At 71.9% G+C, this 57,064-nt stretch carries 49 protein-coding genes (2 of these 49 only partly in view); 25 read left to right on the forward strand and 24 right to left on the reverse strand.

Annotated features, from left to right (window positions below; genetic code table 11):
- The 3 genes from ACH0A8_RS08950 to ACH0A8_RS08960 form a co-directional block, all read right to left on the reverse strand.
- Positions 1-488: the 5' portion of a GNAT family N-acetyltransferase gene (locus ACH0A8_RS08950; protein WP_209685684.1), read on the reverse strand. 1,021 nt of this gene lie to the left of the window's left edge; 488 of the gene's 1,509 nt are visible here — the first part of the coding sequence; its start codon is at positions 486-488; its stop codon lies beyond the left edge, outside the window.
- An 85-nt stretch (positions 489-573) separates the two neighbouring features.
- Positions 574-1,431, reverse strand: coding sequence for a 3-hydroxyacyl-CoA dehydrogenase (locus ACH0A8_RS08955; protein WP_209685686.1), 858 nt, complete (start codon positions 1,429-1,431; stop codon positions 574-576).
- 63 nt (positions 1,432-1,494) lie between these two features.
- Positions 1,495-2,523 (reverse strand): LacI family DNA-binding transcriptional regulator, encoded by a 1,029-nt coding sequence (locus tag ACH0A8_RS08960; protein ID WP_066655683.1) that lies wholly within the window; start codon positions 2,521-2,523, stop codon positions 1,495-1,497.
- A gap of 188 nt (positions 2,524-2,711) precedes the next feature.
- Here ACH0A8_RS08960 and ACH0A8_RS08965 point away from each other — a divergent pair, with 188 nt between their 5' ends.
- The 4 genes from ACH0A8_RS08965 (at position 2,712) to ACH0A8_RS08980 (ending at position 7,963) form a co-directional block, all read left to right on the forward strand.
- Positions 2,712-3,647, forward strand: coding sequence for a carbohydrate ABC transporter permease (locus tag ACH0A8_RS08965; RefSeq protein WP_066655681.1), 936 nt, complete (start codon positions 2,712-2,714; stop codon positions 3,645-3,647).
- Entirely contained in the window at positions 3,644-4,627 is a 984-nt protein-coding gene (locus tag ACH0A8_RS08970) for a carbohydrate ABC transporter permease (protein WP_066655680.1), read from the forward strand. Before ACH0A8_RS08965 ends, ACH0A8_RS08970 begins: the two co-directional genes overlap by 4 nt.
- A 102-nt stretch (positions 4,628-4,729) precedes the next feature.
- Positions 4,730-6,061, forward strand: a complete 1,332-nt coding sequence (locus tag ACH0A8_RS08975; RefSeq protein ID WP_251154530.1) for a sugar ABC transporter substrate-binding protein — start codon at positions 4,730-4,732, stop codon at positions 6,059-6,061.
- A gap of 75 nt (positions 6,062-6,136) precedes the next feature.
- Complete coding sequence (locus ACH0A8_RS08980) at positions 6,137-7,963, forward strand: glycoside hydrolase family 35 protein (protein ID WP_406907016.1); 1,827 nt, start codon at positions 6,137-6,139, stop codon at positions 7,961-7,963.
- A gap of 9 nt (positions 7,964-7,972) precedes the next feature.
- On the opposite strand, the gene ACH0A8_RS08985 is transcribed toward ACH0A8_RS08980, so the two are convergent.
- The gene (locus ACH0A8_RS08985) at positions 7,973-8,302 is read right to left on the reverse strand and encodes a biopolymer transporter Tol (RefSeq protein ID WP_406907017.1); all 330 of its coding nucleotides are present in this window, start codon (positions 8,300-8,302) and stop codon (positions 7,973-7,975) included.
- 45 nt (positions 8,303-8,347) lie between these two features.
- Between ACH0A8_RS08985 and ACH0A8_RS08990 the strand changes: the two genes are divergently transcribed.
- Complete coding sequence (locus ACH0A8_RS08990; protein ID WP_406907018.1) at positions 8,348-9,421, forward strand: spore photoproduct lyase family protein; 1,074 nt, start codon at positions 8,348-8,350, stop codon at positions 9,419-9,421.
- A 65-nt stretch (positions 9,422-9,486) separates the two neighbouring features.
- Here the strand turns inward: ACH0A8_RS08990 and ACH0A8_RS08995 are convergent, their stop codons facing one another.
- The 3 genes from ACH0A8_RS08995 to ACH0A8_RS09005 all read right to left on the reverse strand — a co-directional run bounded on the left by ACH0A8_RS08995 (position 9,487) and on the right by ACH0A8_RS09005 (position 11,322).
- Complete coding sequence (locus tag ACH0A8_RS08995; RefSeq protein WP_126891475.1) at positions 9,487-9,663, reverse strand: CsbD family protein; 177 nt, start codon at positions 9,661-9,663, stop codon at positions 9,487-9,489.
- Positions 9,664-9,793: 130 nt separating this feature from the next.
- Positions 9,794-10,888, reverse strand: a complete 1,095-nt coding sequence (locus ACH0A8_RS09000; protein WP_406907019.1) for an SDR family oxidoreductase — start codon at positions 10,886-10,888, stop codon at positions 9,794-9,796.
- Positions 10,889-10,923: 35 nt separating this feature from the next.
- The gene (locus tag ACH0A8_RS09005) at positions 10,924-11,322 is read right to left on the reverse strand and encodes a DUF3253 domain-containing protein (protein ID WP_066658549.1); all 399 of its coding nucleotides are present in this window, start codon (positions 11,320-11,322) and stop codon (positions 10,924-10,926) included.
- Positions 11,323-11,446: 124 nt separating this feature from the next.
- On the opposite strand from ACH0A8_RS09005, the gene ACH0A8_RS09010 reads away from it, so the two are divergent.
- Positions 11,447-12,727, forward strand: a complete 1,281-nt coding sequence (locus ACH0A8_RS09010) for an alpha-amylase family glycosyl hydrolase (protein ID WP_406907047.1) — start codon at positions 11,447-11,449, stop codon at positions 12,725-12,727.
- Between the two features lie 103 nt (positions 12,728-12,830).
- Here the strand turns inward: ACH0A8_RS09010 and mmsB are convergent, their stop codons facing one another.
- From mmsB to chvE, 3 genes are all read right to left on the reverse strand, one after another.
- A complete protein-coding gene (gene mmsB, locus ACH0A8_RS09015) occupies positions 12,831-14,012 on the reverse strand; it encodes a multiple monosaccharide ABC transporter permease (protein WP_066655663.1) in 1,182 nt (393 codons plus the stop codon).
- Positions 13,999-15,549 carry a multiple monosaccharide ABC transporter ATP-binding protein gene (gene mmsA / locus ACH0A8_RS09020; protein WP_066655660.1) on the reverse strand — a complete coding sequence of 517 codons (1,551 nt, stop codon included), beginning with the start codon at positions 15,547-15,549 and terminating at the stop codon, positions 13,999-14,001. Before mmsA ends, mmsB begins: the two co-directional genes overlap by 14 nt.
- A gap of 102 nt (positions 15,550-15,651) precedes the next feature.
- Positions 15,652-16,785: a multiple monosaccharide ABC transporter substrate-binding protein gene (gene chvE, locus ACH0A8_RS09025; RefSeq protein WP_066655659.1), complete on the reverse strand. Its 1,134-nt coding sequence runs from the start codon at positions 16,783-16,785 to the stop codon at positions 15,652-15,654.
- Between the two features lie 181 nt (positions 16,786-16,966).
- Here chvE and ACH0A8_RS09030 point away from each other — a divergent pair, with 181 nt between their 5' ends.
- On the forward strand, positions 16,967-18,016 hold the full coding sequence (locus tag ACH0A8_RS09030) for a substrate-binding domain-containing protein (RefSeq protein ID WP_066655657.1): 1,050 nt from the start codon (positions 16,967-16,969) through the stop codon (positions 18,014-18,016).
- A 117-nt stretch (positions 18,017-18,133) separates the two neighbouring features.
- On the opposite strand, the gene ACH0A8_RS09035 is transcribed toward ACH0A8_RS09030, so the two are convergent.
- Positions 18,134-20,203 carry a glycoside hydrolase family 127 protein gene (locus tag ACH0A8_RS09035; RefSeq protein WP_066655652.1) on the reverse strand — a complete coding sequence of 690 codons (2,070 nt, stop codon included), beginning with the start codon at positions 20,201-20,203 and terminating at the stop codon, positions 18,134-18,136.
- A gap of 150 nt (positions 20,204-20,353) precedes the next feature.
- On the opposite strand from ACH0A8_RS09035, the gene ACH0A8_RS09040 reads away from it, so the two are divergent.
- The 6 genes from ACH0A8_RS09040 (at position 20,354) to ACH0A8_RS09065 (ending at position 28,740) form a co-directional block, all read left to right on the forward strand.
- Positions 20,354-21,358 (forward strand): LacI family DNA-binding transcriptional regulator, encoded by a 1,005-nt coding sequence (locus ACH0A8_RS09040; protein ID WP_209685698.1) that lies wholly within the window; start codon positions 20,354-20,356, stop codon positions 21,356-21,358.
- Between the two features lie 563 nt (positions 21,359-21,921).
- Positions 21,922-23,718, forward strand: a complete 1,797-nt coding sequence (locus ACH0A8_RS09045) for an FGGY-family carbohydrate kinase (protein WP_406907020.1) — start codon at positions 21,922-21,924, stop codon at positions 23,716-23,718.
- Entirely contained in the window at positions 23,715-24,425 is a 711-nt protein-coding gene (locus ACH0A8_RS09050; protein ID WP_406907021.1) for an L-ribulose-5-phosphate 4-epimerase, read from the forward strand. The genes ACH0A8_RS09045 and ACH0A8_RS09050 overlap by 4 nt, the downstream gene beginning before the upstream one ends.
- Positions 24,422-25,948 (forward strand): L-arabinose isomerase, encoded by a 1,527-nt coding sequence (gene araA, locus ACH0A8_RS09055; RefSeq protein ID WP_406907022.1) that lies wholly within the window; start codon positions 24,422-24,424, stop codon positions 25,946-25,948. Before ACH0A8_RS09050 ends, araA begins: the two co-directional genes overlap by 4 nt.
- Positions 25,949-25,958: 10 nt before the next feature.
- Complete coding sequence (locus ACH0A8_RS09060) at positions 25,959-27,218, forward strand: D-arabinono-1,4-lactone oxidase (RefSeq protein ID WP_406907023.1); 1,260 nt, start codon at positions 25,959-25,961, stop codon at positions 27,216-27,218.
- A 586-nt stretch (positions 27,219-27,804) separates the two neighbouring features.
- Entirely contained in the window at positions 27,805-28,740 is a 936-nt protein-coding gene (locus tag ACH0A8_RS09065; protein ID WP_406907024.1) for a cation-transporting ATPase, read from the forward strand.
- A gap of 21 nt (positions 28,741-28,761) precedes the next feature.
- On the opposite strand, the gene ACH0A8_RS09070 is transcribed toward ACH0A8_RS09065, so the two are convergent.
- Complete coding sequence (locus ACH0A8_RS09070; protein WP_406907025.1) at positions 28,762-29,718, reverse strand: DUF5937 family protein; 957 nt, start codon at positions 29,716-29,718, stop codon at positions 28,762-28,764.
- Positions 29,719-29,774: 56 nt separating this feature from the next.
- Between ACH0A8_RS09070 and ACH0A8_RS09075 the strand changes: the two genes are divergently transcribed.
- From ACH0A8_RS09075 to ACH0A8_RS09095, 5 genes are all read left to right on the forward strand, one after another.
- Positions 29,775-31,055 (forward strand): MFS transporter, encoded by a 1,281-nt coding sequence (locus tag ACH0A8_RS09075; protein WP_406907026.1) that lies wholly within the window; start codon positions 29,775-29,777, stop codon positions 31,053-31,055.
- Positions 31,056-31,365: 310 nt separating this feature from the next.
- On the forward strand, positions 31,366-33,033 hold the full coding sequence (locus ACH0A8_RS09080; RefSeq protein ID WP_209685711.1) for an ABC transporter substrate-binding protein: 1,668 nt from the start codon (positions 31,366-31,368) through the stop codon (positions 33,031-33,033).
- The gene (locus ACH0A8_RS09085) at positions 33,030-34,694 is read left to right on the forward strand and encodes an ABC transporter ATP-binding protein (RefSeq protein ID WP_209685713.1); all 1,665 of its coding nucleotides are present in this window, start codon (positions 33,030-33,032) and stop codon (positions 34,692-34,694) included. Before ACH0A8_RS09080 ends, ACH0A8_RS09085 begins: the two co-directional genes overlap by 4 nt.
- The gene (locus ACH0A8_RS09090) at positions 34,691-35,629 is read left to right on the forward strand and encodes an ABC transporter permease (protein WP_209685715.1); all 939 of its coding nucleotides are present in this window, start codon (positions 34,691-34,693) and stop codon (positions 35,627-35,629) included. The genes ACH0A8_RS09085 and ACH0A8_RS09090 overlap by 4 nt, the downstream gene beginning before the upstream one ends.
- Positions 35,626-36,624, forward strand: coding sequence for an ABC transporter permease (locus ACH0A8_RS09095; RefSeq protein WP_066655611.1), 999 nt, complete (start codon positions 35,626-35,628; stop codon positions 36,622-36,624). Before ACH0A8_RS09090 ends, ACH0A8_RS09095 begins: the two co-directional genes overlap by 4 nt.
- A 184-nt stretch (positions 36,625-36,808) precedes the next feature.
- On the opposite strand, the gene ACH0A8_RS09100 is transcribed toward ACH0A8_RS09095, so the two are convergent.
- The 3 genes from ACH0A8_RS09100 to ACH0A8_RS09110 all read right to left on the reverse strand — a co-directional run bounded on the left by ACH0A8_RS09100 (position 36,809) and on the right by ACH0A8_RS09110 (position 41,823).
- On the reverse strand, positions 36,809-38,125 hold the full coding sequence (locus ACH0A8_RS09100) for a GNAT family N-acetyltransferase (RefSeq protein WP_066655609.1): 1,317 nt from the start codon (positions 38,123-38,125) through the stop codon (positions 36,809-36,811).
- Between the two features lie 195 nt (positions 38,126-38,320).
- Positions 38,321-39,826 carry a cryptochrome/photolyase family protein gene (locus ACH0A8_RS09105; RefSeq protein WP_406907027.1) on the reverse strand — a complete coding sequence of 502 codons (1,506 nt, stop codon included), beginning with the start codon at positions 39,824-39,826 and terminating at the stop codon, positions 38,321-38,323.
- A gap of 227 nt (positions 39,827-40,053) precedes the next feature.
- Positions 40,054-41,823 (reverse strand): hypothetical protein, encoded by a 1,770-nt coding sequence (locus ACH0A8_RS09110; RefSeq protein ID WP_406907028.1) that lies wholly within the window; start codon positions 41,821-41,823, stop codon positions 40,054-40,056.
- 191 nt (positions 41,824-42,014) lie between these two features.
- Between ACH0A8_RS09110 and ACH0A8_RS09115 the strand changes: the two genes are divergently transcribed.
- A complete protein-coding gene (locus tag ACH0A8_RS09115; RefSeq protein ID WP_406907029.1) occupies positions 42,015-42,899 on the forward strand; it encodes an aminoglycoside phosphotransferase family protein in 885 nt (294 codons plus the stop codon).
- Between the two features lie 12 nt (positions 42,900-42,911).
- Here ACH0A8_RS09115 and ACH0A8_RS09120 read toward each other — a convergent pair whose 3' ends face one another.
- Positions 42,912-43,466, reverse strand: coding sequence for a hypothetical protein (locus ACH0A8_RS09120; protein WP_311206044.1), 555 nt, complete (start codon positions 43,464-43,466; stop codon positions 42,912-42,914).
- Between the two features lie 68 nt (positions 43,467-43,534).
- Between ACH0A8_RS09120 and ACH0A8_RS09125 the strand changes: the two genes are divergently transcribed.
- Positions 43,535-44,275 carry a hypothetical protein gene (locus ACH0A8_RS09125; RefSeq protein ID WP_326495332.1) on the forward strand — a complete coding sequence of 247 codons (741 nt, stop codon included), beginning with the start codon at positions 43,535-43,537 and terminating at the stop codon, positions 44,273-44,275.
- A 65-nt stretch (positions 44,276-44,340) separates the two neighbouring features.
- Here the strand turns inward: ACH0A8_RS09125 and ACH0A8_RS09130 are convergent, their stop codons facing one another.
- Positions 44,341-45,204, reverse strand: a complete 864-nt coding sequence (locus ACH0A8_RS09130) for an NAD(P)H-binding protein (RefSeq protein WP_311206046.1) — start codon at positions 45,202-45,204, stop codon at positions 44,341-44,343.
- Positions 45,205-45,289: 85 nt separating this feature from the next.
- On the opposite strand from ACH0A8_RS09130, the gene ACH0A8_RS09135 reads away from it, so the two are divergent.
- Positions 45,290-46,048 (forward strand): TetR/AcrR family transcriptional regulator, encoded by a 759-nt coding sequence (locus tag ACH0A8_RS09135; RefSeq protein WP_406907030.1) that lies wholly within the window; start codon positions 45,290-45,292, stop codon positions 46,046-46,048.
- A 25-nt stretch (positions 46,049-46,073) separates the two neighbouring features.
- Here the strand turns inward: ACH0A8_RS09135 and ACH0A8_RS09140 are convergent, their stop codons facing one another.
- Entirely contained in the window at positions 46,074-46,616 is a 543-nt protein-coding gene (locus ACH0A8_RS09140) for a hypothetical protein (RefSeq protein WP_271826870.1), read from the reverse strand.
- Between the two features lie 99 nt (positions 46,617-46,715).
- Here ACH0A8_RS09140 and pnuC point away from each other — a divergent pair, with 99 nt between their 5' ends.
- Together pnuC and ACH0A8_RS09150 are read left to right on the forward strand one after the other, a co-directional pair.
- Positions 46,716-47,381: a nicotinamide riboside transporter PnuC gene (pnuC, locus tag ACH0A8_RS09145; RefSeq protein ID WP_406907031.1), complete on the forward strand. Its 666-nt coding sequence runs from the start codon at positions 46,716-46,718 to the stop codon at positions 47,379-47,381.
- Between the two features lie 74 nt (positions 47,382-47,455).
- Entirely contained in the window at positions 47,456-48,088 is a 633-nt protein-coding gene (locus tag ACH0A8_RS09150; protein WP_406907032.1) for a TetR/AcrR family transcriptional regulator, read from the forward strand.
- A gap of 80 nt (positions 48,089-48,168) precedes the next feature.
- Here the strand turns inward: ACH0A8_RS09150 and ACH0A8_RS09155 are convergent, their stop codons facing one another.
- From ACH0A8_RS09155 to ACH0A8_RS09180, 6 genes are all read right to left on the reverse strand, one after another.
- The gene (locus ACH0A8_RS09155; RefSeq protein WP_066655562.1) at positions 48,169-49,395 is read right to left on the reverse strand and encodes an ABC transporter permease; all 1,227 of its coding nucleotides are present in this window, start codon (positions 49,393-49,395) and stop codon (positions 48,169-48,171) included.
- Positions 49,392-50,360, reverse strand: a complete 969-nt coding sequence (locus ACH0A8_RS09160; protein WP_066655558.1) for an ABC transporter ATP-binding protein — start codon at positions 50,358-50,360, stop codon at positions 49,392-49,394. The genes ACH0A8_RS09155 and ACH0A8_RS09160 overlap by 4 nt, the downstream gene beginning before the upstream one ends.
- Positions 50,361-50,590: 230 nt before the next feature.
- Positions 50,591-52,252 carry a glycoside hydrolase family 13 protein gene (locus ACH0A8_RS09165; RefSeq protein ID WP_326495339.1) on the reverse strand — a complete coding sequence of 554 codons (1,662 nt, stop codon included), beginning with the start codon at positions 52,250-52,252 and terminating at the stop codon, positions 50,591-50,593.
- A gap of 86 nt (positions 52,253-52,338) precedes the next feature.
- Positions 52,339-53,244, reverse strand: coding sequence for a carbohydrate ABC transporter permease (locus ACH0A8_RS09170; protein ID WP_406907033.1), 906 nt, complete (start codon positions 53,242-53,244; stop codon positions 52,339-52,341).
- On the reverse strand, positions 53,244-54,194 hold the full coding sequence (locus ACH0A8_RS09175) for a carbohydrate ABC transporter permease (RefSeq protein ID WP_066655553.1): 951 nt from the start codon (positions 54,192-54,194) through the stop codon (positions 53,244-53,246). Before ACH0A8_RS09175 ends, ACH0A8_RS09170 begins: the two co-directional genes overlap by 1 nt.
- A 10-nt stretch (positions 54,195-54,204) precedes the next feature.
- A complete protein-coding gene (locus ACH0A8_RS09180; RefSeq protein WP_406907034.1) occupies positions 54,205-55,503 on the reverse strand; it encodes an ABC transporter substrate-binding protein in 1,299 nt (432 codons plus the stop codon).
- A 134-nt stretch (positions 55,504-55,637) separates the two neighbouring features.
- On the opposite strand from ACH0A8_RS09180, the gene ACH0A8_RS09185 reads away from it, so the two are divergent.
- Positions 55,638-56,837, forward strand: coding sequence for an ROK family protein (locus ACH0A8_RS09185; RefSeq protein ID WP_406907035.1), 1,200 nt, complete (start codon positions 55,638-55,640; stop codon positions 56,835-56,837).
- A 60-nt stretch (positions 56,838-56,897) separates the two neighbouring features.
- Positions 56,898-57,064: the 5' portion of a type II toxin-antitoxin system prevent-host-death family antitoxin gene (locus tag ACH0A8_RS09190; protein WP_066655545.1), read on the forward strand. The gene runs 97 nt beyond the window's last position; 167 of the gene's 264 nt are visible here — the first part of the coding sequence; its start codon is at positions 56,898-56,900; its stop codon lies beyond the right edge, outside the window.

The following is a 57,064-nucleotide window of genomic DNA, read 5'->3' on the forward strand; positions in this document are numbered from 1 at the left end:
GTGTGCCCGTCCGGGTCGACCACGCTGCGCTCGTACCGGCCGCCGGCGTGCTCGATGACCCGGCGGGACGCGGGGTTCGTCGCGTCGCACGTCAGCATGACCTCGGGCAGCCCGCGCTCGGCAGCCGCGCGGACGACCTCGGCGAGCGCCGCGGACGCCAGGCCCCGGCCCCGGGCGGAGGGCCGGACGCCGTACCCGACGTGCCCGCCGTACGAGCGGAGGAAGTCGTTGAGCTCGTGCCGCAGCGCGATGCTGCCGAGGTACTCGTCGCCCTCGACGATCCAGCGGTAGGTGCACGTCACGTGGTCGGGGCTGGCCGGGGTCGTCTCCTCGGCCAGGAGCTGGTCGACCCAGCGCTCGAAGCCCGCTCGGTCCTGCAGCGCCGCGGCGTCCCGGATCCCGGCGCCGTCCTGGTGGGCACCGTCCCACTCCTGCAGGGCGCGGCGGAAGGACGGGTAGTACTCGGGGGAGGGGGCGACGAGTTCCATCCCGAGATCCTAGGGGTGCTCACGTCCGGCGTGCGCAACGGCAGGCCTGCTCGCGTCAGGCCTGCTGGCGTCAGGCCTGCTCGCGTCAGCGGTAGCGGTAGAACCCCTCACCCGACTCGACGCCGTACTTGCCCTGGTCGAGGTACTCCGACTGCAGGTACGCCGCCCAGGCCTGCGCGCCGGGCTCGGGGGATGCGCTCGCGACCGCGTGCGCGGTGCGGAGCCCGATGACGTCGTACATGCGGAACGGCCCGACCGGGCTGCCGGTCCCGATCTGCCAGGTGGTGTCGATCGTGGCGGGGTCGGCCACCCCGCGGAGCACCAGGCCCGCGGCGGCGTCGAGGAGCGGCACGAGCAGGGAGTTGAGCACGTAGCCCGGCTGCTCCTTGTGCAGGCGGATCGGGACCATGCCGATCTCCTCGGCGAACGTCGCGACGCGCTCGAACACCTCGGGGTCGGTCTGCTCGGTCCCCATCACCTCGGCGGTGTTCTGCCGCCAGACGTGGTTGGCGAAGTGCAGCGCGAGGAAGCGGTCAGGGCGGCCGGTCGCGTCCGCGATCGCGCTCGGCAGCAGGGTCGACGAGTTCGTCGCGAAGACGGTCTCCGCCGGCGCCACCTCGGCGAGCCGGCCGTAGACCTCGCGCTTGGTCTCGAGTCGCTCGGGGACCGCCTCGACGACGAGCTCGGCCCCACCGACGGCCCGGGCGAGGTCGGTGTCGAAGGTGATCCGCGCGACGGCGGCGCCGGCGTCCGGTCGGGCGTCCTGCCCGACGTCGCCGAGGTACTGCTCGACGATGCCCGCGAGTCGCTCACGACCGGCGGCGACCGCGTCCTCGCTGATGTCGTACACGACGACGGGGATGCCGTGTCGGGCGGTCTGCAGGGCGATCTGGGTGCCGAGGACGCCGGCGCCGAGCACGGTGACGGAGCTGAAGGTGGTCATGGTGCCCAGTGTGCTCCCGACCCGTGGGAGTGCGCGGGCGAGCGCCTGACCCGACGCGGGCGCCTAGGCCCGCGGCGGCGGTGCCGTGCTCGCCCGTTCGACCAGGCGCACCGGCACGAGGTCGGTCGACGTGCGGACGGGGGTGCCCTCGATCTGCGCCAGCAGCGTCGCGACCGCCCGCCGCCCGACCTCGTCGAAGGACTGGTGCACGGTGGTCAACGGCGGCCAGAACGACTCCGACTCGGGGAAGTCGTCGAAGCCGACCACGCTGAGGCTCTCCGGCACCGATCGACCGGCCTCGTGCGCCGCCCGGAGGACCCCGAGCGCGGTCTGGTCGTTCACCGCGAAGACGGCGGTGATCTCGGGCCGCGCCGCGATCTCCTGCCCGGCGCGGTGCCCGTCGGCCGTCGACCACCCTGCGGGGAGGACCCGGGGGACCCTGCGGCCCGCGTGCTCGAGCGTCTCGCGCCACGCGACGAGGCGGCGTTCCGCGGAGTACGAGGCGGTGGGTCCGGCGACGTGCCAGACGGTCTCGTGCCCGAGGTCGAGCAGGTGCTGCGTGGCGAGCCGTGCGCCCTCGGCCTGGTCGATGTCGATGGAGGGCCGGTCGGTCGTGCCCGCGGAGTCGACGACCACGAGCGGGACACCGCTCGGCAGCACGACCTCGGCGGTGTCGATGATGTGCGACTCGATGACGATCACGACGCCGTCGACCGCCTGCTCGTGCAGCCGGGAGAGCGCGGTGCGGACGCCCTCGCCGGTACGCGACGCCATGGGCAGCAGGGTGATGGTGAAGTCCGCGGCGGCCGCAGCGGCCGAGATGGCCTCGAGCGTGCGCATGTTGCCGAACGACGCGAGCGTGAACATGATCACGCCGATGGTCCGGAAGCGCCCGGACCGCAGCGCACGAGCCGCACGGTTCGGCCGGTAGCCGAGGTCGTCCATGGCGCGCTGGACCCGGTCCCGGGTGTCCGGGCTGACGTTGTCGAAGCCACGGGCAACGCGCGACACGGTCTGCATCGAGACACCGGCGGCGTCGGCCACGGCGGCCAGCGACGGCGCACGGCGCGGTGCGGTCAGATCGGTCGACAACGCTGTTCCCTCCGTTCGACTTCCCCGAACGCTAGTGCATGTTGACGTTGCCATGCTACGGTGACGTCGTTCGATGTTGACGTCAACATCGACGTCCTCCGGATCCGCGCCAGCGCAGGCAGGGCACGACCCGTGGGCACCGTCGGGTGCCCGGTCCGGAACCCGAACGCAGCAGACAAGGGAGTCACATGAGCACGCTCGCAGCGCGCCCGGCCGAGGCGGCACCGCCGGCGCGGCCGACCGCTCGCCGCCCGAAGGTCCGGGGGCGGTACACCGGCTGGCTGTTCGTCGGCCCCTTCGTCGTCGTCCTCGTGGCGATGCTCATCGTGCCGATCGGCTACGCGCTCTGGCTCAGCCTGTTCCGCGACCAGCTCATCGGCGGCAACCAGTTCGTGTGGTTCGCCAACTACGTGCAGCTGTTCCAGGACGCCCAGTTCTGGGAGGGCCTCGGTCGCGTGGCACTCTTCCTGGTCGTGCAGGTCCCGATCATGCTCGGCCTCGCGCTCGTGGCGGCCCTCGCGCTCGACAGCGCACGGCTCTGGGGCACCGGGTTCTTCCGCATCGCCGTGTTCCTGCCGTACGCCGTGCCCGGCGTGGTCGCCGCCCTCATCTGGGGCTTCATCTACGGCAACCAGTTCGGTCTCACCGGCGCCGCGAACAGCGCGCTCGGCATCGACCTGCTCCAGCCGTTCAGCCCGACCTGGGTCCTCACGTCGATCGGCAACGTGGTCACGTGGGAGTTCCTCGGCTACAACATGCTGATCTTCTACGCCGCCCTGCGCGTCGTGCCCGGTGAGCTCTACGAGGCTGCCGAGCTCGACGGCGCCGGCCCGCTGCGCACCGTCTTCTCGATCAAGCTGCCCGCCCTGCGCGGCCCGATGGTCATCGCGACGATCTTCTCGATCATCGGCAGCTTCCAGCTCTTCAACGAGCCGAACCTGCTGAAGACGCTCGCGCCGAACGTCATCGGCAGCGCCTTCACCCCGAACATGTACGCCTACTCGCTGTCCTTCAGTGGCCAGCAGTTCAACTACTCCGCCACCGTCGCCATCGTCATGGGTGTCATCACCGCCGTGATCGCCTACGTCGTCCAGGTCCGCGGAACCCGCCAGGAGAACCGATGAGCACCCTGCAGCAGCCCGCCGCCGGCGCGACCAGCCCGGCCACGGTCACCGAGGCGACCACCACCCAGCGCGACCCGGGGGACCGGGCGACCCGCGCCTCCCGGTCGCGCCGCGCCGGCAAGCCGGTCGACGGACGCAAGGTGAAGCGCTCCGGTCTCCTGACCGCCGTGATGGTCGTCTTCGTCGTCTACTCGTTCGCACCGCTGTTCTACCTGCTGGTGAACAGCACCAAGACCCAGGCGTCCCTGCTGTCGACGTTCGGCCTGTGGTTCGGCGGCGACTTCAACCTCTGGCAGAACATCGTCGACACCCTGACCTACAACGACGGCATCTTCCTGCAGTGGCTCGGCAACACGCTGCTGTACGTGGTCGTCGGTGCCGGTGGCGCGACCCTGCTCGCCACGGTCGCCGGCTACGGCATGGCGAAGTTCCAGTTCCCCGGCCGTCGCGCGGTCTTCGCCGTCGTCCTCGGGGCGATCGCCGTCCCCGGCACCGCCCTCGCCGTCCCGACCTTCCTGCTCTTCTCGCAGTTCGGCCTGACGAACACCCCCTGGGCGATCATCCTGCCGTCGCTCATCAGCCCGTTCGGCATGTACCTCATCTGGACCTACGCGATCGACGCGATCCCGACCGAGCTCATCGAGGCCGCCCGCATGGACGGCGCCGGCGAGTTCCGGATCTTCTTCACCATCGCGCTGAAGCTCCTCACGCCCGGTGTCGTCACCGTCCTGCTCTTCGCGGTCGTCGCCACCTGGAACAACTACTTCCTGCCGCTCATCATGCTGAGCGACCCGAAGTGGTACCCGCTCACGGTCGGCCTCAACCAGTGGAACGCCCAGGCCACCGGCTCCGGCGCGCAGCCGATCTACAACCTCGTCGTCACCGGATCGCTCCTCACGATCATCCCGATCGTGGTCGCGTTCCTCTTCCTCCAGCGCTTCTGGCAGTCCGGCCTCGCGGCCGGTTCCGTCAAGGCCTGACCCTCCGGACGGGAGGCGCGCCGGCAGCCCGCCACGCGCCTCCCGACCGGGACACAGCAGCACCACCCCAGCCCCAGATCACGAAGAAGTGGAAGGCAACCCATGAACAAGCGTCTCCGGCGCGGGCTCAGCGCCCTCGCCATCGGCGTCACCGCCGCCATCGCGATGACCGCCTGCGCCTCCGGCAGCTCCGCCGGCGGCTCGGCGGACGACATCGACAAGGCCCTCAAGGACGGCGGCACGCTGACCTACTGGTCCTGGACCCCCTCGGCCAAGGACCAGGTCGCCGCGTTCGAGAAGCAGTACCCGAAGGTCAAGGTCAAGCTGGTCAACGCCGGCACCGGTGCCGACCAGTACACGAAGCTGCAGAACACGATCAAGGCCGGCTCGGGTGCTCCCGACGTCGCGCAGGTCGAGTACTACGCGCTGCCGCAGTTCGCCCTGTCCGACTCGCTCGTCGACCTGTCGTCGTACGGCTTCGGCGACCTCGAGAGCAAGTTCTCGAAGGGCACCTGGAGCAACGTCGCCATGGACGGCAAGGTCTACGGCCTGCCCCAGGACTCCGGCCCCATGGCGCTGTTCTACAACAAGAAGGTCTTCGACGAGTACGGCATCGAGGTGCCGAAGACGTGGGACGAGTACATCGCCGCGGGCAAGAAGCTGCACGAGGCGGACTCGTCGAAGTACATCGCGGCGGACTCCGGCGACGCCGGCTTCACCACGAGCATGATCGCCCAGGCCGGTGGCACCCCGTTCACGACCGACGGCGACAAGATCACCATCGACCTGCACGACGCCGGCACGCAGAAGTGGGCGAAGACCTGGGACCAGCTCGTCGAGCAGGGCCTGCTGTCGAAGACCACCGGCTGGACCGACGACTGGTACAAGCAGCTCGGCAACGGCCAGATCGCCACGATGGTCACCGGCGCCTGGATGCCCGGCAACCTGATGGCCAGCGTGCCGGACGCAAAGGGTGACTGGCGCGTCGCCCCGATGCCGACCTACGACGGCGGCCAGGCCCAGACCGCCAGCAACGGCGGCAGCTCGCAGGTCGTCATGAAGCAGTCGAAGAACCCGGCCCTCGCCGCCGGCTTCCTGAAGTGGCTGAACTCGTCGGAGGAGTCCACGAAGGTCTTCATGCAGTCCGGCGGCTTCCCGTCGACGACCGCTGACCTGAACTCGAGCTCGTTCCTGGACGAGAAGCCGGAGTACTTCGGTGGCCAGGAGATCAACAAGGTCCTCGTCGACGCCTCGAAGTCCTCGGCGAACGACTTCACCTACCTGCCGTACCAGGTCTACGCGAACAGCGTCTACGCCGACACCGTCGGGCAGTCCTACCAGAACGGCACCTCGCTCGAGGGCGGTCTGGAGGCCTGGCAGAAGGCACTCGTGAAGTACGGCAAGGACCAGGGCTTCACGGTCGAGAGCAAGTAACACCCGCGTTCCCCACACCCCGGGGCCGTGCGGACACCACGTCCGCACGGCCCCGTCGTACGAGAGAGACACACCATGCGCTTCGCCATCGGCGACTCCGACTTCCTGCTCGACGGCGAGCCGCACCGGGTCCTGTCCGGCGCGATCCACTACTTCCGCGTGCACCCGGACCTCTGGCAGGACCGGATCCGCAAGGCGAAGCTGATGGGCCTCAACACCATCGAGACCTACGTCGCCTGGAACGCCCACGCGCCGCGTCCCGGTGTGTTCGACCTGACCGGCGGCCTCGACCTGGGCCGGTTCCTCGACCTGGTCGCCGCCGAGGGCATGCACGCCATCGTCCGCCCCGGGCCCTACATCTGCGCCGAGTGGTCGAACGGCGGCCTGCCCTACTGGCTCTTCGCCGACGGCACCGTCGGCGTCCGCCGGAACGAGCCGGGCTTCCTCGCCGCCGTGCGGGAGTACCTCGAGCACCTCGCGCCGGTGCTCGTCCCGCGCCAGATCGACCAGGGCGGCCCGATCGTGCTCGTGCAGGTCGAGAACGAGTACGGCGCCTACGGCTCGGACGCGTCCTACCTGCGGGCGCTCGAGGAGATGCACCGGGCCATCGGTCTGACCGTCCCGTTCACGAGCGTCGACCAGCCGATGGACTCGATGCTCGAGGACGGCTCGCTGCCCTCGCTGCACAAGACCGGCTCCTTCGGGTCCCGCTCCACGGAGCGTCTCGCGCGCCTCCGCCAGGCGCAGCCGACCGGCCCGCTCATGTGCTCGGAGTTCTGGGACGGCTGGTTCGACAGCTGGGGCGAGCACCACCACACCACCCCGGCGTCCGCGTCGGCGTCGGACCTCGACGACCTGCTCGCCGCCGGCGGCTCCGTCAACATCTACATGTTCCACGGCGGCTCGAACTTCGGCTTCACCAACGGCGCGAACGACAAGGGCGTGTACCGGCCGATCGCGACGTCGTACGACTACGACGCTCCGCTCGACGAGGCCGGTCGCCCGACGGCGAAGTTCCACGCGTTCCGGTCCGTGATCGAGCGCTACGCGCCCGTCCCGCCGCTGCCCGAGTCGATGCGGGAGGGTGGGTCGGGCCGCCTTGAATCGTATGATCGTTCGAGCGGCCGGGAGGCGCGGGTCACCCCAGCCACGGACCTCGCGGTCCGCCTGGACCGCGTGGCGTCGCTCCGCTCACTGCTGCCCACGCTCGCCGACTGGTCGACGCACGACGAGCCGCCGACCTTCGACGCCCTCGGCGCCGCGAGCGGCTTCGTGCTGTACCGCACCGAGGTCGACCTGCCGGACGGCGGCGTCCTGACCGTCGGCACCGAGGTCCGCGACCGTGCGGTCGTCTCGGTGGACGGGGTCGTCGTCGGCGTCCTCGAGCGCGAGCACCACGACCGGGCGATCGCGCTCCCGCCGGTCACCGGCACGCTCGAGCTCCTCGTCGAGGACCAGGGGCGCGTCGACTACGGCCCCCGCATCGGCGAGCCGAAGGGCCTGATCGGCGGCGTGGCCGTCGACGGTGTGCCGCTCGCCCGGTGGTCGGCGTCACCGCTCGCGCTCGACCCGATCGCACCGGCGGCCGTCGACCAGCTCGCGGCGCTGGTACCCACCGACGGTGACGTGCTGGCCGGGCCCGTGCTCGCCGCCGGGTCGTTCGACCTGACGTCCACCGAGGACCGCTACCTGTCGCTCGACGGCTTCCGCAAGGGTGTCGCCTGGGTGAACGGGTTCTGCCTCGGGCGGTACTGGTCGCGCGGGCCGCAGCAGACGCTGGCCGTGCCGGGGCCGGTGCTCCGTGCCGGTCGGAACGAGGTCGTCGTGTTCGAGCTGCACGCCTCGGCGTCCCGCACGGTCTGCATGCTGCTCGAGCCCGACCTGGGGCACACCGAGGCGTAGCGGGCAGGGTCAGGCGTCGAGGGCGTCGAGGGCGTCGAGGGCGTCGAGGGCGCCGAGGTCGGCCAGGGCGCGCTCGGCGTCGGCGATCCGGTCGGCTTCGGGGCGGGTCCACCACTCGGGGCCGCGCTCGCCGAGCCCGTGCTTCGCCAGGCCGTTCCGGTGCCGGGCGGCGGCGAGGGCGTCCTCGTCGCCGGCGCGCTTCGCCTGCCGCACGGCGTTGCGCCCGCGGCCGAGGTGCGAGCGCAGTGCCGCGGCGACCTCCTCGGGCAACGCGGGGTCGGTGCGACGCCACCGGCGGCCGTCCACGACGAAGAAGTGGTCGTCGGGCTCGGCGGTCATGCTCCCGAGTCTGCACCGTCGGTGGTCGGCGGTAGACAGGTGTCGATGACGGAACCACGCGTGCGACCCATGCTCGACGTCAAGCGGATCTACGCCGAGGATGCTGCCCTCGAGCTCCCGCGCGGGCAGGAGGTCCTCGGGCGCTGGCCGGACGCCGAGATCGTGCCGGTCGCCTCGCACTGGAACATCCCCGAGGTCCACGGCGACGAGCGCAACGTGCAGCGCTGGGTCCGGATCAAGACCGAGGCGCTCGTGCTCGGCGTGAAGAAGTCGCTCGTCACCCGGCCGAACGGGCGCTCCGCCGACTTCATTGCCCCGTCGACGGCGAACGGGTGCGCGATGGCGTGCGCCTACTGCTACGTGCCGCGGCGCAAGGGGTACTCGAACCCGGTGACGGTGTTCGCGAACATCGAGCAGATCACGAAGCACGTGGCGCGCAACATCGCGAAGCAGGGGCCGAAGACCGAGCCGAACCAGTGCGACCCGGACGCGTGGGTCTACGACATCGGCGAGAACAGCGACTGCTCGGTCGACGCGCTGATCAGCGACAACGTGCGCGACCTCTGCGACCTCTTCCGGATGACGCCCACCGCGAAGGCGTCCTTCGCGACGAAGTACGTCAACCGCGAGCTGCTCGACTGGGACCCGATGGGCCGCACGCGCATCCGGTTCTCGCTCATGCCGCACGAGACCGCGAAGGTCACCGACATCCGCACGAGCCCGATCGCCGCGCGGATCGCCGCGGTCAACGACTTCGTGGACGCCGGGTACGAGGTGCACCTCAACTTCTCGCCCGTGATCCTGACGCCGACGTGGGAGTCGGACTGGGCCGAGCTGCTGCGCCAGGTCGACGACGTGCTGTCTCCCGCGGCCAAGGCGCAGCTCGCGGCCGAGGTGATCTTCCTGACGCACAACCAGCCCCTGCACGAGGTCAACCTCGGCTGGCACCCGAAGGCCGAGGACCTGCTCTGGCGTCCCGACCTGCAGGAGCAGAAGGTGTCGCAGAACGGTGCGGTCAACGTGCGCTACCGGTCGGGCATGAAGGGGCAGCTCGTCGAGCGGTTCCGTGAGCTGGTGGCGGAACACCTGCCGTCCTGCCGCATCCGGTACGCCTTCTAGGCACCTCGCCCCGGAACGACGAACGCCCGCACCGCTCGAGCGGTACGGGCGTCAGAGCGCGAGGCTCACTTGCCGTCGAACGCGTCCTTGGCCTTCTCCTTGTCGAGGCGACCCTCGCCCATGACCTGGTCCTTCTGGCCCTGGTGCGTGAGCTCGGCGTCGTCGGTCTTCTTGCCGACGGCCTCCTCGACCTTGCCGGCGACCTTCTGGGTGACGTCCTTGGCCTTGTCTCCGAGCGACATGGTGTCTTCCTTCCTCCGGGAACCGCCGAGGGCTCCCGGCGTCTGTGGAACCGAGACAACCAGGGCGTCGGCGCCGACTCGCGGCCCGGTCGGAGGTTCGTGTACCCCGACCGGGTCGGCCGGGGTACGCCTACGGGACGAGGCGCTCGGCGCGGTAGCGGTCGAACAGGTCGGTGAAGGCCCGCTCGGTCCGGCGGAAGGCGGTGAAGCCCGCCTCGCGGCTCTTGCCCATGTCGGTCACGACCTCCATCGCCCGGCCGAGGTCGGCGTCGGTGTGCCACCACGAGGCCAGCCGTGTGACGTCCGGCTCGGCCAGTCCGTACCGCTCGGCGATGCCGGCCCACGCGCCCTCGTGCGGAGCCATCTGTTCCTCGAGCGGCCGAGGACGGTCCTGGTAGCCGACGACCCGAGCCGGGTCGACGCCGAGGTGTGCGGCGAGACGCGGCCACATCCACCGCCACCGGAACACGTCACCGTTCACGACGTTGAACGGCTCGTCCGCACCCTCGGGGCTGGTGGCTGCCCAGACCATGTGCTCGGCGAGGATGCCGGCGTCGGTCATGTCGGTCAGCCCGTTCCACTGCGCCTCGCTGCCCGGGAACACGAAGTCCAGGCCGAGCTCCTTCGCGAGGGTGGCCTGCACGGCGATGGTCAGGCCCATGTTCATGGCGTTGCCGACGGCGTACCCGATGACGGTGTGCGAGCGGTGCACCGACCACGTGAACCCCTGGCGCTCGGCTGCGGCGAAGAGCTCGTCCTCCTGCGCGTAGTAGAAGTTCGGGGTGTCGAGCCGCGGCTCCTCCTCGTGGAAGGGCGTGTCCGGCATCTCGCCCGCCGCGTACGCCTCGAACGGGCCGAGGTAGTGCTTCAGCCCGGTCACCAGGGCGACGTGGGCGAGCGGCGCGTGGGACAGCGCGGCGAGCAGGTCGCGGACCATGCCGCCGTTCACGCGGATGTTCTCGGCCTCGGTGTCCTGGCGCTGCCACGCGGTGAAGAACACGTGCGTGGGCCGCTCGTCGGCGAGGGCCGCCGTCAGCGAGTCCGGGTCGCGGAGGTCGGCGGCGACGGTCCGGACACCGTCGCGCGCGAGCGGGCGGCGGGAGAGTGCGGTCACGTCCCACCCGAGACCGAGCAGGTGGTCGACGAGGGCGGAGCCGGTGATGCCGCTGGCACCCACGACGAGGGCTTCGGGGCGGGCGGGGGTCGGTTCTGTGGTGGTCGTCATCGTCGGGTGCAACGCGCGCCGACGACAGGTGTTCCCTACCGGGGGCGTCGGATCCGGATCGGACCCTTCGCCGTGGACGGGTCGACCACGCTGCCGTGCTGGGTGATCTCGACCTCACCCCGCGCGACCATGCGACGTGCTGCCCGTCGGGCGGGCTCCATCAGGGGGCGCCAGTCGTCGGGCTCGAGGGACCGCGCGACCTCGGACGGGCAGATGCTCGACGTCCGTGCGCGGGCGGCGAGCAGCTCGTCGATCCGCTGCTCCAGGGCACGGTCGGTGGCGTCGACGCCGTGCTTCCGGCACGCAGCCGAGCACCACTTCGCGTCGGGGGAGGCGGACGACGGCATCCGCCGACCGCACGACGCGCAGGTCCGTTCCGCGTGCGCCTCCTGCGATGCCGAGGCGTCCGCAGCGGTCCTGATCGCTCGTCCCATGCGCACCATCCTGGTCCTGCGGTCCGACACGACCCACAGCACAGGCTCGGCTGGCACGATCGGACCGGTGGAGCCCGAACCGAACGACCCCCGCCCGCACGGACCCGCCTGGGTCGAACACGAGATGTGGTGGCACGTCTACCCGCTCGGCGCGGTCGGCGCCGAGGTCCGTCCGACGACGCCCGTCGATGACCGTCCGGTCGAGCACCGGCTCCAGCGGCTCGTGCCCTGGCTCGACCACGTCGTCGCCCTCGGGCTGAACGGCCTGCTGCTCGGGCCGGTCTTCGCGAGCTCGACGCACGGGTACGACACCGTCGACCACTTCCGGGTCGACCCCCGACTCGGCGACGAGGCCGACCTCGTCGCGCTGGTCGGGGCCGCCCACGAGCGCGGTGTCCGGGTCGTGCTCGACGGCGTGTTCAACCACGTCGGGCGCGAGCACCCCGCCTTCCGTGCGCTCGAGGAACAGGGCCCGGACGCCCCGACCGCGGAGCTCTTCGCGGTCGAACGGTCCGGTTGGCAGGCAGGGGACCCCGTGCCGGTCCGCGACTTCGAGGGGCACGACATCCTCGTCGCGCTCGACCACGAGGGCCGCGCCGCCGAGGACCTGGTGGTCGAGGTGATGACCTACTGGCTCGCCCGCGGGGTCGACGGTTGGCGGCTCGACGCCGCGTACGCCGTGCCGCCGTCGTTCTGGGCACGGGTGCTGCCGCGGGTGCGCGAGCAGTACCCCGACGCCTGGTTCAGCGGCGAGGTCATCCACGGTGACGCAGCTGCGATCGTCGCGGCGTCGACGATGGACTCCACCACGCAGTACGAGCTGTGGCAGGCGGTCTGGCACGGGATCGCCGACCGGAACTGCTTCGAGCTGGCACACGCCGTGGAGCGGCACGATGCCCTGCTCGCGACGTTCGTCCCCACCACGTTCGTCGGCAACCACGACGTGACGCGGATCGCGAGCGCGGTGGGGGAGCGGTTCGCCGGGCACGCCGCCGCGGTGCTGTTCACCGTGGCCGGCACCCCCGTGGTCTACGCGGGGGACGAGTACGGCTGGACCGGGGTCAAGGAGGAACGCGAGGGTGGCGACGACGCCGTCCGTCCGGAGCTGCCCGCGACGCCGCCCGAGCCGGACGACCTGACCCACGCGCACGAGGCCCTCGTCGCCCTGCGTCGGCGGAACCCCTGGCTGCACCGGGCGCACACCGACGTCGTCCACCTGACCAACACGGCCGTGGTCCTGCGCACCGCGACGGCCGACGCCGCGGTGGTGACCGCCCTGAACCTGGCCGACGACCCGGTGGAGGTGCCCGCGGCCGACGCGACACGGGTCGAGGCGGGCGGGGGCGACCTGCGGGACGGCACCCTGCGCCTCCCGGCCGCCGCCTGGGCCGTCCTGACCGCCTGACGCTTCCGCGTACAGAACGAGACTCGGGCCGGCGGACGGTTCCGCGGTCCCACGACCACGGAACTGTCCGCCGACCCGAGCCTCGGCGAAGGGGGATCGACCGCTACTTGCGGGCGGACGCCGCCCGGCGCTTGTTGAACACGTCGAACGCGACGGCGGCGAGCAGCACCAGGCCCTTGATGAGGGACTGGAACTCGGTGCCGACACCGAGGATCGACATGCCGTTGTTCAGGATGCCGATGATGAGACCACCGACGATCGCACCCGGCACCGTGCCGATGCCGCCGGTGACGGCGGCGCCACCGATGAACACGGCCGCGATGGCGTCGAGCTCGAAGCCGTTGCCGGCACCCGGGGCGGCCAGGTTGAGCTGGCCCGTGAAGACCACGCCCGCCAGGGCCGCGATGACGCCCATGTTCACGAAGAGCAGGAACGTGACGCGCTTGGTCTTGACGCCGGACAGCTGCGCGGCGAGGGCGTTGCCACCGATCGCGTACACGTGGCGACCGAACACCGAGCTGCGCATGACGACCGAGTAGACGACCACGAGCAGACCGAGGACGACGAGCACGATCGGGGTGCCGTTGTAGCTGGCGAGGAGCAGCGCCACGTAGATCACGAGCGCGGCGCCGAAGGCCGTCTTCACGATGAACCAGGCGAACGGCTCGCTCTCGAGCTGGTACTTGCGACGCGTGATGCGGCCCCGGAAGGCCGAGATCACCATGACGGCGGCGGCCGCGATGCCGAGGATCATCGTGAGCGGCTCGTAGCCCGTGGTGCCGAACGACGGCAGGAAGCCGGAGCCGAGCGAGCGGAAGCCCTCCGGGAAGGGCGAGATCTGCTGGTTCTGCAGCACGATCTGGGTGGCGCCGCGGAACGCGAGCATGCCGGCGAGCGTCACGATGAACGCCGGGATGCCGAAGTACGCGATCCAGAAGCCCTGCCAGGCACCGACGAGGGCGCCGACGACCAGGCAGAGGAGCGCCGCGACCGGCCAGGGGAGGCCCCACTGGGTGATCATGACGCCCGCCATCGCACCGCTGAAGGCGACGACCGACCCGACGGACAGGTCGATGTGGCCGGCGATGATCACCATGACCATGCCGATCGCCAGGATCAGGATGTAGCTGTTCTGGACGATGATGTTCGAGACGTTGATCGGGGCCAGCGTGATGCCGTTCGTCGCCACCTGGAAGAAGATGACGATGACGATCAGCGCGATGAACAGGCCGATCTGTCGGAGCTGCCCGGTGAGGTAGCCGGCGGCGGACTTAAGCGCGTTCATTGACTGGGGTCTCCCGTTCCTGGGTCATGTACTGCATGAGGACCTCTGGCGTGGCCTCGGAGCGGGGCACGTCAGCGGTGATCGTGCCCTCGGAGAGTGTGTAGATGCGGTCGCAGATCCCGAGCAGCTCGGGCAGCTCGGACGAGATCACGATGACGCCCTTGCCCTGGTCGGCCAGGTCGTTGATGAGCGTGTAGATCTCGTACTTCGCGCCGACGTCGATGCCGCGGGTCGGTTCGTCGAGGATGAGCACGTCCGGGTCGGCGTACATCCACTTCGACAGGACGACCTTCTGCTGGTTGCCGCCGGAGAGCTTGCCCGTCACGGCGTCGACGTTCGGCGCCTTGATGTTCATGCTCTTCAGGAAGCCGCCAGCGACGGTGGTCTCCTTCGAGGCGTTCACGAAACCCCAGTCGGCGAGCTTGCCCAGTGCCGAGCCGGAGATGTTCCGCTTGATGTCGTCGATGAGGTTGAGGCCGTACCGCTTGCGGTCCTCGGTGGCGTAGGCGATGCCGTTGTCGATCGCCCGGGTCACCGTGTTCGTCTTGATCGGCACCCCGCGCTTGTAGACGGTGCCGGAGATGCCGGTGCCGTACGAGTGCCCGAAGACGCTCATCGCGAGCTCGGTGCGGCCGGCGCCCATGAGGCCGGCGATGCCGACGACCTCGCCCGCGCGGACGTTCAGGTTCACCTGGTGGATGATCTCGCGGGAGCCGTCGAGCGGGTGGTGGACGGTCCAGTCCTCGATGCGCAGGAGCTCCTCGCCGATCTTCGGCTCGCGCTCCGGGTAGCGGCTGGACAGGTCGCGACCGACCATGCCGCGGATGATCCGGTCCTCGGAGACGTCGTCGGCGTGCATGTCGAGCGTCTCGATGGTCTTGCCGTCGCGGATGATCGTGACCTTGTCCGCGATCGCCTTGATCTCGTTGAGCTTGTGGCTGATGATGATCGCCGTCATGCCCTCGGCCTGCAGCGAGCGGATGAGCTCGAGCAGGTGCTCCGAGTCGTCGTCGTTCAGCGCGGCGGTCGGCTCGTCGAGGATGAGGAGCCGGACCTCCTTCGAGAGCGCCTTCGCGATCTCGACGAGCTGCTGCTTGCCGACACCGATGTCCGTGACCTTGGTGACCGGGTTGTCCCTGAGCCCGACGCGCTTGAGCAGCGCCGCCGCCTCGAGGTTCGTCTGGTTCCAGTCGATGAGCCCGCCCTTGACGCGCTCGTTGCCGAGGAAGATGTTCTCGGCGATCGACAGGAACGGGCTGAGGGCGAGCTCCTGGTGGATGATCACCACGCCCGCCTTCTCGGAGCCGTTGATGTCACCGAACTGCACCGGCTTGCCGTCGAGCAGGATCTCGCCGTCGAAGGAGCCGTGCGGGTAGACGCCCGACAGCACCTTCATCAGGGTCGACTTGCCGGCGCCGTTCTCGCCGCAGATCGCGTGGACCTGACCGCGCTCGACCTCGATCGAGACGCCCTGGAGCGCCTTCACACCGGGGAAGGTCTTGGTGATGTCCCGCATCTCGAGGATGGTGTCCGCCATGTGGACCGCCTTTCCGTCGTCCGCGCCTGGGCGCGGGTGGAGACGGACTGGAGGCGCGGTGCGGGGGTGCACCGCGCCTCCAGTCCTGTGGATGGTTGCGTCCTACTTGAGGTCGGCTTCGGTGTAGTACCCGCTGTCGACGAGGACCTCCTTGTAGTTGGCCTTCGTCACCACCGTGGGCTGGAACAGGTAGGTCGGGACGACCTTGACCTTGTTGTCGTAGCTCTTGGTGTCGTTGACCTCGGGGGTCTTGCCGGAGAGCAGGTCCTCGGCCATCGTCACGGACTGCTTCGCGAGCTTGCGGGTGTCCTTGTAGATGGTGGAGTACTGCTGGCCCGCGATGATCGACTTGACCGAGGCGGCCTCGGCGTCCTGGCCGGTCACGATCGGCAGCGGACGGTCACCCGAGCCGTAGCCGGCGCCCTGGAGGGCCGAGATGATGCCGATCGACATGCCGTCGTAGGGCGAGAGCACGCCGTCGAGCTTCGTGCCGCCGGAGTACGTCGACGCGACGAGGTTCTGCATGCGGGCCTTGGCGGTCGCCGGGTCCCACTGCTGCGTGGCGGCCTGCGAGAGCTGGTCCTGGCCGGAGCCGATCTTCAGCGTGCCGTCCTCGAGGTACGGCTTGAGGGTGTCCATCGCGCCGTTGAAGAAGAACCCGGCGTTGTTGTCGTCGAGCGAGCCGGCGAAGACCTCGATGTTGAAGGGGCCCTTCTTGCCGGTCTTCTCGCCCTTGTCGTCCAGCACGCCGAGCCCCGTGAGGAGCGAGGTGGCCTGGTCGACGCCGACCTTGTAGTTGTCGAACGACACGTAGTAGTCGACGTTCTTGTTGCCGGTGAGCAGGCGGTCGTACGAGATGACCTTGATGCCGGCCTTGGCGGCGGCGTCGAGCTGGTCGGAGAGTGCACCACCGTCGATCGACGCGATGATCAGGACCTTCGCGCCCTTGGTGATCATGTTGCTGACCTGCTGGGCCTGCTGCTGGACCTTGTTGTCGCCGTACTCGAGGTCGACCTTGTAGCCGGCCTTCTCGAGGTCGCTCTTGACGGCGTTGCCGTCCTTGATCCACCGCTCGGAGACCTTGGTCGGCATCGCGACGCCGACGAGGGCGCCCTTGTTGCCGTCCGCGGTGTCGCCGCCGCCCTCGGTGGACGCACGGCCGCCGGCCGAGCATGCTGCCAGGGAGAACGCGATGCCGAGGGCCGCGACCCCCGCGATGATCCTGCGCTTCATCATCGAAGTACCTCTGTTCCTCTCGCGTCGTCCTCGACGCGCTCGGGTGCTGGGGCTGCTGTGCCCCGTGGGATGTGCTCGTGTGAGCGCTCACATACTGAGGGTTCCGTACCGGGGTGTCAACTCGTCGTGACCGTTCCGAGATGTTGTTGCGCCGAGCGGACCGGACGCTACGCTCGGCCACGTGACGACAACGACCGCGCTCGGGGGTCCCGGCGGCAGACGCCGGAAGGCCCCGACGATCTTCGACGTCGCCGAGCGCGCCGGGGTCTCCCACCAGACCGTCTCCCGCGTGATCAACGGCGATCCGACCGTCCGCGACGCCTACCGGTCGCAGGTCACCGACGCCGTCGCCGAGCTCGGCTACCGTCCGCGTGCCGCCGCCCGCGCCCTCGCCGGCGGACGCAGTCGCGCGCTCGGCATCATCACCGCGGGCGACGCGCTGTACGGACCGTCGAGCACCGCGGTCGGCTTCGAGCGTGCCGCGCGGTCGGCCGGGTACCACGTGCTGCTCTCGACGCTGCCGGACGACCCGCGCCCCGTGGACCTGTCCGGGGCGCTCACCACGCTGCTCGCGCAGGACGTCGCCGCGATCGTGCTGGTCGCCGCCGACAACCGCGTGCTCGACGCGCTCGCGTCGCTGACGATCCCGGTCACCGTGCCGGTCGTCGTCGCGAACGCCGTGCAGCGCGACGCCGTCCGGACCCCGGCGGCACGCAGTGTCGCCGCCGTCGCGATCGACCAGGCCGCGGGCACCACGCTCGTGATGGAGCACCTGTTCGCCCGAGGGCACCGCCGGGTCGTGCACATCGCCGGACCCGCGGTGTCCCAGGAGTCCGAGGTCCGCCGGGAGACCTACGGGCGGATCATGCGCGACGCCGGACTCGAACCGGTCGTGCTCGACGGCGACTGGACCCCGGCGAGCGGCTTCGCGGCGGCGCGGACGATCGACGTGCACGCGGTCGACGCGGTCTTCGCCGGGAACGACCAGATGGCGCTCGGGGTGCTGCACGCCTTCGCCGACGAGGGACTCCGCGTGCCGGACGACATCGCCGTGGTGGGGTTCGACGACATCCCCGAGGCCGCGCACTTCACCCCGCCGCTCACCACCGTGCGCCAGGACTTCATGGCGATGGGGCAGCGGGTGCTCGAGGCGGTCCGGGCCGTCGTCGAGGGGGAGCCCCTCGACGAGACGCTGCTGCTGCCCGAGCTCGTGGTGCGGCGCTCCGCCTGAGCGGCGGCGCCGGTCGTCCCGGTCGCACGACGTGCCGCCAGCGGTCGTCCCGGTCGGACGACGTGCCGTCCATCGCACGGACGGACGGCACGTCGTGCGACCTGGGCGGTGCCGCGCTCAGTGGGCGAGCGGCAGCCAGACGCGCATCGGTGCGGGGCCGCGGTTCGCCCAGGCGTAGTACGGCACGGCGGTCGCGGTGACGGCCTGGAGGCCGGTGGTCGCGTCGGCGGGACCGGCCGTGGTCGCGGAGCCGGCCGCGTCGGTGACGGGGGTCGCCCCGGCGGGACCGGCCGCGGTCGCGGAGCCGGCCGCTTCGGTCACGGGGGTGGCGTCGGCGGGGTGCGTCGCGCCTCCCGTCCGCTCCAGCCGTCGGTACGGCCACGCCGCCTGCTCGTGCCGCGCCGGAGCGTGCCCGGCGACGCGCAGCGTGACGACGCCGTCGAGCAGGTCGTCGCGGCGCTCCTCGGTTACCGGCGCGCTCGCGTCGACCGTCAGGTCGTCGACCGTGAAGCCCTGCTGGTCCGCCTGCTCGACGGCGTAGACGAGCGGCCCGCGCTCGATCGCCACCTGGCCCCGTGCCGCGTCGATGCGGGGATCCGCCACGTAGCGGTGCGGCGTCGTGTCGAAGGCGAGCTCGACGGTGTCACCGGCCGTCCACGCGCGCTCGACCACGTGCAGGGTGCCGGGCTCCGGGGTCGCGGTGCCGTCGGGGGTGGTCACGGTGGTGGTGTCCGACCACGCCGGGATGCGGAGTCCGAGCGCCAGGGGGCCGTCCTCGGTCACCGTGACGACCACGCGGCCGTCGTGCGGGTAGCCGGTCGCGACGCGGACGGGGCCGAGGTCGGCGTCCGCGTACTGGTGGACCTGCAGGCCGCCGTCGGTCGCCGTCGCCAGGTACCCGTCGAGGCTCGCGAACGTGCGCATGATGTTCGGCGGGCAGCAGGCGCAGTCGAACCAGCCGCGACGTCCGTGGGCGGGGGAGCGGTTCTCGTCCTGGTGCGCGCCGTCGCGGTGCTGCAGCGGGTTGACGTAGAAGTACTCGGTGCCGGCGAGGCTCACGCCGGGCAGGAACGCGTTGTAGAGCAGGCGCTCGATCGCATCGGCGTACACGGGCTTCCCCGTCGCGAGCAGCAGCCGCCACGCCCACTGGATGCCGCCGATGGCCGCGCACGTCTCGGCGTAGCCGCGGTCCGTCGGGAGCTCGTACGGGTCGCCGAACGCCTCCCAGTCCCAGCGGGCGCCGAGGCCGCCGGTGATGAACGCCTTCGTGGCCGTCATGTCCGCGAACTGGCGCTCGCTCGCCGTGAGGAGCTCGGTGTCGCCGGTCTCGATCGCGACGTCCACGGCACCGGCGGCCAGGTAGACGGCGCGGACGGCGTGGCCCTCGACGGTGGTGGCCTCGCGGACGGGGACCCGGTCGGAGAAGTACGTCGGCTCGCCGCCGGCGCGCTCGATGATGCCGCGCCCGCGGGCGTCGACGAACCAGTGCGCCAGGTCGAGGTAGGCGCGGGTGCCGGTCTCGCGGTACAGCTCGACGAGCCCCATCTCGACGACGGGGTGGCCGTCGACGTCCTGGGTGCGGTCGTCACCCGGGCCGAACGTCCGGACGAGGTGGTCGGCGTTCCGCACGGCCACCTCGAGCAGGCCGGTGTCACCCGTGGCGCGGTGCTGCGCGACCGCGGCCTGGTACAGGTGCCCGGCGCAGTACATCTCGTGGCTCCACTTCAGGTCGACGTACCGCTCGCCCCCGCCCCGGACCTGCTGCACCGAGTCGAGGTAGCCGTCCTCCGCCTGCGCCCTGGCGTAGAGCGCCGTCACCTCGCGCTGCAGCTCGAGCAGGTCGTCGGCCGGGGCCCGGCCGTACTCCCACGCAACGGCCTCGAGCCACTTCGTCACGTCGGAGTCCATGAAGATCGGCCCGACCGCCTCGCCCTGCTCGTCGCCCGCGGCGATGCGCAGGTTCCGGAAGTTCCCTGCGTCGCGGAGGCGCTCGTACCCGCTGCGGACGGCGTCGCGACCGTTGCGGTCCTGGCGCAGTGCCCAGAAGCCCCCGGTGATGCGCGCAGCGCCGGCGGGGAGCGGGCGGGACACCAGGTGTGCACCCGCGGTCGGGAGGACCGGGGTCGCGGTCCGCGCCCCGCGTCCCGTCGCGGGGGTGGCCGTCGGGGTTCCGGTCGTGGTGGTCATGGCGCCTCCTTGCGTCTGACTGGCGGCCGTCCGTGCGGAAAGCGCTTTCCGGGACGACCGTACGACAGGTGGTGCGGCAGCACAAGAGCGCAGTCGCCTAGGATCGGCGCGGGCTCGGTCGGCCGGGCCCCTGCCGGAAAGGACGTTGCCGTGGCCACGGACCGCAGAGCCCGACTCGCTCGCATCAGCGACGTCGCAGCGCTCGCCGGGGTGTCCATCGGGACGGCGTCGAAGGCGCTGAACGACACCGGGCAGCTGCGCGACGAGACCCGGGCGCGGGTCAAGGACGCGGCGGAGAAGCTCGGGTTCGTCGGCGACGCACGTGCCCGTGCGCTGTCCTCCGGTCGGACGTGGACGGTCGGCATGGTGACGACCGACTCGTTCGGACGGTTCACGATGCCGGTGCTGCTCGGGGCCGAGGACGCCCTCTCCGCCGGCGAGGTGATGGTCCTGGTCGCCGACACCCGCGACGACCACGTGCGCGAGGCCCACTACCTCCGGTCGCTCGTCGCCCGCGGCGTCGACGGCATCATCGTCACCGGCCGCTCCGCCGATGCCCGGCCGCCGATCGAGGTGCCGGTCCCGGTGCCCGTCGTCTACGCGCTGACCCCGTCCACCGACCCCGCGGACGTCTCGATCACACTCGACGACCCCGCCGGCGCTGCTGCTGCGGCGGCGCACCTCGTCGGACTCGGGCGGCATCGGGTCGCCGTCGTCACGGGCCCGCAGGACGCGCGGTCGGCGGTCGACCGGGCGCGCGGGGCTGCCCCGGTGCTCGGTGACCGGATGGTGGGCGCTCCGATGCACGGGGAGTGGTCCGAGCGCTGGGGGCGGCAGGCCGTCGACCTGCTCGACCGGGAGCCGTCCGCGGTGGACGCGGTGCTGTGCGGGAACGACCAGATCGCCCGTGGCGTGTGCGACCGACTGCGGGAGACCGGGCGGTCGGTGCCGGGGGACGTCGCCGTGACCGGGTACGACGACTGGGACGTGGTGGCGCTCGCGTCGCGGCCCCCGCTGACCACCGTCGACATGCGGCTCGACGAGCTCGGTCGCATCGCGGGCCGGGCGCTGCTCGAGCTCGTGGCCGGAGGGAGTCCGGTCTCGACGGCCGTCACCCCGTCGCTCGTCGTCCGCGAGAGCACCCTCGGCGCGTAGTCCTGCGGCCGGGCGCCGGGCGGTTGTTCCGCTGACCGGGTCGCGGATGGGGCAGGACCCGCCACGTGCGGTCGCCGAGCGGGCGAGATGTGGCGGAGAGGGGGGTCGAGGGTGACAGATCGGGCCCGCTCGGTGGGGCTTGGTGGGGCTCGGTACGGCTCGGCGGAGAGAGCAGCCCGGCTGCGCGAGCGGGCACGACCTGCCGCGGGGGTGCCGCCGAGCGGGTGGGATGTATCGGCGAGGGATGTCGAGCGTGACGGATCGGGCCCGCTCGATGGGGCTCGGTGGGGCTTGGTGGGGCTCGGTACGGCTCGGTGGACAGAGCAGCCCGGCTGCGCGAGCGGGCACGACCTGCCGCGGGCGTTCCGCCGAGTGGGTGCGATGTGTCGGCGCGGGATGCCGAGCGTGACGGATCGTGCCCGCTCGGCGGGGGGAGCAGCGGGGGGAGCGGGCGGGAGCCCGGCGCGCGCGAGCAGGGCGGCGCGCCGACGCGTTGCAGGCGTGAGCGCTCACGTGCCAGGATGTGAGCGCTCACGCAGGACGACGAGGTCTCGGGAGGACACATGAGCGACGACCGCCGGCAGCAGGTCGAGGACGGCCGCACGACACTCGGCATCGAGCTCGGCTCCACCCGGATCAAGGCCGTGCTCGTCGACGAGCAGCTCCGACCGATCGCGAGCGGCTCCCACGAGTGGGAGAACGAGTACGTCGACGGGCGGTGGACCTACCCGCTGGTCGCCGTCGAGACCGGTGTCCGCGCGGCCTACGCCGACCTGGTCGCCGACGTCGAGCGGCAGTTCGGCGTCCGCCCGACGGCCTTCCGCGCGGCGGGCGTCTCGGCGATGATGCACGGCTACCTGGCGTTCGACGAGGACGGCGACCTCCTCGTCCCGTTCCGCACCTGGCGCAACACCTCGACCGGCCCGGCCGCCGAGCAGCTGAGCGCCGCGCTCGACTTCAACGTCCCGCAGCGCTGGTCGGTCGCGCACCTGTACCAGGCCGTGCTCGACGACGAGTCGCACGTCGCCCAGCTGGCCGGCGTCACGACGCTCGCCGGGTACGTGCACCGCATGCTCACGGGCCGCGACGTCCTCGGCGTCGGCGACGCGAGCGGCATGTTCCCGATCGAGTCCGGCCCGGTCGAGAGCGCCCCGGGGGAGCCCGGTCGCCGCGACTACGACGCGTCGATGCTCGCCGCCACGCAGGACCTGCTCGGCGACCGCGTCCCGGACCTCCGCGCCCTGCTCCCCGAGGTGCTCGTCGCGGGTGAGGACGCGGGTGCGCTCACCCGCGAGGGAGCCACGTGGCTCGACCCCACCGGCACGCTGCAGCCCGGCGTCCCGTTCTGCCCGCCCGAGGGCGACGCCGGCACGGGCATGGTGGCCACGAACGCCGTCGCCCCGCGCACCGGCAACGTCAGCGTCGGCACGAGCATCTTCGCGATGGTCGTGCTCGAGCGGGCGCTCCGGACCCCGCACGAGGAGCTCGACGTCGTCACGACCCCGGCCGGTGACGCGGTCGCGATGGTGCACTGCAACAACGGTGCGAGCGAGATCGCCGCCTGGGCCCGTGTCTTCGGCCGGTTCGCCGAGGCCACGAGCGAACGGACCGGCAGCGCGTCGGTCCCCGTCGACGACGTCTACGCCACCCTGCTGGCCGAGGCCGCCGACGCGGACCCGGACGCCGGCGGGCTGCTCTCCTTCAACTACCTGGCCGGCGAGCCGGTCACGCACGTCGAGGACGGCCGACCCCTGCTGCTGCGCACCCCCGGTGCCCGCTTCACGCTCGGCAACCTCGTCCGCTCCGAGGTGCACGGTGCCTTCGCGACCCTCGCGATCGGCATGGACGTCCTGCACGGCGAGGAGGTCGCCGTCGACCGGATGACCGCGCACGGCGGCCTCTTCCGCACGCCGGGTGCCCCGCAGCGCCTGCTCGCCGCAGCGCTCCGCGTGCCGGTCGCCCTCGAGGAGACCGCGGGCGAGGGTGGCGCCTGGGGCATCGCGGTGCTCGCGGCGTACCTGGAGCACACCGACCGCCCGCTGGAGGACTTCCTCGCCGACACGGTGTTCCGCGGCGACGCGGTCCACGTCGCCGAGCCCGAGGACCGCGACGTCGCGGGCTTCCAGGACTACCTGGCCCGGTACCGCGCGGCCCTCCCCGTGCAGGACGTCGCCGCCGCCGCGACCCGCACCAGCGGGGCGAGCGACCAGGCCGGACCGACGGACCAGGCCGCACCGACGGACCAGGCCGCACCGACGGACCAGGCCGCACCGACGGGGCAGCCCGCACCGACCGACCAGGGCGAGCCGACCGACGTGGTCGAGGCGCGCCTCCAGACCGAGAAGGAGTCAGCCGCATGACCGGACCGATCACGGACGAGACGAGGGCGGCGGTCGCCGCGGCGCGGGAGCGCGTCGCGTCCCTGCACGGCGAGCTCGTCCGCTACGGCCTCGTCATCTGGACGGGCGGCAACGTCTCCGAGCGCGTGCCGGGCACCGACCTGTTCGTCATCAAGCCGAGCGGGGTCTCCAGCGACGACCTCACCCCGGAGAACCAGGTGGTCTGCACCCTCGACGGGCTGCCCGCCGAGGGGTGGGGCAACGCGCACGGCCCGTCGTCCGACACCGCCGCGCACGCCTTCGTCTACCGGAACATGCCCGAGGTGGGCGGCGTCGTGCACACCCACTCGACGTACGCCACGGCGTGGGCCGCCCGCGCCGAGGAGATCCCCTGCGTGATCACCGCGATGGCGGACGAGTTCGGCGGTCCGATCCCGGTCGGCCCGTTCGCGATCATCGGCGACGACTCCATCGGCCGCGGCATCGTCGACACCCTCGCCGGTCACCGGAGCCGCGCCGTGCTCATGCAGAACCACGGCGTCTTCACGATCGGCAAGGACGCGAAGGACGCCGTGAAGGCGGCGGTGATGTGCGAGGACGTCGCACGCACGGTGCACATCGCGAAGCAGGGCGGGGAGCTCGTGCCGATCGCCCCCGACGACATCGATCGACTCTTCGATCGCTACCAGAACGTCTACGGACAGAACCCCGAAGGAGCCATGCGATGACGCAGGTGAACCCCCAGGCCACCCTCGACAGCTACGAGGTCTGGTTCCTCACCGGGTCGCAGGGCCTGTACGGCGAGGAGACCCTGCGCCAGGTCGAGGAGCAGAGCAAGGCCGTGCACGCGGAGCTCGCGGGTGCACTGCCCGTGAAGCTCGTGTGGAAGCCGGTGCTCAAGGACGCCGACGGCATCCGTCGCGCGCTCATCGAGGCGAGCGCCGACGACAAGGTCATCGGTGTGACGACGTGGATGCACACGTTCAGCCCGGCCAAGATGTGGATCGGTGGCCTGCAGGCGCTCACGAAGCCGCTGCTGCACCTGCACACCCAGGCGAACGTCGCGCTGCCGTGGGGCGACATCGACTTCGACTTCATGAACCTCAACCAGGCCGCGCACGGCGACCGCGAGTTCGGCTACGCGCTGGCCCGCCTCGGCGTCCGGCACGCGACCGCCGTCGGGCACGTGTCCGACCCGCGCGTGGTCTCGCGGGTGGAGGACTGGACGCGCGCCGCGGCCGGTGCGGCGGCCGTCCGCGAGCTGAAGCTGACGCGCTTCGGCGACAACATGCGGTACGTCGCCGTCACCGAGGGCGACAAGACCGAGGCGGAGATCGAGCTCGGCGTGCAGGTGAACACCTGGGCCGTGAACGAGCTGGCCGCAGCGGTGGCCGAGGCCGAGGCGGACACGGCAGCGATCGACGAGCTCGTCGCCGTCTACGAGCGCGACTACGACGTCGACGCGTCGCTGCGGCGCGACGGCGGTGACCGTCACCAGGCGCTCCGCGACGGCGCCGCGATCGAGCTCGGCCTCCGTGCACTCCTGGAGCAGAACGGCTCCGCTGCGTTCACGACGAACTTCGAGGACCTCGGCACGCTCAAGCAACTGCCCGGCCTCGCGGTGCAGCGGCTCATGGCCGACGGCTACGGCTTCGGCGCCGAGGGCGACTGGAAGACCGCCGTCCTCGTCCGCGCGATGAACGTCGCCGGTGCGGGCCTGCCCGGCGGTGCCTCCCTCATGGAGGACTACACGTACGACCTCACCCCGGGTGCCGAGAAGATCCTCGGCGCGCACATGCTCGAGGTCTCGCCGACGCTCACCACCGCGACGCCGACGCTCGAGATCCACCCGCTCGGCATCGGCGGCAAGGACGACCCGGTGCGCCTGGTCTTCACCGCGGACGCGGGCGAAGCCGTCGTGGTCGCCCTGTCCGACACGCGCGACGGCTTCCGCCTCACCGCGAACGTCGTCGACGTCGTCCCGCCGACCGAGGCGCTGCCGAACCTGCCGGTCGGCCGTGCCGTCTGGGAGCCGCGTCCGTCGTTCCCGGTCGCCGCGGAGGCCTGGCTCACCGCCGGCGCCGCGCACCACACCGTCATGACGACGGCCGTCGGCCTGCAGGTCGTCGAGGACCTCGCGACCATGGTCGGCACCGAGTTCCTGGTCATCGACGAGCACACCACGGCTCGCGGGTTCCGCGACGAGCTCCGCCTGCAGCAGGCGTGGCACCGTCTCGACCGCGGGTTCTAGGACCGTGACCGTGGCCGCGACGACGCGCACCAACTGGGCGGGGAACGTCACCTACCGCGCCTCCGCGCTCGACCGCCCCACCTCGGTGGCGGCGGTCCAGCAGCTCGTCGCGGCCACGCCGCGCCTGACGGCGCTCGGCTCGACGCACTCGTTCAACGAGATCGCCGACACCGACGCCGTCCAGGTCACGCTCGCCGGCCTCCCGCCGGTGCTCGAGGTCGACGCCGACCGGCGCGTGGTGCGGGTCGCCGCCGGCATGACGCACGCACAGGTGGCGGCCGGCCTGGAGGCTCGTGGCTGGGCCCTCGCGAACCTCGCCTCCCTGCCGCACATCTCGGTCGCCGGCGCGGTCGCCACCGGCACGCACGGCTCCGGCGTCCGCAACCCGTCGCTCGCGCAGGCGGTGGTCGGGCTCGAGGTCGTCCGGGCCTCCGGCGACGTCGTCCGGGTCGACGCGTCGTCGCCGGACGGCGCCCTCGACAAGCACCGGGTGGCACTCGGTGCGCTCGGCGTCGTCACCGCGGTCGAGCTCGCGATCGAGCCGACGTTCCAGGTGGCCACGACCGTGCACCTCGACCTGCCGTGGGACGCCGTCCTCGAGCACTTCGACCGGGTGGTGTCGGACGCGTACTCGGTGTCCTTGTTCACCTCGTTCGACGACCGCGGTGCCCGACAGGTCTGGACGAAGCACCGCGTCGACGAACCTGCACCGTCGGTCGACCTCGTCGCGCTCGGTGCCCGTCGGGCGGGCGGGCCCGTGCACCCGGGGGAGAACGACGCCGCGAGCGTCACCGAGCAGGGCGGGGTCCCCGGGCCGTGGGCCGAGCGGCTGCCGCACTTCCGGTCGACCTTCGAGCCGTCCACCGGTGCCGAGATCCAGGCGGAGTACCTGGTCCCCGCAGAGCACGCCGTCGCCGCGCTCGATGCGCTGCGCCCGCTCGAGCCGCTCTTCGCGCCGCTGCTCATCGCGGCCGAGGTCCGGACGATCGCCGCCGACACGGCATGGCTGGCGCCCTCGTCGGGACGGCAGTCGGTCGGGCTGCACTTCACCTTCCGACGGGACGCCGAGGCCGTGGCTGCCGCGGTCGAGCGGATCGAGGAGGTCCTCGCGCCCTTCGATCCCCGCCCGCACTGGGGGAAGGTCTCCGCCGCGAGCGTCGAACGCCTGCGCGAGGCGTACCCGCGCCTCGACGACTTCGCGGCGCTCGCGCGGGACCTCGACCCGACCGGGCGGTTCCGCAACGCGTTCCTGGCGCGCCTGCTGTCCTGACGCGCCTGCCGTCCTGACGCGCCTGCGGTCCTGACCGACGGGGTGCCCCTCGCCGCTGGTGGCGGCGAGGGGCACCCGCATCCTCAGCCCTTGCGGAGCAGGTCGACCAGCAGTCTGGTGGTGTTCACGAGCAAGCTCGCGATCCCCAGCCAGAGCGCGTGACGCCTGTTCCGGCCGTCGTCGTCTCGCGACATCGAGGACCTCCTGGTGTCGTCGCCGGCGGACACGAAGAGCGTCGAGCCAGGGATGCGAAGCCGAGCGGGCTCGGCTACCATCGGTCCGAGCGCTGAGCTCGGGGATGGGTTTGCATCCCTGGCTTTCCACTCGGAAGGCGAACTGAGGCCCGGATCTGTTCCTGCAGATCCGGGCCTCGCACGTCCACCTGGCCGCGCTCCGGCGGGTGCACGGCCGAGGACACCCTCCCGAACCGTCCGGTGATGTACCACCGGATCGGAGTGGCTGTCGCTGTGTTCCGCAGTCGGACGTGCCGGCCGCTCCGTCGCTCCCAGCGCTCTCGGACCTGATCGGCGGGTGGCGCACTGCTCGGTTGCTGAGTGCTCTCATGTGTGATCACAAAGGTTGGGGCATGGCGAACCTCAACCGGATCCTCGGCATGGCCTCGAAGGTCATCGACAAGCAGATGCAGAAGCAGCGCGCGCAGGGGAACGCCGCAGCCGGCCACCAGCAGAACCCGCACGGCACCGGGGGCGGGACCGACTGGCGTGACATCGTGCGGACTGCCGCGGACAAGCTGACGGGCGACGACCGGTCGCGACAGCCGCAGCCGGGACAGCAGCAGCCGGGACAGCAGCAGCCGGGACAGCAGCAGTACGGGCAGCCGCAGCAGCAGTACGGGCGGCCCGAGCAGCACCCGGGGCAGCCGCAGGCGCACGGCGGGCATGCCGACGCCGACAAGGTCGCCCTGGCGAAGTACGACTACCTGCTGCGGACGGCGAGCCCGGACCAGATCGAGCAGGTGCACCACGACGCCTTCGCGCGGCTCACCCCGGCGCAGCGGCAGCAGGTTCGGGACCGGTTGAACTCGGAGCTCCCGCCGCACGAGCACCTGCGGGACGACTCGTCCGGCGGCATGGCGCGGGCGATGACCCGCGGCGAGATGTCCCGACCCGGGCTCATCCGCCGCGTGCTCGGCGGCTCCGGGCGACCGGGCAGCGGCAGGGGTGGTGCCTTCGCCGGCGGTGCTGCCGTCGGTGCCGGTGCGGTGGTGCTCGGTGGTCTCGCGGTGGCGGTCGCCGGAGGAGCGGTGGTGAGCGCAGCGGCGGCACCCGTGCTGGCCGGCGCGGCCGACCTCGGTGTCGACTTCGAGGGCATCGCCTCGGGCATTGGCGACCTCGGTCTCGCGGACCTGGGCGGCAGCGTCGAGGGCTTCGCGGCCGAGGGCGAGCAGTTCCTGGGCGGACTGGGCGAGCAGGCGTCCGGCCTCGGCGAGCAGGCATCCGGCCTGGGCGAGCAGGCGTCGAACCTCGGCAACGACTTCCTCGGTGGGCTGTTCGATCGCTGACACGCCCGGCGGCCGACGTGCTCACTCCCGTCGGACGAGCGCGTCGCCGACGGTGCTGCGGTAGTACAGCACCGCGCGGCCGTACCGCGTCCGGTTGAGCAGCCCGCCCCGTTCCATCACCCGCAGGTGCTGGTTGACGGCCGAGGTGGAGACGCCGAACCGCATCGCGAGGTCGGTCGACGACGCAGGCTCGCCGAGCGCGTCGAGGAGCGCGGCCCGCGTGCCCCCGAGCAGGTCGCGGACGGCGCCGGCGTCGGGGTGCGACGCGGTCGACCACATCGCGCCCTGCCCCCGCGCCGGGTACATGACGGTCGGGGGCATGTCGTCGTCGATCGGCGTCGACGCGCGGACGACGAACACCGACGGGACGAGCGTCAGTCCCTCGCCCTGCACCGGGCGGTCGCGCGCGATCGGGCTGCTCAACCGGACGTCGACGTGTCGGCCGTCGAAGCGCACCGACTCGGACAGCCCACCGAGCACCGCGCCGACGCCCTCGTGCGCGGCGATCCGGCCGCGGTGCGTCACGTCGGCCTGCAGCACGCGGCGCATCCGCGGCCAGTACGGTGCGAAGCAGAGCTCCCACGTGGTGGCGAGCGCCCGGACGAGCCGGTCGACGACGTCCTCGTGACGCCCGACGAACACGTCCGGCACGGTGCCGTGCACCCGCTCGAGGTCGGTCCGGAGCCGGGAGGGCGAGATCCGGCCGAGGGCACGGAGCTCGTCGTCGAACGACCCCAGCGGGGACTCCGGACGGGGGTTGACGAAGTCCGCGACCCACCGGCGCTCGTCGACCAGGCCGGCGAGGACGGGGCCGTCGAGGACGGGCAGTACGCCGGCGATGCGCTCGAGCCACGGCCGCTGCAAGGGGTACCGCTCCGGTGCTCGGAAGGCGCGCAGCCCGAGGCCGAGCTCCGACAGCGGCGAGATGCCGAACCGCACCGCCGAGACGTCGGAGGGCTCGAGCCGGTAGCGGATCATGAAGCCTGACGCTACATCCGTTCTGGTCAGCACCGCGCTGCTGCGAGAACAGGACTGTGAGCACCACGGCGCAACCGGTCCCGATCCGCACCCTGGTCCGACAGGACCCGACGCTCCGACGCCTGCTCACGGTCACGTTGGTGGACACCCTCGGGCGCGGTGCCTTCTTCACGCTCACCTCGCTGTACCTCACCACGATCGTCGGGATCCCGGCCGTCGCGGTCGGTCTCGGCCTCACGGTCGCCGGCGCGGTCGGCGTCGCCGCGTCGCTCGTGTTCGGGCACCTCGCGGACCGGTTCAGCGCGCGACGGATGCTCGTGTGGCTGCACCTGGTGCAGGGGCTCGCGCTCATCAGCTACGTGCTCGTCCACGACCTGCCGACGCTCGTCGCGACGGCGTCCGTCGTGACCCTCGCGCAGCAGGGCGGCAGCGCCGTCCGGAGCGCTGCGGTCGGCCGGGCGTTCCCCGGTGGGGAGCGGGTCCGCGTCCGGGCGACCATGCGCACGGTCACGAACGTCGGCATCGGCGTGGGCACCGCGCTCGCCGCGGTCCCGCTCGCGATCGGCACCGGCGAGGCCTACCGCGTGACGATGGTGCTCTCCGGCGCGCTGTTCCTGGCGTCGGCGGTCCTCGTCGCGGGTCTGTCGGCGGCGCGCGTCGACGCGGCCCCCGCGGACCGCACGGACACCGGCACGATCGTGCGCCGGGAACCCGCCGGCCGGAGCCCTTACCGCGACGTGCGCTTCCTCGCCGTCACCGCCCTGACGGGACTGTTCGGCATGCAGTTCGGCCTGTTCGAGGTCGGGGTGCCGATCTGGATCGTGCAGCACACCGTCGCCCCGGACGTGCTCGTCTCGCCGCTGCTGCTCGTGAACACCGTGATCGTCGTCCTGCTGCAGGTCCGGCTGAGCCGCGGGACGGACTCCGTCGCGGGAGCGGCCCGGGTGATGCGGCACGCGGGGTGGGTCATGGCGGTGGCGTGCGGCCTGTGGGCCGCCGCCGGGTGGGTCCGCGGGGACGACTGGGTGCCGGCTGCGACCGCGACCGCCGTGCTCGTCCTCGCGGCCGTCGCGCACTCGCTCGCGGAGATCACGTCGAGTGCGGCGGGGTGGGCGCTGAGCTTCGAGCTCGCACCGGCGGACCGGATCGGTGCGTACCAGGGCGTGTACGGCACCGGGTACGCGGTCGCTGCGATGATCGCGCCCACCGTGGTGACCCTCACCGCCGTCGACCTCGGGACCGCCGGCTGGGCGATCCTCGCCGTCGTGTTCCTCGGCTCGGCGCTCGGGGTCGGAGCGATCGCCGGACGCGCCGCGAGGACGACGGTCACGGCCTGACGGGCCGCGCCGCGCCTCCCGACCGGTGTCCGTCGTCGCCGTCCGTCGGGCGTGACCGGACGCCTCGCGCGCCGCGGGAATACGCTCGAGCCGCAGGCGTTGTGCTGTTGCGTCGTGCAATGTTGCGTTGCATGTCGTCCGGACCACGCGAGCGTTCGGGTCCGCGCACCGACCGGTGCCACCATGGACCGCCCGGCCACCCGAACCGGGACGGACACCCCGTCCACCACGACGACGCTGGCCGCAGCAGACCGGACCCCCGGTCGGCGGCGCTCGACACCCCCACCCCCCCCACGAGGAGCAGCACACCATGCACCGCCCCAAGCGCTTGACGATCACCGCGGCCGTCGCCGCCGCCGCAGCCCTCGTGCTGACCGGCTGCTCGGGTGGCGGCGCGTCGGACGACGCGTCCACCGGCACGAGCAAGGGCGGCACGCTCGACATCCTCACCGCGCAGACCGCGCTGCACTGGGACCCGGCGACGAGCCAGAGCCTCGGCATCACCTCGATGGGCCTGGTCGCCCGCCGCCTGACCACCTGGGACGTCCAGCCCGGGAAGACCGCGAAGGTCGTCCCCGACCTGGCGACCACCACGGGTGAGTCGAGCAACGGCGGCAGGACCTGGACCTACACGCTCAAGGACGGCCTGAAGTTCCAGGACGGCACGCCGATCACCACGAAGGACATCAAGTGGGGGATCGAGCGGTCCTTCGCGCCGAACCTCACCGGCGGCCTGAGCTACCACAAGTCCCTGCTGGTCGGCGGCTCCGACTACCAGGGCCCGTTCGAGGGGAAGACGCTCGACAGCATCGAGACCCCCGACGACAAGACCATCGTCTTCACGCTCGACGCCCCGTACGGCGACTGGCCGTGGCTCGCGTCGATGCCGGCGTTCGCGCCCGTGCCCGAGGGCGAGGGCAAGGACACCGGCGCGTACGACGCGAAGCCCGTGTCGAGCGGCCCGTACCAGATCGAGTCGAACACGCAGGGCTCGCAGGTGACGCTCGTCCGGAACAAGGAGTGGAGCGCGAAGACCGACGCGATCCGCACGGCCGGTCCGTCGAAGATCGTCTTCAAGGAGAGCCAGGACGCGTCGACCACGACGCAGAGCCTGATCGCCGACAACGGTGACGCGAAGAACGCGTTCGGTGCGCAGTTCCTCGGTGCCGCCGAGCTCAACCAGGTGCGCGCCAACCCCGCTGCGCAGGACCGCCTCGCGACGAGCAAGGCCGGCCCGATCACCTACATGGCGATCAACACGCAGCGCGGGGCGCTCAAGGACCTGAAGGTCCGCCAGGCGCTGCAGTACGCCGTCGACCGCAAGTCGTTCCGCATCGCCGCCGGCGGCGCGCTCGCCGGCGAGTACGCGTCGACGCTCGTGACGCCGGGCATCGCCGGACGCCAGGACTACGACCTGTACGAGACCGGCGCGACGGGCGACGTCGACAAGGCGAAGGCGCTGCTGCAGGACGCCGGTGCCGAGGACCTGAAGCTCACGCTGGTGACGCAGAACGACCCGACCTACCTGTCCCAGGCGCAGGCCCTGCAGGCGGGCCTGAAGCGTGCCGGCATCACGGTCACGCTCAAGCCGCTCGACTACGACTCGTTCACCCAGGCGACGACGAACGGCACCGACTTCGACCTCTCGCTGTCGAGCTGGCAGCCGGACTTCCCGAGCGCGAACGCCAACATCCAGCCGCTCTACGACTCGTCGGAGATCGGTGGGGGCGGGTACAACGTCTCGAAGTACAGCAACCCCGAGGTCGACGCCCTCATCGCGAAGGCCACCGGCACGGTCGACCAGTCCGAGGCGCAGGAGCTGTGGGCGCAGGCGGACCGGCGGATCATGGAGGACGCCCCCGTCGTCCCGCTGATCTACGCGAAGCAGTCCTTCCTGGCCGGGTCGAACGTCGAGAACTTCCGCATCGCGGACTTCCCGGCCTACCCGAACTACCTCAAGGTCTCGCTCTCGCAGTGAGTGCACCGCTGCTCGAGGTCGAGGGGCTCCGCGTCGCGTTCGGCGACGCGGAGCCCGTCGTCCGTGACGTCTCCTTCACCCTGACGCCCGGCCGGGTGCTCGCGCTCGTCGGCGAGTCCGGTTCGGGCAAGTCCGTCAGCGCGATGAGCGTGCTCGGACTCCTGCCACCCTCCGCCCGTGTGTCGGGCAGCGCCCGGTTCCGCGGGACCGAGCTCATCGGCGCCTCCGTGGACGAGCTGCGCGCCGTCCGTGGTGCGGGCATCGGGGTCGTGTTCCAGGAACCGATGAACTCGTTCACCCCCGTGCTGGCGATCGGCACGCAGATCGCCGAGGCCGTGCGGGCGCACCCGACCGACCTGGACCGGGCGGGCGTCTCCGCCCGCGTCGACGAGCTGCTCCGGGCTGCCGGGCTGCCGGACCCGGCCCGGATCCGGAAGGCCTACCCGCACGAGCTGTCCGGCGGGCAGCTCCAGCGGGCGATGATCGCGATGGCGCTCGCGGGAGACCCCGTCGCGTTGTTCGCCGACGAGCCGACGACCGCACTCGACGTGACGGTCCAGGCCGGGATCCTCGACCTGCTGCGTCGGCTCGGTCGCGAACGCGACCTCGCCGTCCTGCTCATCACCCACGACATGGGTGTGGTCGCGGACGTCGCCGACGAGGTGCTGGTGATGCGCCGCGGTGACCCCGTCGAGCACGGAGCGGTCGCCCACGTCTTCGCGCACCCGGGGGCCGACTACACGCGCGAGCTCCTCGCCGCGGTCCCCGCCCTGGAGGCACACCCCGCGTCCGCACCGTCGGCCGCGGCCGGGTCGGGGGCCGGGTCTCGTGCCTCCCGGCCATCACCCGCGGTCGCGCGCCTGCGCGACGTCGCCGTGCGCTACGCACGCCGCGGCGACCCCACGGTGCACGGGATCGACCTCGAACTCACGGCCGGCCGGACGCTCGGCCTGGTGGGGGAGTCGGGGTCCGGCAAGTCGACCATCGGCCGCGCGCTCGCCGGACTCGTCCCCGTCGTGGACGGCTCGGTCGAGGTCGACGGCAACGACCTGCGCACCGCACGCGGGAAGCGCCTGCGCGAGCTCCGCAGCCGCGTGGGCATCGTCTTCCAGGACCCGGCGTCGTCGCTGAACCCGCGACAGACCATCGGCTGGAGCATCGCCGAACCGCTGCTCGTGCACGGCGAGGGCACACCGGCCTCGCGCGCCGACCGCGCCCGCGAGCTCCTGTCCGCGGTGCAGCTCGACCCGTCGTGGACCGAACGGTTCCCGCACCAGCTGTCGGGCGGCCAGCGGCAGCGCGTCGCCGTCGCCCGGGCACTGGCGCTCCGACCGGCCCTGGTGATCGCCGACGAGCCGACCAGCGCCCTCGACGTCACCGTGCAGGCCGCCGTGCTCGACCTGCTCGCAGACCTGCAGGACGAGTTCGGCTTCGGCATGCTGCTCATCAGCCACGACCTGGCCGTCGTGCGTCAGCTCGCCGACGACGTCGTCGTGCTGCACGACGGCCGCATCGTCGAGCGCGGCGCGACCTCCGCCGTGCTCGACCACCCGCAGCAGGACTACACGCGCATGCTGCTCGCGGCGGCCCCGGTCGCCGATCCCGCGCGACAGGCCGCCCGCCGCGAGGCCTGGCGCGCCTGGGAAGGAGTGGTCTCGTGACCGCGAACGTCGTCGACCGGCCCGTCTCCGCGTCGGCCGGTCGGACCACCGGGTTCCGCGCCGTGGTGCGCCGGGTCCGTCAGGACCGCTGGGCCGTGGCCGCCGCGATCGTCATCGCGGTGTTCATCGTCGTGGCGATCGCCGCACCGCTCATCGCCGCCGCCACCGGGCGGAACCCGTACAGCTACGACGTCGACGCACTGAACGACTTCGGGGCTCCCCGCGGTGCTGCCGGCGGCGTGAGCGGCGAGCACTGGTTCGGCGTCGAGCCGCTGACCGGGCGGGACCTGTTCGCCATCGTGACCTACGGCGCACGGACCTCGCTCGGCATCGGGCTCGCCGCGACCGCGATGTCGATCGTGATCGGGGTGCTCGTCGGTGTCACCACCGGGTTCCTCGGCGGCTGGTACGACCGGGTGCTGTCGCGCGTGGTCGACGTGATCTTCGGGTTCCCGTCCCTGGTCTTCATGATCGCGCTCACCGCGGTCGTGCCGACCTCGTTCCCGAAGCCGCTGCTCGTCGTGCTCGTGATCGGGTTCTTCGGGTGGCCCTCCGTCGCCCGCGTCGTGCGCGGGCAGACGCTCTCGCTCGTGAGCCGGAACTACGTCGTCGCCTCGACCGCGATGGGTGCGGGGCGCTGGCACGTCATCCGAAAGCAGCTCCTGCCGAACCTCGCCGCGACGATCACCGTCTACGCGACCATCTCGATCCCGTCGATGATCGGCGCCGAGGCCGCGCTGTCCTTCCTGGCCGTCGGGGTGAACCCGCCGACGCCGTCGTGGGGCCGCAGCATCGGCGACGCGATCGGCTGGGTGCAGACCGATCCGATGTACCTCGTCTTCCCCGGAGCCGCACTGTTCCTCATCACCCTGGCCTTCAACGTGCTCGGTGACGCCCTGCGCGACGCCCTCGACCCGCGCGGGGGCGACCGATGAGCACCGTCCGCTTCCTGGCCGTCCGGATCCTCGGCGCCGTCGTCGTGCTGTTCGTCGTCGCGGCGATCACCTACGCGCTGTTCATGCTGCTGCCCACGAACCCGGCCCGGGCGATCTGCGACAAGCCCTGCACGCCCGAGCGGCTCGCTGACGTGCAGGCGTTCCTCGGCACCGACAAGCCGTGGTTCGCGCAGTTCGGGGCGTACCTCGCCGGCATCTTCGCCGGCCGCACCTTCGGTTCCGGAGCCTCCACGATCACGTGCGCGGCACCGTGCTTCGGGTACTCGTTCCAGCTGCACGACAGCGTCACGAACCTCATCGCGTCGCGCCTGCCCGTGACCGCGTCGATCGCCGTCGGGGCCGCCGTGCTGTGGCTCGTCGCCGGTGTGGCGGGCGGCACGGTGTCCGCGCTCAAGCGGGGGACGCTGGCCGACCGCGCCGTCATGACGGTCGCCGTCGCCGGGGTGTCCTCGCCCGCGTACCTGATCGGGCTGCTCGCGATCCTGCTGTTCGGGTTCACCCTCGGCTGGCTGCCCACGAGCGGGTACGTGCCGTTCGTCGAGGACCCGGTCGGGTGGGTGACGCACCTGGTGCTGCCGTGGTGCGTGCTCGCCTTCATCAGCGCGGCCATCTACGCGCGGCTGACCCGCGGCGAGATGCTCGAGTCGATGTCGCAGGACTTCGTCCGGACCGCGCGTGCGAAGGGCCTGCGGGAGCGGCAGGTCGTCGTGCGGCACGGACTCCGGACCGCGATCCTGCCCGTGGTGACGCTGTTCGGGCTCGACCTCGGGTCGCTGCTCGGCGGCGCGGTCATCACCGAGAAGGTGTTCTCGATGCAGGGCCTCGGAGCGCTGCTCATCGATGCGGTGCACACCCTCGACCTGCAGGTGGTCGTCGGCTTCACGGTGTTCTCGGCGCTGCTCATCGTCACCGCGAACGTGATCGTGGACGTCGTCTACGCGTTCGTCGACCCACGGGTGCGTCGCCGGGCGTAGGTGCCGGTCCCCGCTCGGCCGGCAGCCCGGGCCCGCGACGCGCAACGTCGGCTCGCCATGTGTCGGCGCGCTTGGTGGTGCGGCGTGCTGCTGCACAACCGGAAGCACCTCGCGCCATGGGGTTCCGTGGCGCGAGGTGCTTCCGGTTGGTCGTGGTGCAGCGGGCGGCGCGCCCGGCGCACGCCTAGAAGTACGTGATCCCGTGCGGCGTGCGGGCCGGCGTGAGCATCGCCCGGAGCAGCGCGGGCGCCGTCGGGTCCGCCGCACGCACGAGTCCGGCCGCGGCGAGGGTGACCGGGGACACCGAGCCGATGAGCACCGCGCCGAGGTCCGCCACGTCGAGCCGCAGGTCGGCCTCGCCGTCGGCGCCGTCGGACAGGCGCGTCACCGTGCCCTGCCCGTCGGTGACGTCGAGCCGGTAGGTGCCCGACGCGAACCCCATCGCGTCGGAGACGGCGAGCGTCACCGAACCGTCGACCGCGTACGGCCGGCTGCTGAGCACCGCCGGCACGTCGAGCACCCGGAGCCAGACGTGGTCCTCCTCGTGCTCGACGTCGTAGGCGCGGTTGTCGCCGAGGGCCGCGACGATCGGGTCGTCGAGCCGCGAGCGGCTGTACTGCACCACGTCGTTCAGGTCGATCGAGAGCAGGAACTCCCAGAGCGACAGGTACGCGGCATCGTTCGCGTAGACCAGGTCGACGATCTCGAGGACGGTGTCGCCCTTGCCCTCCTTCACGCGCCAGGTCACGTAGCCGTCGACCTCGTCGGAGTCGTCGGGGCGGTGCACCGCGGCGCGGACGTCCTTCGCGGGCTGGCCCTCGCCGTCGCGGAGCCCGAACACGATCGGCCACGTGCCGGCGTTCCGGACCATCGAGCCCGGGGTGCGTGCGTCGAACCGGTCGAACACGGCGCGCCCGGTGCCCTCGGCGAGCCACTCCGGCGTGACGACCGCGACGGTGCCGGTGGTCGGCGCGAGCAGCGGCAGTGCCCGCTCGCGGCGGACGGTCACCGCCCGCTCACGGATCGCGCAGCCGAAGCCGAAGCGGCGGTAGATGGTGCCCTCGGACGCGGTGAGGGACGCGACGGCGTAGCCCTCGGCGACGCCGCGCTCGAGCGCGTGCGTCATCATGCGGCGGAGGATCCCGCGCCGACGCTCGGTCGGTCGGACCGTCACGGCCGAGATCGCCTGCGTGTCGATCGCGGCGCCCTCGGCCCACGTCAGGCGCTTGCGGAACCAGGTGAAGGTCCCGGCCGGCCACGTCTCGTCGACCGAGCCCGGGAACGGGTCGCGCAGGTACACGCCGAGGAACGTCTCCTGGTCCTCCAGGAAGTGCGACGCCATCCGCGCGGCACCCTCGGCGTCGGGGTGGGCTTCGTGGAACCCGAACCCGACGGCGCGCATCCACGCCTCGGTCTCCGGCGTCGGCGCCCCCTCGGCGTCGGTCGTCGGCGCGAACTCGCGCAGGTCGTAGCGGTCGTCGAATGCGTCGTTGCTGGCCACGAGCCGACCCTACCGGTGCGCTCCACGCGGGCGCCTCCCTCGCGCGGTGGAGCAGCAACCGTCGGGTGGGCGGTGGCGCCCCGACCGTTCCTGCCCACCGACGCAACCGGGCGACCGGGTGGCGGACGGGAGGCACGTGGCGCCGCCGCCACGTGCCTCCCGTCCGCCCCTGGGCACCTGGTACCGCGGGGCCGGTCAGGGCGTGCCGCGCCGCGCCTCCTGGTCCACCACCTCGTCGAGGTCCGCCAGCTTCCGCATCTGCTGCAGCGGCCGCGCCATCCGGTTGTTCTCCCGCAGCGCGGGCTCGGTGCGCGACAGGAACGCCCAGTAGCCGGCGGTGAAGGGACACGCGTCCTCGCCGAGCCGCTTCGTCGGGTCGTAGCGGCAGCCGCCGCAGTGGTCCGACATCCGGTCGATGTAGCGGCCACCGGAGGCGTACGGCTTCGTCGCGACCATCCCGCCGTCCGCGTGCTGCGACATCCCGATGATGTTCGCGGGCATCACCCAGTCGGTGCCGTCGACGAACACGTCGGTGAACCACTCCGTGAGGTGGACCGGGTCGTAGCCCCGCTGCAGGGCCCAGTTGCCGAGCACCATGAGCCGTTGGACGTGGTGCAGCCAGCCGTGGTCGTGCAGGCCCTCCATCGCGGTGGACAGGCAGACCGCGTCGATCTCGGCCGCGTCGAGCTCCTGCCACCAGCGGGGGAGCCGCTCGTGTGCGCCGAGGGCGTTCTCCTCGGCGCCGTAGTCGTCGCCGAACCACCAGTAGAGGTGCCAGACGTAGTCGCGCCAGCCCGCGACCTGGCGGACGAAGCCCTCGACGCTCGCGAGCGGGGCGTCGTGGTCGCGGTGCGCGGTGAGGGCTGCCTCGACGACCTCGAACGGGTCGAGCACGCCGAGGTTCATCGGCACGCTGAGCAGCGAGTGCGCCATGGTCCAGTCGTTCGTCAGCGTGGCGTCCTCGAACGGCCCGAAGTCCCCGAGCCGGACCTGCACGAAGTCGTCGAGGGCCTGCCGGGCCTCGTCGGCGGTCACGGCGAAGCGGCGGGTGTCGTCCCTGCCGACGAAGCGGACGAGGCCGTCGTGTTCCCAGCGGTCGAGGTCGTGGCGGACCTCGTCGTCGATCTCGTCCTCGGTCGGCCACCACGGATCGGGCAGCCCGAGCGTGGTCGCTCCCCTGGGCGGTGGTTCCCGGTTCTGGTCGTCGAGGCTGAACTTCCCGCCGATCGGCTCGTCCGAGTGCATGAGCCAGCCCTCGCGGCGGCGGACCCGCTCGTAGTGGGTCTCCATCCGGAAGCGTCCGGTGCGCTCGGCGGCCCACTCGGCGAACTCGGCCTCGTCGGTGATGAAGCCGCGGCTCGGCAGGATCTCGGTGCCACGGCCCCAGTGCCGGACCTGCGCGCGCAGGGTGCGGGAGGGTGGGTCGACCACGTCGAGGTCGTCCCGACCGACCAGGGCGTCCTTGAGACCCTCGACCCGCACGTGCTCGGCCCGGTCGCCGAGCTCCCGCACCCGGTGGCGGAGGGCGCTCAACCAGAGGTGTGCCTTCGCCCGGTGCATCGGTCGGGCGGTGAAGAACTCGCGCGCCTCGACCACCAGCGCGGGGCCGCCGTCGTCGAACAGCGGTCCGTACTGCCCCGGGAGGACGAGCCGGGTGCGGTCGGTGCTGCCGGCGTCGGTGCTGCCGTGGTCGGGTGCCATGCCCGGACGCTACCGGCGGCGTGTGACGCCCGGCTGACGCCCGGCTGACGGCCGGTGTGCCCCGACGTCGGCGTCGGCGGCCAGGGCTGGCCCGGCGGCCGCGTTCCGGTCGCACGACGTGCCGCTCGTGTTCGGCGGGCGCGGCACGTCGTGCGACCGGAACGGCCGCCGACGGCCCGTCGTGCGACCGGTGTCGTCGACGGCCCCGCCGCGGCCGGACGGCCCGGTCAGTTGTACGACGCGAGCCGGTTCGGCGCCGTGTTGCCCGCCGGCGTCGGTACCGCCCCACCGACCCCGTTGATGATGCTCGAGATCGTGCCCGTGTCACCGAGCGACACCGTCACGAGCCCGTGCGCCCGGATCCCCGCGCCCGTCGGCGTCTCGAACGCCCGGTCTGCGTGCACGGAGGGGTTCGTGTTGAAGAAGCAGTAGACACCACCGCCCCAGATCTCGTGGTTCGACACCCCCGACGCGACCTTGTACGCCGCGTACCCGGCTCCGGTCGGGCTCTGCCACGAGGCGTTGTCCGGCACGTCGTACGGCATCTCGTTCTGGAAGAAGATCGTCCGACCCCGGTTGCCGTTCCACAGCACCTCGTACCGCTGGTAGTGCTCGACGAACAACCCGGTCGCCAGGACGTCGTCCCCGTTCACCTCGACACCCGTGGCGCCGGTGTTGACGTTCCACCCAGTGGCCGCTCCGCCGTGGTCGGCCCGCCACGCCCAGATGTGGTCGACCAGCGTGTCGTCCGCGTTGACCTGCAGCGTCGTCGACGCCTTGCCCTGGATGCTCGACCCGACGCGGAAGAACACGTCCTGGATGCTCTGCGGGTTCGACGCGTGGTCGACGTGCGAGCCGCCGGTGCCGAGTCGGACGAGCTGCGCGCTGTTCGTCGTCCCCGCGTCGACCACGAGGTTCGAGACGTTCACACCCGAGACGTCCGAGCTGGTGAGGACCGCGTTGCCCTTCGTCGGCACGAGCGTCGGGAAGCCGATGCCCGTGACGACGGTGTCCGGACGCGTGACGTTCAGCGCGGCGTCCAGCTGGTACGTGCCCGGGGTGAAGAACAGGTTCAGCCCCTGCGCCAGCGCGCTGTTGATCGTCGTCGCGCTGTCACCGGGGTGTGCGACGTAGAAGTTCCGCATCGGGATGTCGGTCCCCGGCGTGTTCGGCCACGTCACCCCGGTGGAGTTCGTCCGCAGCGACGGCACGAACACGTGGTACTTGTTCGACGAGTCGATGTACAGGTACGGCTTCTCACGCGTCACCGGCGTGGTCGACAGCGTGGTCCAGCTCTTCGAGAAGTCGTTCGCGGGAGCGCCCTGCACCCCCGAGAACACCATGTTCCAGTTCCCGCCCTGCCAGCTGCCGAGCGAGGAGTTCCGGGTGTACCACTGCTGCTGGGACCCGCTGGTGACGGTGCCGTCGACCTTCGAGTCGGCGATGTACCCACCGGACGAGTAGCCCTGACCGCCGTCCTGGTTCGACGGTCCCATCGTCAGGTTCCCCTTGACGTGGACCCGCCGCATCGGTGCGGCCTGCGACACCGCCCAGCGGTCGGTGCCGCCCTCGGGGACGACCGACAGGTTCTCCGCCGACCGCCAGAAGTTCTGCGTCGCGTTCTTCTCGTCACCGGCGTTCCACCCGGAGTCGACGTTGATCGCACCGTTGATCCGGACGTCGTCCGGGTTCTTGCCGAGGCCGGCCACGGACGTGTAGAAGCCGAGGTTCGCCCAGAGCCGACCGTAGCTGCCCGGCTTGAAGAGGAAGGCGTACCGCTGCGAGCCGAACTGCGCCCCGCTGCTGCGGAGCTGCGAGTCGAACGCCGCGTCCACGTCGGCCTGGATGGTCGAGGTCGGTGTCGACGGGCTGTAGACCTTGACGTTGCTGCCGAGGTCCGGGGTGTCGCTGGTCGGCACGGCTGCCTGTGCCTGCACGGCCGGCGCCAGGGCGCCGACCAGTCCGACCGCCGTGATCGTCGCGAGGAGCGTGCTCATCCGTCGTTGCATGATGCTCGATTCGTCGTCGGACGGCCCCGTTGCCGCCCGCAACAGACGGTAGACCCGCCCGGACGCCGCGGCAGTCGGTGCTGCGGCGGACAAGTGCGTACCCCGTTCGGGGGTCGGACTGGAGGCCCGGATCGCCCCCGCCCCGCCACCCCCGTCCCGGCGCTCGGTACGCTCCGAGCATGTGGCCGACCGAGCAGGACTGGCGTGCGTCCGTCCCGCGTCTGCTCGCCCGCGCGGTCGAGCGCTGGGACCTGCGCCCCGGCGAGCCGTACGCGGGCGGCAGCGTCTCGCACGTCGTCCGAGTGCGGCTGCCCGACGGCGGCGATGCCGTCCTCAAGCTGTCCCTGCCGCACCGCGAGGCCGAGCACGAGGCAGCAGCGCTCGGGTGGTGGGACGGCGCCGGGGCGGTCCGCCTGCTCGCCGTGGACCCGGACGACCCCTTCGTGCTGCTGCTCGAGCGCTGCGACCCCGGCACCCGCCTCGTGCAGCGCGACGACGTGCCGGCCGAGGAGCGCCTGCGCACCGCGGGTGGTCTGCTCACGCGGCTCTGGGCGACCGGGATCCCGGACGACCACCCGTTCGAGTCCGTCGCCGACGTCGCCGCGGAGTGGGCGGCGCTCGCCGATGCCCGGATGCTCGAACTCGCGCCTCCGTTCGACCCCGGACTCGTGCGCCGTGGCACCGACCTGCTCCGCACCCTGCCCCGCGGCGCCCCACGGTCGGTGGTCGTGCACGGGGACGCGAACCCCGGCAACGTGCTCGCGGCGGTCCGGGCGCCGTGGCTCGTCATCGACCCGAAGCCGATGGTCGGCGATCCGGCCTACGACCTGAGCCCGGTGCTCGTGCAGGTCGACGACCCCTTCCGCACGGGCGACCCCCTGCGCGCCGTCCGGCACCGGGTCGCCGTGCTGTCGGACACGACCGGCCAGTCCCCGGACCGCATCGCCGCCTGGTGCACGGCGCGGCTGGTCGAGTCCGCTCTCTGGTCGGTGAGCAGGGGAGCGCTCGGCGACGGTGTCGACGCGATGGCCCGTGCTGCGGTGGTCGACCGGCTCGGCGCCTGATCACCGCGGGGTTCACCTCCGCGGGAGCCCGGCGACGTAGGCCGTGAGCACCGCGGTCGGATCGACGGCGGCGACCGCGCCGACCCGGTAGAGCAGCAGGGCGTCGACGATCCCGACGAGGTCCCGTGCGGAGCCGTCCGGGTCCACGACGCCGATGCCGTCGAGCAGGGTCCGTGCCGCTCGGACGAGGTCGTCACGCACCGGGTCGGCGCCGGTCAGGGGAGCACGCAGTCCGGGGTCGTCGCGCAGTTCGACGAGGAGCGCGAGCCGGGCGGCCTGTGCATCGCCGCGAGCAGCGAGTGCGTCGAGGAACCCGGTGGCGACCGCGACGACCGAGGCGTCGTCCGGGTCCTCCGGCAGCTGGAGTCCGGCGACGTCGGACGCCAGCTGCTCGGTGATCCGCGCCGCCACCAGCGCGAGCAGTGCGTGCCGGGTCGACGCGTAGTACGTCGTCGACCCGGGCGGGACCCCTGCCTCGGTGTCGACGCCGCGGTGGGTGAGTGACCGCGCGCCGCCGCGCGCCACGAGACGGACCGCCGCGTCGGCGAGGTCGTCGCGTCGTCCCATGGCTTCCCCTCTCGGCCAGGACATCGTACTGTTCTCTACATCTGTAGAGGATTGATCGGGAGGGTGTCGTGCGCGCAGTCGTCGTCGGCGGGGGAGCATCGGGTCGAGCGATCGGAGCGGCGATCGCCGCGCGGGGCTGGGCGGTGCAGGTGTCGTCGCGGCGGACGGGGTTCGACGTCCTGCGCGACGACGTCGCGGCTGTGCTCGGGGGCGCCGACGTGGTGGTCGAGGCCACCGGTCGCTTCACGACGAGCCGCCGACGAGCCACCGACTTCTTCGTCCGGTCGACCACCGCGGTCGGTTCGGCTGCCGCAGCGGTCGGGGCGCGGCACGTCCTGCTCTCGGTCCTCGGGTGCGAGCGTCCGGAGGTGCAGGGGTACGGCTACTTCGCCGGCAAGGCAGCGCAGGAACGGGCCGCCGCGACGACCGGTGCCGAGCTGTCGGTGGTGCGCTCGACGCAGTGGCACGAGTTCGCGGAGCAGAACGCGGAGCGTTTCGGTGTCGGTCGCGTCGCGCTGGTCCCGGCGATGACGATCGCTCCCGTGGCGCTGACCGCGGTGGCCGCCGTCGTGGCAGAGGTCGTCTCGGGTGAGCGCAGGGAGCGACGCGTCGAGGTCGCCGGGCCGCGGCGGACGACACTGCTGGCGATGACGGAGTCGCTGCCCGCTCCCGGCGTCCGTGCGCTGCCGCTCCGCATCCCCGGTCGGCTGGGGCGCGCGTTCCGCGACGGTGCGCTCCTGCCGGACGTGGGTACGGAGGTGGTCGGACCGTCCTTCGACGAGTGGCTCACCGCGCGGTCGCGCCACTGATGCCGGTCGGCCGGTCGGCCGGGGCGTCGCGCTCGCGGCAGGCCGACCGGCACGACGGCGTCCGCTCAGCGCGTGCCGGCGACGACGGCGTCGAGTGCGTCGTCCGCAGACCTCGGCTCGCGGCCGAGCAGCGTCCGGAGCGTCGGGTCCGTCCCCGCGAACCACCCTCCGGCCGCTGCCTCGTACATGCCGAGCAGGAACCGGACCATGCGTTCGTCCTGCCCCGCCGCGACGGCGCCGCCGACCCACTGTTCCGCGTCGACGAGCCGGAAGCCGACGTCGCGACCGACGCGCTCGGCCAGCCGGTCCGTGAGCTCCCCGAAGGTCGGTGCCGCGGTTGCGGTGACGGTCACCGGTCCCTCGGCCGGCGTCTCCTGCAGCAGCAGGGCGGCGGCCGCCTCGGCTGCGTCCTCACGGGCGGTCCAGGACACCGGTCCGTCTGCCGGCAGGGCGACCGTCCCCGTCTCCGGCCACGGCCCCAGCAGCCACTGCAGGCTGTGGGCGTAGAAGCCGTTCCGGAGCGAGGTCCACCGGAGGCCCGACTCGGCGAGCAGGTCCTCGGTGGCGGCGTGGTGCTGTGCCGGCACGAACGGGGACGCCGCTCCCGCGCCCTGGTGGCTCGTGTAGAAGACGTGTCCGACGCCGGCGCTCGCCGCGGCCTGCACGGCGTTCCGGTGCTGCCGGACGGTGTCCCCTCCCGGGTCGTTCGACGAGACGAGCAGCAGGCGGTCCGAGCCGGCGAAGGCCTCGACCAGGCCCGCCGGGTCGTCGTAGTCGCCGTGACGCACCGTCACGCCGCGCTCGGCGAACCGCGCGGCGCGTGCGGGGTCCCGTGTCACCACCGTGAGCCGGGATGCCGGGAGGTGGTCGAGGAGGTGGTCGGCGGTGGCGCCGTTGAGTGCGCCGGTCGCTCCGGTGATCGTGATCATGGTGGCCTCGTTCGTGTTAGCGGTGGAAACACGAGAACCGTAGCGCTGGTTTTCGGTGGAAGCAAGCACCTGTTAGCGTTGATCCGTGACCAGTACCGCACCGGCGATCGACTCCCGTCGCGACGTCCGCGAGCGCATCGTGGTCGGCGCTGCGGAGCTCCTCCACGACGGCGGTGTCGACGCGGTGACGACGCGAGCGGTCGCCGCACGGGCAGGAGTGCAGGCGCCCACGATCTACCGGCTCTTCGGGGACAAGGACGGACTGCTCGACGCGGTCGCCGAGCACGTCATGACGGTGTTCAGCGCCGAGAAGGCCGCGGTGGTCGACGCCGCCGGAGCGGACGGGACGGACCCGGTCGAGGCGCTCCGCGCGGGATGGGACGCGACCATCGCCTTCGGGCTCGCCAACCCCGACCTGTTCGTCATCATGAGCGACCCGCGTCGCGGGCGAGGGTCACCCGCCGTTGCGGCCGGGCTGCGTGTGCTCGAGGAACGGTTGCGACGGGTCGCGGTGGCCGGACGTCTCCTCGTCGGGGCGTCGGAGGCGGTCCGGCTGGTGCACGCGGCCGGTACCGGTGCCGTGCTCGCGATCCTGGGCGAACCGGAGGGCCGACGCGACCCTGCCCTGGCCGAGACGGTCTGGGCCGCGGTCGAGGCGCAGGTCGTCGTCCCCGAGCGCGACGTCGTCGCCGGTCCCGACCGGGCGCTCCGCACCGCGGCGTCGACCCTGCGCGCCGGCGTCGAGGAACTCGACCGACTGACGGCAGCCGAGCGCGCTGTCCTGGCGGAGTGGCTCGACCGCGTGGCGGCGGGGCGTCGGGAGTCCGACTCCGGAGGAGCCTGACCGTCCGACCTGCGTCGGACGCAGCTCAGTCGGTCGCGCCCCTCGGCGGGTCCACGAGCAGCGCGACCCGGTCCCGCAGGTAGTCCTCGAGCGGCACGGCGGTCCCGGAGGTGGGGGACCAGCGGACGACCGGTTCGCCGTCGACCACGGCGAGCACACCATCGGCCCCGACGAGCGAGTCGTCGAGCGGGATCGGCACCGCGCCGTGGTTGACCGTGTCGCCCGCGGCGAAGTGCCCCTTCGCCGCGGCCGCCCGGTAGGCGCGGCGCACCTCGGCGGAGACCGAGACGAACTGCTGGCGTCCGGGGTCGGTCACGCGGGTGATCTGCCCGGTCGCCCAGACCCCGCCGGCGGTCTCGGAGGACGATCCGAGCAGCAGGGCTCCGACGCGCCAGACCCGGCCGAGCGAGCGGATCGTCGGCTCCCGACGGATCCCGAGGACGGCGCGGGGCTCGACGTACTCGCCGAGGGCCTCGTCGCGGACGCCGGCTGCCCGCAGGCGCGCGGCCGCGTGGTCGAGCAGGGTCTGCACTCGCCGCACCGCGTCCTCCACGAGCCCGTCCGTCACGCTGCCCGAGCCTAGACCGGCACGTCACACGGGGTCGCGCGGCCGGAGGAATGCGCCCGCTGCCCGTACGGTTGCACGGTCTCGGAACGAGGAGGGCCCATGGGCATCGTGCGGTGGTTGTTCGACGCGCAGCTCGTCATCGGCGACCAGACCGTGCTCTGGCGCGAGGTGATCGGCAACGTGTTCGGGCTGCTCAGTGCGCTCGGCGGGATGCGTCGCAGGGTCTGGGCGTGGCCGGTGGGGATCCTCGGGAACGCCCTGCTCTTCACGGTGTTCATGGGTGCGCTCTTCGACACCCCGAACCCGGTGAACCTGCTCGGCCAGGCCGGCCGACAGGTCATGTTCATCGTCGTCAGCGTCTACGGGTGGTACCGGTGGACGCACCGCGCGGACGAGGCGACGACCGTCGTCGAGCCGCGGTGGGCCTCCTGGTCGACCCGGGGGCTGCTGGTGCTGGCGCTGGTGGGCGGCACCGCCGTCCTGACGCCCGTGTTCGGGGCCCTCGGCTCGTACGAGCCGGTCTGGAGCGACGCCTGGATCTTCGTCGGGTCCGTGCTGGCGACGTACGGCATGGCGAAGGGCTGGGTCGAGTTCTGGCTGATCTGGGTCGCGGTCGACCTGGTCGGGGTGCCGCTGCTCTTCTCGGCCGGCTACTACGCGTCCGGGCTCATGTACGTCTTCTACGGCGCCTTCACCCTGACCGGGTTCTTCGTCTGGGTACAGCAGGGGCGCAAGCCCTCGGCGGCGCCGGTGACGGTGGGCTGACGCGCTCGACAGGTGTTGCCTGACCCCCGCACTGGGTGGAGACACGCCGGGGCCGGGTGCGGTGGACTGTCGGGATGGCAGACATGCACGGCGGGTCCGTCGAGGACGACGCGTCGCTGGCCGAGCGGATCGTGCGCGGGGCGATCCGGGCCTACCGGCTGCACCCGTTCCACGAGGTCGACGTCGGTACGGTCGCCGAGACCTGCGGCGTGGACCGCACGGTCGTCGACCGGCTCTTCCCGACCTGGGACGGACTGCTCCTGGTGGTCTACGACCGCTGGCTGCAGCTCCGCGGATCCCGCCGGTCGTCGGTGCCGCGGTGCACGCTCGAGCACGTGCGGATGACCCTGGCCGAGGACGTCGCCGACCCCGGTCTCGTCCGGGTGCTCGCGGGCGTCGTGACCCTCGCCGCGTCCGAACGGGACTTCGCCGGCTTCTTCCGCAAACGCTTCGAGGAGTACGTCGAGGAGCTCACCGTCGGGCTGCAGCGCGACGTCGACGCCGGTCTGGAGACCATCGGCATCCCCGCCCACCAGGCCGCGACCCAGTTGCTCGCGGTCTACGAGGGACTCCAGCTGCAGATGCTCGTCCGGCCGTACCTCGACGTCCTGGTCGAGTACGACCGTGCCGTGCACACGCTCCGGCACGGCTGGCGTGAGCCCGAAGCCGTGGCCTGGGACGTGGACGAGGCGCTCGTCCGCGGCTGACCCACGAGCGGTGCCGCCGCCTGCACCCGTCGGCCCGTCAGCCCGTCGGCTCGTCGACGACCCGTGTCCGTCGGACCGCGTCAGCGTGCCCGGGCTCGGCCCCGGCGCCAGCCGGCGATCTGCCGCACCGTGACCTTCGACCCGTACTGCGCCACCGAGTGGCGGAACAGGTACTCGGCGAACCAGAGCAGCACCGCGGCCACGGCGAACACCTCGACGATGCAGACGACGGACTCGACGACGGACAGCGATCCGACGGCGTTCCGGACCATGGCGGTGATCGGCGTGAAGGTGGGGAAGTACGTGAAGAACGCCGCCACCGGCGACGACGGCGTCGTCATCACGAAGAACGCCGCGTAGAGCGGGATGATCAGGGCGAAGATCGCGGCGGACTGCAGCGTCGAGGCGTCCTTGATCGAGGGCACCGCAGCGCCGACGGCGACGAAGAGCCCGCAGGCGAGCAGCACCCCGCCGACGAGCAGCAGCGCACCGACGACCATCCGCCACGGGTCCACCGTCAGGCCGCCGAGCCGCGACGCGACGAGGGGCAGTGCGACCAGGGCGACCGCGAGCCCCGGCAGCACGACGACCCCGACCTGCACGAGCCCGACGAGCAACATGGCGAGGACCTTGCCCCGGATCAGGTCACCGGCCGTCACCGCGGTCAGGATCATCTCGGAGATGCGGTTCTCCTTCTCCTCGACGACCACCGTCACCATGCGGGTCGCGAGCAGGATCACGATGCCGAAGAACGCGAGGGCGTAGAGCAGCGGCGGGACGATCGACAGCCAGCCCGGTGCGACGCGGCCGTCGGCGTACGTGGTCAGGTCGGTCGACGGCGGGGCGCGGAGGAGCGCGACGGCCTCGTCGTCACCGACCGAGGCCGCGACGCTGCGTTCCAGCACCCGCTCGGCGAGCGAGGAGTAGCCACCGTTCTCGAACAGTCCGCGGTCGGCGGCATCCAGCCGGATCGCCTGCGCCGACGGCTTCTCCGGGTACTCGACGAAGAGCTCGAGCGTGCCCGCCCGGACGGCCGCGCGGTCGGCGGCCGGGTCGTCGGACGGCGACCCGCCCCACTCGGCCGCGACCCGCGCCGACACCAGGCCCGAGTGGTCGACGTACCGGAACGAGGTCTTCGCCGCCGAGGCGCTCGACGAGATCGAGTCGGAGCCGGCCGCCTGTCCGACGCCGACGAGCACCGAGACCAGGACGACGACGATCGGGAGCGCGAGGGTGCCGATCCAGAACGCGGGCTTCTTGACGGCGCGGACGAACTCGAAGCGCACGACCGTCCCGAGCCGGCTCACGCCGCCGCCCCGCTCGCGGTGGTGTGCTGCGTCGACGCCCGGCCGGCCGGGGCCTGGTCGGCCCCGGCGTCGTGGCCGTAGACCTGGACGAAGATCTCGTCGAGCGGGATGCGGCGCATCTCGAACGCGGTCACGTGCACACCTGCGCCGACGAGCGCGGCGAGGATGTCCGACCCGTCCACCGCGGCTGCCTCGGTGGGCACCAGGTGGGCGACGTGACCCTCGTGCCGGGCGAGGCGGTACAGGGGAGAACGGGGGACCGTGCCGGTGAGCTGCACCCGGGCGACGGCGCCGCCGAAGGCGTCCTGCACGTCGGGGATGCTGCCGTACGCGGCTGCCCGGCCGTCCTTGAGCAGCAGGATGCGGTCGCAGAGGCGCTCGACCTCGTCCATGTGGTGCGTGACGAGGACCACGGTCGCGCCGTCCGCCTTCCGCTCGTCGACCAGGTCGAGGAGCAGCCGACGGTTGACCGGGTCGAGCCCCTTCGTCGGTTCGTCGAGGATGAGCAGGCGCGGTCGGTCCATGATCGTGATGCCGAGCTGCACCTTCTGCTGCTGCCCGCCGGACAGCTTGTCGACACGGAGCTTCGCGCGGTCGGCGAGCCCGACGCGCTCGAGGTACTCGGTGCTCCACGCCGCGGCCTCGGTGCGGCGGAGGCCCCGCAGCGTGCCGAAGTAGGTCATGACGTCGAGCACGGACTCCTTGCGGTACAGCCCGCGCTCCTCGGGCAGGTACCCGATGCCGCCGGTCGCGGGTCGGTACGGTGCGCCGTCGACGAGCAGGGTGCCGGAGGTCGGCGTCGTGATGCCGAGCAGCGCCCGGATCGTGGTGGTCTTGCCCGATCCGTTGCTGCCGAGCAGCCCGAAGGTCTCGCCGGGGGCCACGTCGAACGACAGCCCGTCGACGACGTCCCGGTCCCCGAAGCGCATGACGAGGTCCCGCACGCTGATGCTCGCGCCGCTCATGCTGCCGACCCTACCGGCGGCCGCCGCGAGTTCCGCCGCCCGTTCCTTCCCATCGCACGTGCGGTGGGAAGCGAGAACGGGCGTACCTGGTCGAACGGTTCGACCCGGTACGCCCGTTCCCACCTGGTACGCCCGGTCCTGCCCGGTGGGCGACGACCGAGGTGACCACACGACGGACGGGAGGCGCGGTGCCTGCCTGCACCGCGCCTCCCGTCCGCCACCGGGTTCCGTCAGGAACGCAACCAGGCGGTCCCCACACCCGACAGCGCGCCGTCTGCCACCGGCGCGGAGGCGAGCAGCAGCTCGCCGGCGGGGAGTGCGTACGGCTCGTCGCCGAACACCGTCACGCTCGTCCAGCCGTTCGGCCGGCGGAACGCGAGCACGTCGTCGCGACCGGTCTCGAGCCACTCGAGGTGCTCCTCGGACTGCAGCTGGCCGCGCAGGCCCAGGGCCTTCCGGTACAGGTTCAGCGTCGAGTCGGGGTCGGCGTCTTCCGCCTCGACCGAGACCTGCGCGAACCACGCCGGCTGCGGCAGGTGCGAGCCGCCGTCGCCGAACCCGAACGACGAACCCTGCCGCGTCCACGGGATCGGCACGCGGCAGCCGTCACGGCCCACGTCGACGCCCGGGTTCCGGAAGAACGCCGGGTCCTGGCGCTCGGCGTCGGGGATGTCGCCGACCTCGTGCAGGCCGAGTTCCTCGCCCTGGTACAGGTAGGCGGAGCCGGGCAGTGCGAGCTCGAGGAGCGTCGCCGCCTGGGCCCGACGGAGTCCGAGCGAACGGTCGAGCGCCGCCTGGTCACCGCCCGCGAGCAGCCACGCGGACCCCTGCTTCTGCTCGTCGCCGTTCCGGGCGGGCAGTGCGTAGCGGGTGGCGTGCCGGACGACGTCGTGGTTCGAGAACACCCACGTCGTCGACGAGCCGGACTGCTCGGCGAGCCCGAGGTTGAACTCGATGATCGTGCGGAACTGCTGTGCGTCGAAGTCCGCCTCGAGCAGGTCGAAGTTGAACGCCTGCCCGAGTCCCTCGGCGCTGGCGTACCGGGCACGGCGGTCGGCTGCGACCCAGGCCTCGGCGACGGCGGTCCGTGCCGGGGTGTACTCGTCGAACACCGTGCGCCACTCGGCGTAGATCTCGTGCACGTCGTCGCGGTCCCAGAGGATGTGCGAGCCGTCCTTCGGGGCGGCGAGCACCTCGGCCCACGTGGGCAGCTCGCCTGCGGGCAGGTCCTTCGCCAGGCCGTGCGCCACGTCGATGCGGAAGCCGTCGACACCACGGTCCGACCAGAAGCGCAGCGTGTGCAGGAAGTCGTCGCGCACCTCGCGGTTCGCCCAGTTCAGGTCGGGCTGCTCCGTCGCGAAGTTGTGCAGGTACCACTGGCCGTCGCCCACGGCGGTCCAGGCCGGGCCGCCGAAGATCGACACCCAGTCGGCCGGCGCCTCGGACCCGTCGGGACCGGTGCCGTCGCGGAACACGTAGCGGTCCCGGGCCGGGCTGCCCTTCGGCGACGCCAGCGCCTCGCGGAACCACTCGTGCCGGTCGCTCGTGTGGTTCGGCACGATGTCGACGATGACCCGGATGCCGGCGCCGTGCAGGGCATCGACCATCTCGTCGAAGTCGGCGAGGGTGCCCAGACGCGGGTCGACCTCGCGGTAGTCGTCGACGTCGTAGCCGCCGTCGGCCAGTGCGGACGGGTAGAACGGGCTGAGCCAGACGGCCTCGATGCCGAGGGAGGCCAGGTACGGCACCCGCGAGGTCACCCCGCGGAGGTCGCCGATGCCGTCGCCGTCCGCGTCGGCGAACGAGCGGGGGTACACCTGGTAGACGCTCGCCTGGCGCCACCAGGTCTCGGCGTCGGTGGCGGCTGCGGGCTGGACGAGCGTGTCGGTCACGTCGGGCCTTTCGTTGTTCGTGCGGGTGGTGGTCGTGGTCGTTGCAGCTGCGTTCGTGTCCGCGGTCGCGGACTGCGACGGCGGGGTCACTTGATCGCGCCCTGGGTCACGCCGGCCATCACCCATCGCTGGGTGACGAGGTAGACGATGATCGCCGGGGCCATCGCCATCAGGTACGAGGCGAACGACACGTTGTAGTTGTTGCTGAACTGCGTCTGGAACATCTGCTGCAGCACCGGCAGGGTCTGCAGCGCCGGGTCCGAGGTGATCAGCGACGGCATCACGAAGTCGTTCCAGGACGCCAGGAACGCGAAGATGCCGACGGTGGCGCTCATCGGCGCGAGGAGCGGGAACACCAGTCGCCAGAACACCTGCCCCGTGCTCGCACCGTCGATGCGGGCACTCTCCTCCAGCTCGGCCGGGATCGAGCGCAGGAACGCGGTGAAGAGCAGCACGCTGAACGACAGCTGGAACATGACGTGCAGGATCGCGACGCCGAACGGGTTGTCCAGCCCGGCGAGGCCCGTGAGCTTCACCTGCGACAGTGCGAGCACCGGGAACGGCAGGAACATCGCGGCGAGCAGGTAGAAGAACGACCAGCGGAAGAAGCGGCGCTCCCAGTTCCGGGCGATGGCGTACGCCGTGAACGACGCGAGCAGGATCGTCCCGACGACGGTGATCGCCGCGATGAGCACCGAGACGCCGAACGCCCGCGGGAAGTCCGTGAGCTCCCAGGCCTGCACGAAGCCGTCGACGCTGAACGGCGCCGGCAGCGAGAACGCGTTGCCGTCCACGGCCTGCGTCGTGGTCTTGAACGCCATCGTCACGGTGACGTAGAGCGGGACGAGGACGGACAGGGTGCACAGCGCGAGGACGATCGTGACCGGCCAGTTGAACCGTTCACCGCGGCGTCCGGCGGTGCGGTCGGCGTCGACCGACCGGATGCTGCCGGTCGCCGTCGTGACCGGACGGAGGGGTGCTTGCATGGTCATCAGAGCGCTGCCTTCCCGCGGGTCGCCCGCAGCTGGATCACGGCGATGACGACGGCGATCACGAAGAAGATCGTCGCGTTCGCCATCTGGTACGCGTAGTCGCCGCCGCTGAAGCCCTTGAAGATCGACATCGCGACCGTCGTGGTCGAGGTGCCCGGGCCGCCGTCGGTCAGGCCGACGACGATGTCGTACGAGTTCAGGAAGTTCTTGAACCCGATCACGAGGTTGATGAGGATGTAGCCCGCCGTCAGGGGTGCGGTGATCGAGACCAGCTGCCGCCAGGCGCTGGCACCGTCGAGCGCCGCGGCCTCGTACACCTCGCCGGGGATCGACAGGACGCCGGCGATGTAGATGAGGAGCGTCGACGGGATCGCCTGCCAGGCGGTCACGACGACGATCGCGACCCACGCCAGGTCGGGGTTCGCCAGGATGCTCTGCTCGAGCGGGGCGATGCCGAGCGTGGTCGCGAGCGCCGGCAGGCTGTTCGCGAAGAGGAACGAGAACACGTAGGCGATGACGATGCCGGAGATCACCATCGGCAGGACGAAGACGCCGCGGAGCGCGATCTTGCCGCGGATCTTCGACGTCAGCGCGATCGCGAGCAGGAACGCCACGGCGTTCACCAGGAGCACGGTGACGAGCGAGAACCCGATGGTGAACAGGTACGCCTGCAGGATCGCGGGGTCGGAGAACACCGCGACGTAGTTCGTCAGGCCGGTGAACCGGAACTCGCCGAAGCCGACGGAGTTCGTGAAGCTCAGCACGATGCCCATCGCTGCGGGGAGCGTGATGGCGAGGGTGAAGAGCACGAGCGTGGGGACGAGGAACAGGAGGAAGAGCGGATCGACGCGCTTGGCGCGTCCGCGGACGCCGGCCTGGAGGCGCGGTGCGGCTCCGCCCCGGCGGCGGCGGTCCGCCGTCGTGATCGATTCGGTGGTCGTGGTGGCCAAGGTCGTCTCCTTACGCGGCCGACCGGAGCGCGAGCCGCGCCCAGTCGCCGTCGAGGGTGCGGAGTTGCGGGTCGGGCGCACCGCCGAAGGCGATGGACTGCAGGTAGTTCGCCACCGGGATCTCGGCGGGGATGAGCTGCGAGGCGCCGAGGTAGAACGCGGCCTGGTCGTACGAGTCCTGCATGCCGCGGAGCGCGGGGTTCGAGACCGGAGGAGAGTCCTTCCGCACGCCGAAGCCGTTGTTGTCGGCGTTGTACCGGTCGCTGATCTCCGGGCTCATCAGGAAGGACAGGAACTCGCGGGCGGCCTCCTGCTTCCGTGAGGCCTCGGGGATCCAGAGCCCGAGGTCGACGTTGACGCGCACCTTGTTGTCGGCGGGGTCGTCGGTCGCCGGGAACGGGAAGGTGCCGAGGTCCATGTCGCGGTTCGTCTTCGCGATCTCGCCGAGCGCCCAGGGGCCCTGCAGGTACATCGCCGCCTTCCCCTGCGCGAACGCGAGGTTGCCGTCGCCGTAGCCCCGGCTGGCGGCGCCCTGCTGGTGCCACTGCAGCAGGTCCACCATGCGACCGACGGGAGCGGCGAAGTCCTTCTCGAACGACACCGCCGACCCCCTGCCGACCGAGGTGCCCTCGCGGTCGAGCGCCGCGAAGGTCGACGGCACGTCGAGCATGCCGCCCACCGAGTAGTCGAACATGCCCTGGGCGATCGTCCAGTTGTCCTTGTACGTGCCGTACATCGGGGTGATCCCGGCCTTCACGAGACGCTCGCACACGTCGGTGAACGCGCTCCAGGTCGTCGGCACCTCGAGACCCTGCTGCGCGAACAGCTGCTTGTCGTAGATCACCGACGCGGCGGTCACCGAGTAGGGCAGGACGCTCGTCCGGCCCGGGTAGTCGGCGGTCTGGCGCATCAGGGGCCAGAGGTCGGGGTTGATCGTGTCCTTCTCGGGCAGGTCGGACAGGTCGGTCAGGGCCCCGTGCTCGACGAACGACACCATCGCGTAGTTGTAGTTCAGGCACCCGAGGTCCGGCGGTCGGTTCCGGACGAAGTTCGCGGACATGTTCGACGTCGAGTCGCGGACCACGCGGATCGTCGACTGGCTGTCGTGGAACTTCGCGATGACGTCGTCGAAGTACCCGATGACCTCGGGCTTCGACACGTAGAAGGTGATCGTCTCGGGTCGGCTGCTCGATCCTCCGAGCGGGGCGCACCCGGCGAGTGCCAGGCCCGCGCCGATGCCGCCCGCACCGAGCAGGAACCCGCGGCGGGTGACCCCGGCCGTGCTCCTGGTGGTGGCGTGTGCTTGCACGTCGTCTCCGTCCGTCCGGACCCGGCGTCCCTGCCGTTCCGACTCGCGTGCCGGCGTCGGTGTCGGCTCGCGCGACTAAATGTACTCAGAAAATCTAATCGCGCAAGCAAGTCGCGTCGCGGTAGGGTCGGCGCATGCCACAACGCCGTGTGACCCCCCGCGCGACCAGCGCCGAGACGGTCCTGGCGTACGCCCTCGAGCCGTCGTCCGGTGCCTTCACGGCGACCGAGGCGATCGACGCCACGGGGCTGACCCGCTCGACCGTCCTCGCCGCGTGCGCGGAGCTCGTCCGGCTCGGTTGGCTCCGCGACCTCGACGACGCCCGCACGGCAGGGGAGTACCGGAAGGGCCGGCCCGCCCGGCGCTGGGAACTCGTCGCGGACGCCGGGGTCGTCGTCGGCGTCGACGCGGGGCAGCACCGCGTCACCGCGCTCGTCGCCGACCTGCGCGGCGCCGTCCTCGCCCGCACCGAGGGGGCGCTCGGCGAATCCGGGCTCGAGGTGCCCGTCCGGCTCAGTGTGACGACCGACACCGTCGCGGCGGCACTCACCGCGGCCGACGTGGACGCCGCCCGCGTGCTCGTGACGGTCGTCGGCATCCCGGCTCCGGTCGACGCGCTCGGTGCGTCACCCCGCGACGGCGGCTTCTGGGACAGCATGAACCCGGGCTTCTCGGACGTCGTGCCCCACGGTGTCGTCGTGGTCGAGAACGACGCGAACGCCGCCGCGCTGGCCGAACGGCCCTCCTCGGGGGACGCCTCGTTCGCGGCGCTGCTCTCGGGCGAGCGGTTCGGCGCCGGCCTGGTCGTCGACGGCGTGCTGCTCCGTGGTGCCCGGGGCGGTGCCGGTGAGCTCCGGGTGCTCGACCTGGTCGACGGGGTGGCCTCGTCGAACGGCATCGGGCGCACCGCCCGCGAGCTCGTCCGCGCGGCGCGGGCCGACGGGCGCATCGGTCCGGCCTCCCTGCTCGGCGGCGTCGAGGAGCCGGGCGCCGAGGCGGTGTTCGCCGCCGCCGCCCTGCTCGACCCGGTGGCGCTCGAGGTCGTCGACCGCCTGGGGGACCGCCTCGCCCGGGTCTGCGTCCTGCTCGCGAGCCTGCTCGACATCGACCGCGTGGTCGTCGCCGGAGCGATCGCCGACGCCGCCGCTCCCGTGATCGAGCGGGCGCGCGAGCACCTGGCTGCCTGGGAGTACGACCCGACGCCCGAGGTCGTGCCGTCGCGGCTCGGCGGCGACGTCGTGGTCCTCGGCGCCGTCGCGCGTGCCCTCGACCTCGTGCACGCCGATCCGCTGGCCTTCCCGCTGCCCGCCGAGACCTCCGCCGTCGCGACCTGACCGCCGATCCGCTCCCACCGAGCCCTTCCCGACCGGACGTACGAGTCGTACGATCGGTACATGTACAACCTGCCCGCGAGTGAAGCACGCCAGCGATGGTCCGACCTCATCGACCATGCGCACCGCGAACCGGTCGCCATCACGGTCCGCGGCCGCGAGCAGGTCGTCGTGCTCGAGGCGGAACTGGCTCGCCGGGCACTGCAGGCGCTCGAGGACGCGATGGACCG

The organism is Curtobacterium sp. 179-B 9B NHS (assembly GCF_045370965.1).
GTDB lineage: Bacteria > Actinomycetota > Actinomycetes > Actinomycetales > Microbacteriaceae > Curtobacterium.

Coding starts and splice junctions, on each gene's coding strand:
- ACH0A8_RS08955 (WP_209685686.1), bottom strand. CDS start 1,431: ATGACCACCTTCAGCTCCGTCACCGTGCTCGGCGCCGGCGTCCTCGGC.
- ACH0A8_RS08965 (WP_066655681.1), top strand. CDS start 2,712: ATGAGCACGCTCGCAGCGCGCCCGGCCGAGGCGGCACCGCCGGCGCGG.
- ACH0A8_RS08970 (WP_066655680.1), top strand. CDS start 3,644: ATGAGCACCCTGCAGCAGCCCGCCGCCGGCGCGACCAGCCCGGCCACG.
- ACH0A8_RS08975 (WP_251154530.1), top strand. CDS start 4,730: ATGAACAAGCGTCTCCGGCGCGGGCTCAGCGCCCTCGCCATCGGCGTC.
- ACH0A8_RS08980 (WP_406907016.1), top strand. CDS start 6,137: ATGCGCTTCGCCATCGGCGACTCCGACTTCCTGCTCGACGGCGAGCCG.
- ACH0A8_RS08985 (WP_406907017.1), bottom strand. CDS start 8,302: ATGACCGCCGAGCCCGACGACCACTTCTTCGTCGTGGACGGCCGCCGG.
- ACH0A8_RS08990 (WP_406907018.1), top strand. CDS start 8,348: ATGACGGAACCACGCGTGCGACCCATGCTCGACGTCAAGCGGATCTAC.
- ACH0A8_RS08995 (WP_126891475.1), bottom strand. CDS start 9,663: ATGTCGCTCGGAGACAAGGCCAAGGACGTCACCCAGAAGGTCGCCGGC.
- ACH0A8_RS09000 (WP_406907019.1), bottom strand. CDS start 10,888: ATGACGACCACCACAGAACCGACCCCCGCCCGCCCCGAAGCCCTCGTC.
- ACH0A8_RS09005 (WP_066658549.1), bottom strand. CDS start 11,322: ATGGGACGAGCGATCAGGACCGCTGCGGACGCCTCGGCATCGCAGGAG.
- ACH0A8_RS09010 (WP_406907047.1), top strand. CDS start 11,447: ATGTGGTGGCACGTCTACCCGCTCGGCGCGGTCGGCGCCGAGGTCCGT.
- mmsB (WP_066655663.1), bottom strand. CDS start 14,012: ATGAACGCGCTTAAGTCCGCCGCCGGCTACCTCACCGGGCAGCTCCGA.
- mmsA (WP_066655660.1), bottom strand. CDS start 15,549: ATGGCGGACACCATCCTCGAGATGCGGGACATCACCAAGACCTTCCCC.
- chvE (WP_066655659.1), bottom strand. CDS start 16,785: ATGATGAAGCGCAGGATCATCGCGGGGGTCGCGGCCCTCGGCATCGCG.
- ACH0A8_RS09035 (WP_066655652.1), bottom strand. CDS start 20,203: ATGACCACCACGACCGGAACCCCGACGGCCACCCCCGCGACGGGACGC.
- ACH0A8_RS09045 (WP_406907020.1), top strand. CDS start 21,922: ATGAGCGACGACCGCCGGCAGCAGGTCGAGGACGGCCGCACGACACTC.
- ACH0A8_RS09050 (WP_406907021.1), top strand. CDS start 23,715: ATGACCGGACCGATCACGGACGAGACGAGGGCGGCGGTCGCCGCGGCG.
- araA (WP_406907022.1), top strand. CDS start 24,422: ATGACGCAGGTGAACCCCCAGGCCACCCTCGACAGCTACGAGGTCTGG.
- ACH0A8_RS09065 (WP_406907024.1), top strand. CDS start 27,805: ATGGCGAACCTCAACCGGATCCTCGGCATGGCCTCGAAGGTCATCGAC.
- ACH0A8_RS09070 (WP_406907025.1), bottom strand. CDS start 29,718: ATGATCCGCTACCGGCTCGAGCCCTCCGACGTCTCGGCGGTGCGGTTC.
- ACH0A8_RS09080 (WP_209685711.1), top strand. CDS start 31,366: ATGCACCGCCCCAAGCGCTTGACGATCACCGCGGCCGTCGCCGCCGCC.
- ACH0A8_RS09095 (WP_066655611.1), top strand. CDS start 35,626: ATGAGCACCGTCCGCTTCCTGGCCGTCCGGATCCTCGGCGCCGTCGTC.
- ACH0A8_RS09105 (WP_406907027.1), bottom strand. CDS start 39,826: ATGGCACCCGACCACGGCAGCACCGACGCCGGCAGCACCGACCGCACC.
- ACH0A8_RS09110 (WP_406907028.1), bottom strand. CDS start 41,823: ATGAGCACGCTCCTCGCGACGATCACGGCGGTCGGACTGGTCGGCGCC.
- ACH0A8_RS09115 (WP_406907029.1), top strand. CDS start 42,015: ATGTGGCCGACCGAGCAGGACTGGCGTGCGTCCGTCCCGCGTCTGCTC.
- ACH0A8_RS09120 (WP_311206044.1), bottom strand. CDS start 43,466: ATGGGACGACGCGACGACCTCGCCGACGCGGCGGTCCGTCTCGTGGCG.
- ACH0A8_RS09130 (WP_311206046.1), bottom strand. CDS start 45,204: ATGATCACGATCACCGGAGCGACCGGCGCACTCAACGGCGCCACCGCC.
- pnuC (WP_406907031.1), top strand. CDS start 46,716: ATGGGCATCGTGCGGTGGTTGTTCGACGCGCAGCTCGTCATCGGCGAC.
- ACH0A8_RS09150 (WP_406907032.1), top strand. CDS start 47,456: ATGGCAGACATGCACGGCGGGTCCGTCGAGGACGACGCGTCGCTGGCC.
- ACH0A8_RS09160 (WP_066655558.1), bottom strand. CDS start 50,360: ATGAGCGGCGCGAGCATCAGCGTGCGGGACCTCGTCATGCGCTTCGGG.
- ACH0A8_RS09170 (WP_406907033.1), bottom strand. CDS start 53,244: ATGACCATGCAAGCACCCCTCCGTCCGGTCACGACGGCGACCGGCAGC.
- ACH0A8_RS09185 (WP_406907035.1), top strand. CDS start 55,638: ATGCCACAACGCCGTGTGACCCCCCGCGCGACCAGCGCCGAGACGGTC.